Annotated in this window: 57 protein-coding genes, 1 other RNA gene and 2 pseudogenes (1 of these 60 cut by a window edge); 31 read left to right on the forward strand and 29 right to left on the reverse strand. The window is 44.9% G+C overall.

Annotation, left to right across the window (positions count from 1 at the left end; genetic code table 11):
- A protein-coding gene (gene thiQ / locus XPG1_RS14645) for a thiamine ABC transporter ATP-binding protein ThiQ (protein ID WP_045959734.1) crosses the window boundary here: on the forward strand, positions 1–528 show its 3' portion. It extends 168 nt beyond the left edge of the window; only the last 528 of its 696 coding nucleotides appear in the window; the start codon falls outside the window, past its left edge; the stop codon is at positions 526–528.
- A 27-nt stretch (positions 529–555) separates the two neighbouring features.
- Here the strand turns inward: thiQ and XPG1_RS14650 are convergent.
- Positions 556–2,229: pseudogene (locus XPG1_RS14650) on the reverse strand (ArnT family glycosyltransferase); the annotation flags it as partial.
- Between the two features lie 138 nt (positions 2,230–2,367).
- On the opposite strand from XPG1_RS14650, the gene XPG1_RS14655 reads away from it, so the two are divergent.
- The 4 genes and pseudogenes from XPG1_RS14655 to XPG1_RS14670 all read left to right on the forward strand — a co-directional run bounded on the left by XPG1_RS14655 (position 2,368) and on the right by XPG1_RS14670 (position 5,240).
- A complete protein-coding gene (locus tag XPG1_RS14655; RefSeq protein WP_052708318.1) occupies positions 2,368–2,646 on the forward strand; it encodes a GNAT family protein in 279 nt (92 codons plus the stop codon).
- Between the two features lie 58 nt (positions 2,647–2,704).
- On the forward strand, positions 2,705–3,835 hold the full coding sequence (locus tag XPG1_RS14660) for an ISAs1 family transposase (protein ID WP_045957846.1): 1,131 nt from the start codon (positions 2,705–2,707) through the stop codon (positions 3,833–3,835).
- Positions 3,836–3,863: 28 nt separating this feature from the next.
- Positions 3,864–4,058: pseudogene (locus tag XPG1_RS14665) on the forward strand (GNAT family N-acetyltransferase); the annotation flags it as partial.
- A 243-nt stretch (positions 4,059–4,301) separates the two neighbouring features.
- The gene (locus XPG1_RS14670; protein ID WP_045959735.1) at positions 4,302–5,240 is read left to right on the forward strand and encodes a VirK/YbjX family protein; all 939 of its coding nucleotides are present in this window, start codon (positions 4,302–4,304) and stop codon (positions 5,238–5,240) included.
- 32 nt (positions 5,241–5,272) lie between these two features.
- On the opposite strand, the gene XPG1_RS14675 is transcribed toward XPG1_RS14670, so the two are convergent.
- Positions 5,273–5,869, reverse strand: coding sequence for a GNAT family N-acetyltransferase (locus tag XPG1_RS14675; RefSeq protein ID WP_045959736.1), 597 nt, complete (start codon positions 5,867–5,869; stop codon positions 5,273–5,275).
- A 356-nt stretch (positions 5,870–6,225) separates the two neighbouring features.
- Between XPG1_RS14675 and XPG1_RS14680 the strand changes: the two genes are divergently transcribed.
- On the forward strand, positions 6,226–8,247 hold the full coding sequence (locus tag XPG1_RS14680; RefSeq protein ID WP_045959738.1) for an oxidoreductase: 2,022 nt from the start codon (positions 6,226–6,228) through the stop codon (positions 8,245–8,247).
- Positions 8,248–8,308: 61 nt separating this feature from the next.
- On the opposite strand, the gene sstT is transcribed toward XPG1_RS14680, so the two are convergent.
- Entirely contained in the window at positions 8,309–9,553 is a 1,245-nt protein-coding gene (sstT, locus tag XPG1_RS14685) for a serine/threonine transporter SstT (protein ID WP_045959739.1), read from the reverse strand.
- A 686-nt stretch (positions 9,554–10,239) separates the two neighbouring features.
- Between sstT and XPG1_RS14690 the strand changes: the two genes are divergently transcribed.
- Together XPG1_RS14690 and tnpA are read left to right on the forward strand one after the other, a co-directional pair.
- A complete protein-coding gene (locus XPG1_RS14690; RefSeq protein WP_045959740.1) occupies positions 10,240–10,908 on the forward strand; it encodes a DedA family protein in 669 nt (222 codons plus the stop codon).
- 139 nt (positions 10,909–11,047) lie between these two features.
- Positions 11,048–11,179: an IS66 family insertion sequence element accessory protein TnpA gene (gene tnpA / locus XPG1_RS19340; RefSeq protein ID WP_436286812.1), complete on the forward strand. Its 132-nt coding sequence runs from the start codon at positions 11,048–11,050 to the stop codon at positions 11,177–11,179.
- Positions 11,180–11,369: 190 nt separating this feature from the next.
- Here tnpA and XPG1_RS14695 read toward each other — a convergent pair whose 3' ends face one another.
- From XPG1_RS14695 to XPG1_RS18585, 8 genes are all read right to left on the reverse strand, one after another.
- A complete protein-coding gene (locus XPG1_RS14695) occupies positions 11,370–12,368 on the reverse strand; it encodes a Gfo/Idh/MocA family protein (protein WP_045959741.1) in 999 nt (332 codons plus the stop codon).
- 142 nt (positions 12,369–12,510) lie between these two features.
- Positions 12,511–13,677, reverse strand: coding sequence for an MFS transporter (locus tag XPG1_RS14700; protein WP_045959743.1), 1,167 nt, complete (start codon positions 13,675–13,677; stop codon positions 12,511–12,513).
- 110 nt (positions 13,678–13,787) lie between these two features.
- On the reverse strand, positions 13,788–14,678 hold the full coding sequence (iolE, locus tag XPG1_RS14705) for a myo-inosose-2 dehydratase (protein ID WP_045959745.1): 891 nt from the start codon (positions 14,676–14,678) through the stop codon (positions 13,788–13,790).
- A 10-nt stretch (positions 14,679–14,688) separates the two neighbouring features.
- Positions 14,689–15,003, reverse strand: a complete 315-nt coding sequence (locus XPG1_RS14710) for a 2-deoxy-5-keto-D-gluconate 6-phosphate aldolase domain-containing protein (RefSeq protein WP_045959746.1) — start codon at positions 15,001–15,003, stop codon at positions 14,689–14,691.
- A gap of 9 nt (positions 15,004–15,012) precedes the next feature.
- On the reverse strand, positions 15,013–15,174 hold the full coding sequence (locus XPG1_RS18580) for a hypothetical protein (RefSeq protein WP_157879511.1): 162 nt from the start codon (positions 15,172–15,174) through the stop codon (positions 15,013–15,015).
- Positions 15,175–15,304: 130 nt separating this feature from the next.
- A complete protein-coding gene (locus tag XPG1_RS14715) occupies positions 15,305–17,020 on the reverse strand; it encodes a solute:sodium symporter family transporter (RefSeq protein ID WP_045959748.1) in 1,716 nt (571 codons plus the stop codon).
- Positions 17,021–17,043: 23 nt separating this feature from the next.
- On the reverse strand, positions 17,044–18,030 hold the full coding sequence (gene iolG / locus XPG1_RS14720) for an inositol 2-dehydrogenase (protein WP_045959750.1): 987 nt from the start codon (positions 18,028–18,030) through the stop codon (positions 17,044–17,046).
- Positions 18,031–18,673: 643 nt separating this feature from the next.
- The gene (locus XPG1_RS18585) at positions 18,674–18,814 is read right to left on the reverse strand and encodes a hypothetical protein (RefSeq protein WP_157879512.1); all 141 of its coding nucleotides are present in this window, start codon (positions 18,812–18,814) and stop codon (positions 18,674–18,676) included.
- 50 nt (positions 18,815–18,864) lie between these two features.
- Between XPG1_RS18585 and XPG1_RS14725 the strand changes: the two genes are divergently transcribed.
- The 5 genes from XPG1_RS14725 to XPG1_RS14745 all read left to right on the forward strand — a co-directional run bounded on the left by XPG1_RS14725 (position 18,865) and on the right by XPG1_RS14745 (position 20,841).
- On the forward strand, positions 18,865–19,083 hold the full coding sequence (locus tag XPG1_RS14725; RefSeq protein ID WP_045959751.1) for a hypothetical protein: 219 nt from the start codon (positions 18,865–18,867) through the stop codon (positions 19,081–19,083).
- Positions 19,084–19,186: 103 nt separating this feature from the next.
- Complete coding sequence (locus tag XPG1_RS14730) at positions 19,187–19,492, forward strand: ElaB/YgaM/YqjD family protein (protein WP_045959752.1); 306 nt, start codon at positions 19,187–19,189, stop codon at positions 19,490–19,492.
- Position 19,493: 1 nt separating this feature from the next.
- Positions 19,494–19,895, forward strand: a complete 402-nt coding sequence (locus tag XPG1_RS14735; RefSeq protein WP_045959754.1) for a phage holin family protein — start codon at positions 19,494–19,496, stop codon at positions 19,893–19,895.
- On the forward strand, positions 19,888–20,172 hold the full coding sequence (locus tag XPG1_RS14740) for a YqjK-like family protein (protein ID WP_045959756.1): 285 nt from the start codon (positions 19,888–19,890) through the stop codon (positions 20,170–20,172). The genes XPG1_RS14735 and XPG1_RS14740 overlap by 8 nt, the downstream gene beginning before the upstream one ends.
- Before the next feature lie 273 nt (positions 20,173–20,445).
- Complete coding sequence (locus XPG1_RS14745; protein WP_045959757.1) at positions 20,446–20,841, forward strand: DoxX family protein; 396 nt, start codon at positions 20,446–20,448, stop codon at positions 20,839–20,841.
- A 107-nt stretch (positions 20,842–20,948) separates the two neighbouring features.
- Here XPG1_RS14745 and XPG1_RS14750 read toward each other — a convergent pair whose 3' ends face one another.
- From XPG1_RS14750 to rsmI, 3 genes are all read right to left on the reverse strand, one after another.
- Entirely contained in the window at positions 20,949–21,851 is a 903-nt protein-coding gene (locus tag XPG1_RS14750; RefSeq protein WP_045959758.1) for a LysR family transcriptional regulator, read from the reverse strand.
- Positions 21,852–22,240: 389 nt separating this feature from the next.
- An RNA gene (gene rnpB / locus XPG1_RS17180) (RNase P RNA component class A) lies at positions 22,241–22,619 on the reverse strand.
- 53 nt (positions 22,620–22,672) lie between these two features.
- Positions 22,673–23,548: a 16S rRNA (cytidine(1402)-2'-O)-methyltransferase gene (gene rsmI / locus XPG1_RS14755; RefSeq protein ID WP_045959759.1), complete on the reverse strand. Its 876-nt coding sequence runs from the start codon at positions 23,546–23,548 to the stop codon at positions 22,673–22,675.
- A 63-nt stretch (positions 23,549–23,611) separates the two neighbouring features.
- Here rsmI and XPG1_RS14760 point away from each other — a divergent pair, with 63 nt between their 5' ends.
- From XPG1_RS14760 to dolP, 4 genes are all read left to right on the forward strand, one after another.
- Positions 23,612–25,321, forward strand: a complete 1,710-nt coding sequence (locus XPG1_RS14760; RefSeq protein ID WP_045959760.1) for a penicillin-binding protein activator — start codon at positions 23,612–23,614, stop codon at positions 25,319–25,321.
- 68 nt (positions 25,322–25,389) lie between these two features.
- A complete protein-coding gene (locus XPG1_RS14765) occupies positions 25,390–25,773 on the forward strand; it encodes a YraN family protein (protein WP_045959763.1) in 384 nt (127 codons plus the stop codon).
- 53 nt (positions 25,774–25,826) lie between these two features.
- The gene (gene diaA, locus XPG1_RS14770; RefSeq protein WP_045959764.1) at positions 25,827–26,417 is read left to right on the forward strand and encodes a DnaA initiator-associating protein DiaA; all 591 of its coding nucleotides are present in this window, start codon (positions 25,827–25,829) and stop codon (positions 26,415–26,417) included.
- A gap of 11 nt (positions 26,418–26,428) precedes the next feature.
- Entirely contained in the window at positions 26,429–27,004 is a 576-nt protein-coding gene (gene dolP / locus XPG1_RS14775) for a division/outer membrane stress-associated lipid-binding lipoprotein (RefSeq protein ID WP_045959766.1), read from the forward strand.
- 98 nt (positions 27,005–27,102) lie between these two features.
- Here dolP and mtgA read toward each other — a convergent pair whose 3' ends face one another.
- The 3 genes from mtgA to arcB all read right to left on the reverse strand — a co-directional run bounded on the left by mtgA (position 27,103) and on the right by arcB (position 31,053).
- The gene (gene mtgA / locus XPG1_RS14780; protein WP_045959768.1) at positions 27,103–27,819 is read right to left on the reverse strand and encodes a monofunctional biosynthetic peptidoglycan transglycosylase; all 717 of its coding nucleotides are present in this window, start codon (positions 27,817–27,819) and stop codon (positions 27,103–27,105) included.
- 4 nt (positions 27,820–27,823) lie between these two features.
- Complete coding sequence (elbB, locus tag XPG1_RS14785; RefSeq protein ID WP_045959770.1) at positions 27,824–28,477, reverse strand: isoprenoid biosynthesis glyoxalase ElbB; 654 nt, start codon at positions 28,475–28,477, stop codon at positions 27,824–27,826.
- A gap of 236 nt (positions 28,478–28,713) precedes the next feature.
- Complete coding sequence (gene arcB, locus XPG1_RS14790; protein WP_045959772.1) at positions 28,714–31,053, reverse strand: aerobic respiration two-component sensor histidine kinase ArcB; 2,340 nt, start codon at positions 31,051–31,053, stop codon at positions 28,714–28,716.
- Between the two features lie 673 nt (positions 31,054–31,726).
- Between arcB and gltB the strand changes: the two genes are divergently transcribed.
- The 3 genes from gltB (at position 31,727) to XPG1_RS14805 (ending at position 38,429) form a co-directional block, all read left to right on the forward strand.
- A complete protein-coding gene (gltB, locus tag XPG1_RS14795) occupies positions 31,727–36,184 on the forward strand; it encodes a glutamate synthase large subunit (RefSeq protein WP_045959774.1) in 4,458 nt (1,485 codons plus the stop codon).
- A gap of 10 nt (positions 36,185–36,194) precedes the next feature.
- On the forward strand, positions 36,195–37,613 hold the full coding sequence (locus XPG1_RS14800) for an FAD-dependent oxidoreductase (protein ID WP_045959775.1): 1,419 nt from the start codon (positions 36,195–36,197) through the stop codon (positions 37,611–37,613).
- Positions 37,614–37,919: 306 nt separating this feature from the next.
- A complete protein-coding gene (locus XPG1_RS14805) occupies positions 37,920–38,429 on the forward strand; it encodes a hypothetical protein (RefSeq protein ID WP_045959776.1) in 510 nt (169 codons plus the stop codon).
- Between the two features lie 147 nt (positions 38,430–38,576).
- On the opposite strand, the gene sspB is transcribed toward XPG1_RS14805, so the two are convergent.
- The 5 genes from sspB to zapE all read right to left on the reverse strand — a co-directional run bounded on the left by sspB (position 38,577) and on the right by zapE (position 42,362).
- Positions 38,577–39,047: a ClpXP protease specificity-enhancing factor gene (sspB, locus tag XPG1_RS14810; RefSeq protein WP_436286833.1), complete on the reverse strand. Its 471-nt coding sequence runs from the start codon at positions 39,045–39,047 to the stop codon at positions 38,577–38,579.
- Between the two features lie 9 nt (positions 39,048–39,056).
- A complete protein-coding gene (sspA, locus tag XPG1_RS14815; protein WP_045959779.1) occupies positions 39,057–39,698 on the reverse strand; it encodes a stringent starvation protein SspA in 642 nt (213 codons plus the stop codon).
- 429 nt (positions 39,699–40,127) lie between these two features.
- On the reverse strand, positions 40,128–40,520 hold the full coding sequence (gene rpsI / locus XPG1_RS14820; protein WP_045959780.1) for a 30S ribosomal protein S9: 393 nt from the start codon (positions 40,518–40,520) through the stop codon (positions 40,128–40,130).
- A gap of 15 nt (positions 40,521–40,535) precedes the next feature.
- The gene (gene rplM, locus XPG1_RS14825) at positions 40,536–40,964 is read right to left on the reverse strand and encodes a 50S ribosomal protein L13 (RefSeq protein ID WP_045959782.1); all 429 of its coding nucleotides are present in this window, start codon (positions 40,962–40,964) and stop codon (positions 40,536–40,538) included.
- Positions 40,965–41,234: 270 nt separating this feature from the next.
- Positions 41,235–42,362 carry a cell division protein ZapE gene (zapE, locus tag XPG1_RS14830; RefSeq protein ID WP_045959783.1) on the reverse strand — a complete coding sequence of 376 codons (1,128 nt, stop codon included), beginning with the start codon at positions 42,360–42,362 and terminating at the stop codon, positions 41,235–41,237.
- A 403-nt stretch (positions 42,363–42,765) separates the two neighbouring features.
- Between zapE and zapG the strand changes: the two genes are divergently transcribed.
- From zapG to degS, 3 genes are all read left to right on the forward strand, one after another.
- A complete protein-coding gene (zapG, locus tag XPG1_RS14835) occupies positions 42,766–43,167 on the forward strand; it encodes a Z-ring associated protein ZapG (RefSeq protein ID WP_045959785.1) in 402 nt (133 codons plus the stop codon).
- A 292-nt stretch (positions 43,168–43,459) separates the two neighbouring features.
- Entirely contained in the window at positions 43,460–44,839 is a 1,380-nt protein-coding gene (locus XPG1_RS14840) for a Do family serine endopeptidase (RefSeq protein WP_045959787.1), read from the forward strand.
- 222 nt (positions 44,840–45,061) lie between these two features.
- Positions 45,062–46,123 carry an outer membrane-stress sensor serine endopeptidase DegS gene (degS, locus tag XPG1_RS14845; RefSeq protein ID WP_045959788.1) on the forward strand — a complete coding sequence of 354 codons (1,062 nt, stop codon included), beginning with the start codon at positions 45,062–45,064 and terminating at the stop codon, positions 46,121–46,123.
- Positions 46,124–46,268: 145 nt separating this feature from the next.
- Here degS and murA read toward each other — a convergent pair whose 3' ends face one another.
- From murA to mlaF, 7 genes are all read right to left on the reverse strand, one after another.
- Positions 46,269–47,531 (reverse strand): UDP-N-acetylglucosamine 1-carboxyvinyltransferase, encoded by a 1,263-nt coding sequence (gene murA, locus XPG1_RS14850; protein WP_045959789.1) that lies wholly within the window; start codon positions 47,529–47,531, stop codon positions 46,269–46,271.
- Positions 47,532–47,590: 59 nt separating this feature from the next.
- Entirely contained in the window at positions 47,591–47,845 is a 255-nt protein-coding gene (gene ibaG, locus XPG1_RS14855) for a BolA family iron metabolism protein IbaG (protein ID WP_045959790.1), read from the reverse strand.
- Positions 47,846–47,974: 129 nt separating this feature from the next.
- Entirely contained in the window at positions 47,975–48,328 is a 354-nt protein-coding gene (gene mlaB / locus XPG1_RS14860; protein WP_084717324.1) for a lipid asymmetry maintenance protein MlaB, read from the reverse strand.
- Position 48,329: 1 nt separating this feature from the next.
- On the reverse strand, positions 48,330–48,959 hold the full coding sequence (gene mlaC / locus XPG1_RS14865) for a phospholipid-binding protein MlaC (RefSeq protein WP_045959791.1): 630 nt from the start codon (positions 48,957–48,959) through the stop codon (positions 48,330–48,332).
- 33 nt (positions 48,960–48,992) lie between these two features.
- On the reverse strand, positions 48,993–49,505 hold the full coding sequence (mlaD, locus tag XPG1_RS14870; protein WP_045959794.1) for an outer membrane lipid asymmetry maintenance protein MlaD: 513 nt from the start codon (positions 49,503–49,505) through the stop codon (positions 48,993–48,995).
- Between the two features lie 4 nt (positions 49,506–49,509).
- Positions 49,510–50,292 (reverse strand): lipid asymmetry maintenance ABC transporter permease subunit MlaE, encoded by a 783-nt coding sequence (gene mlaE, locus XPG1_RS14875; RefSeq protein ID WP_045960817.1) that lies wholly within the window; start codon positions 50,290–50,292, stop codon positions 49,510–49,512.
- Between the two features lie 10 nt (positions 50,293–50,302).
- The gene (gene mlaF / locus XPG1_RS14880) at positions 50,303–51,106 is read right to left on the reverse strand and encodes a phospholipid ABC transporter ATP-binding protein MlaF (RefSeq protein WP_045959795.1); all 804 of its coding nucleotides are present in this window, start codon (positions 51,104–51,106) and stop codon (positions 50,303–50,305) included.
- Positions 51,107–51,336: 230 nt separating this feature from the next.
- Between mlaF and XPG1_RS14885 the strand changes: the two genes are divergently transcribed.
- From XPG1_RS14885 to hpf, 8 genes are all read left to right on the forward strand, one after another.
- Entirely contained in the window at positions 51,337–52,296 is a 960-nt protein-coding gene (locus tag XPG1_RS14885) for a calcium/sodium antiporter (protein WP_045959797.1), read from the forward strand.
- 54 nt (positions 52,297–52,350) lie between these two features.
- Positions 52,351–53,319 (forward strand): arabinose-5-phosphate isomerase KdsD, encoded by a 969-nt coding sequence (gene kdsD, locus XPG1_RS14890; RefSeq protein WP_045959799.1) that lies wholly within the window; start codon positions 52,351–52,353, stop codon positions 53,317–53,319.
- A gap of 53 nt (positions 53,320–53,372) precedes the next feature.
- Positions 53,373–53,936, forward strand: a complete 564-nt coding sequence (gene kdsC / locus XPG1_RS14895) for a 3-deoxy-manno-octulosonate-8-phosphatase KdsC (protein ID WP_045959800.1) — start codon at positions 53,373–53,375, stop codon at positions 53,934–53,936.
- 22 nt (positions 53,937–53,958) lie between these two features.
- Positions 53,959–54,552 carry an LPS export ABC transporter periplasmic protein LptC gene (lptC, locus tag XPG1_RS14900; protein WP_045959803.1) on the forward strand — a complete coding sequence of 198 codons (594 nt, stop codon included), beginning with the start codon at positions 53,959–53,961 and terminating at the stop codon, positions 54,550–54,552.
- Entirely contained in the window at positions 54,533–55,081 is a 549-nt protein-coding gene (gene lptA, locus XPG1_RS14905) for a lipopolysaccharide ABC transporter substrate-binding protein LptA (RefSeq protein WP_045959804.1), read from the forward strand. Before lptC ends, lptA begins: the two co-directional genes overlap by 20 nt.
- Before the next feature lie 20 nt (positions 55,082–55,101).
- Positions 55,102–55,827: an LPS export ABC transporter ATP-binding protein gene (gene lptB, locus XPG1_RS14910; RefSeq protein ID WP_045959805.1), complete on the forward strand. Its 726-nt coding sequence runs from the start codon at positions 55,102–55,104 to the stop codon at positions 55,825–55,827.
- A gap of 69 nt (positions 55,828–55,896) precedes the next feature.
- Positions 55,897–57,336 (forward strand): RNA polymerase factor sigma-54, encoded by a 1,440-nt coding sequence (gene rpoN, locus XPG1_RS14915; RefSeq protein WP_045959806.1) that lies wholly within the window; start codon positions 55,897–55,899, stop codon positions 57,334–57,336.
- A gap of 23 nt (positions 57,337–57,359) precedes the next feature.
- Positions 57,360–57,647, forward strand: a complete 288-nt coding sequence (gene hpf, locus XPG1_RS14920) for a ribosome hibernation promoting factor (protein ID WP_045959808.1) — start codon at positions 57,360–57,362, stop codon at positions 57,645–57,647.
- Positions 57,648–57,671: the final 24 nt, after the last annotated feature.

The raw sequence follows: 57,671 nt of genomic DNA on the forward strand, positions 1-57,671 counted from the left end.
TGGCTAAATGGTGAAAATCATACCAATACCCCACCTGCAAGACGGCCTGTTTCGATGCTCTTTCAGGAAAATAACCTGTTTTCCCATTTAACCATTGAGCAAAATATTGGTTTGGGATTACATCCCGGATTGCGGTTGGATAGTGAACAAAAGAAAACTCTCCGGCAAATTGCCTCTCAGGTCGCACTGGAGGCGTGTTTATCCCGCCTGCCAGCCCAACTTTCTGGCGGTCAACGCCAACGGGCAGCATTGGCGCGTTGTTTGGTTCGCCATCAGCCTATTTTATTGCTGGACGAACCATTTTCCGCGCTTGATCCTGCTTTACGTAATGAAATGCTGGAATTACTGGCGCAAATATGCCGTGAACGCCAAATCACGTTATTGATGGTGTCCCATAATCTTGAGGATGCCGCCAAAATTGCGCCCCGTTCTTTGCTGATTGTGGACGGCCGCATTCATTACGATGGAGACACGGCGAAGCTGGTGACTGGCGAGGCTGAAGAAGCGGTGATATTGGGGATAGGCTAAGTCAGTATTTGTTGTTTTATCCAATGTCACTTTTTTATAAACCACTAAGTTTTCACGATCTTCGTCCGGTCGGTGACCAGACCAAAATAACACCATACCTTTGGGAGCGGGGGCGATTTCTCTGGATAATACAATCAGCCAATCGCATTTTTCAGGTGTATCAAACGCTTTTTGCTGTTGATGCAAGATATGCGCAAAGTAATAAAGCATCGGCGCTTCAGATTCTCCGAGATTATAGGATGCCATACAATCATTCATCTGATATTCCCCCGATATTTCATGTTTTAAGTCAAGAAATACCGCTTTATACCCCTTAGCGTAGTCAATCCAGCCAACAAATAAGGTAAAGACGATCCCCCACACGGTAGCAATACCTAAAACCCAATGTTGAGCGGCACGTAACGCCGGGGATTTGGAAAGCAGCCAGCGTTTAGACAGCCATAAAACCGTTATCAAAGCAGCCAGCGTCACAAGCAGGCCTGAAAAATGCATCTGATAACTCATGGGCAACCATCGACTAAAGGGGGATAACCAATGCTTATCATCGGGGGAAAGTGACAAAAAATAACAAACCCATAAAAATATCACCAGCACAGACCACAGTATGGAAGAGAATAGAGTTAAATATTGATAGATAATTTTAGGGAGTTTAATAAATACGTTCGTGGCTAAAATCGCCATCGGTGCAATAAAAGGTAATAAATATAATGCGCGGCCAGAGGCCGATATTTGCAATGAAATGACGCCGAGGACAACAAATACAGCGCAAAGGAAATTGTTTTTATCCGACAATACTTTTATGGGATGCATCAATATAAAGATAAAAGCCAATATTCCCGATGGCAAAGCAAACAATAACACGGCTTCGGGGATCATGGTCAAATTTCCCCGCGCACCAAGAGAGTCAACCGAAAAACCTAAAAAGCGGCCGATATTGTTATCCCAAAACCAAACTTTAAATAAATCGGGCTGTTCAATAAAGAGTAAGACCGGCCACGGCAGAATTAAGATCAGGGCAATAATCCCTGATACTAAAGCATTCAGTCCATACTGCCTGGTTCGACAATGTTTAAGAAAAACAGGCGCCAGAACAAGGCAAATCCATAATAATCCTGGAATAAACACCCCTTTTGATAACAGCGTCACAACCGTACCCATAATCAACCATAAACAGGAGTAACCGGTTTTTTCATGTTTGATTAATCCCAACAAACCATATAATCCAATGGTTGTTCCGGCGATTAAAGCAGTATCCGTAAACATATCATGGCTGTGACGAACCAATCCGGGGGCGCTGGCATATAAAGCAAACGCTATCCATATCCGATTATCGGTCAGATTTTTGCTATCAAAGACACGACGAGCCAACACAATAAAAAAGGAAAAATTAATCACAGAAAAAAATAACGTGGCGGTTCTGGCGGCATCGTGCATTGGTAGCCAGTGGGATAGCAAATGGATAAATGACGTCGCCGTCCAATAATACAAAGGGGGCTTTTCCATAAAAGGCTGCCCCGCATTCATGGTGACTAACCAATTCTCGGTTTCATACATGGTTTGAATAATCCCAAAACTGTAATTTTCATCTTGTTTCCAGGGAGTATGTCCATAAATACCGGGGAATAAATACAGAGCAATAAAAGTCACAAATAAGAGTAACGCTTTAATATCGGCTTGAGTCAGTTTATTGGAATTATTCATTCATATTTACCAAATTCAGTTAATATTCGTTTTCTCAAAGAATCAGAGGTTGCAATAACACTCTTCAATATGATAGACAGTATTAGCAAAAGTGATGAAATATGCATGCGATAAGCGCAAAAAAAGCAGAGGAATGAAATGCAAATACAACACGCCGTCAAAGCAGATTTTGTGACATTGATTCAGGTTTGGGAGGCGTCAGTCCTCGCCACTCACGATTTTTTGCCCAAAGCCATGATTGACATTTTGCGCCCGCAAATCCTTAACGATTATCTGCCCAAGCTCACGGTTTATAAGGCGTTCGATGAACACGATAATATCGTCGGATTTATCGCGACTCATCAACATCGAGTAGAAATGTTGTTTATTGCACCACAAGCCAGGGCAAGATCGCGAATGTTTTTTAGCCAACGGTAAATTAAGTTGATTCGAGTAAATAGCTGTGATCTTATACTCTCTTTTGAGAGTCAATACCATGTACCTTGACAGTTTCACTGACCATTTCTCCGATATCAAAGACCCACGCCAGACGGCCAAAGTGGCCTATCCTTTATTTGACATTTTGTTTGCCACCCTTTGCGCGATTATTGCGGGGGCGGAGGGCTGGAGTGATATTCAGGAATATACTGAAGGCCATCATGACTGGTTTCTTAAACAAGGTATGTTCAAAGAAGGCGTTCCTGTTGATGACACCATTGCCCGGGTCCTTTCTCGCATCAAACCAGAACAATTTAATCTCTGTTTTATCAACTGGATGCGTTCTGTTCACCAACTCACCAAAGGGGAATTAGTGGCGATCGACGGTAAAGTATTGCGTGGCTCTTATCATCGTGAAGATCGTTATTCAACTCTCCACATGGTGAGTGCTTACGCCGCTGCAAACCAACTCGTCATTGGTCAGGTCAGAACACAAAGTAAGTCAAATGAGATCACTGCCATCCCTGAACTGATTAAGTTATTGGAACTGAAAGGCGCCCTCATTTCCATTGATGCAATGGGATGTCAAACCCAGATAGCCCGGGACATTATTGAGGCGGGCGCTGATTATTTGCTGAGTGTGAAAGACAATCAGAAAAATCTCCACCGTGTAGTCAGGGAGGCACTGGCGGGACAACTCTCCGGGTCATTGACAAGAGAAAAAGTACACATAGAACAGGGGCATGGACGTATTGAAATTAGGCAAAGTCATGTCATGGATGCGAGTTCATTAGTCGCCCATTTCCCGGAATGGCCTGAATTAAAAACAGTTGGCGTGACAGTCGGATACCGGCAAGAAAAAGGAAAATCCGCCAGCCTGGAATACCGTTACGCCATCAGTTCTGCAGAGTTAACAGAAGAACAGTTTGCTCAGGCCATACGTAGCCACTGGCAGATCGAAAATAATCTTCACTGGATACTGGATGTCTCCTTTCGGGAAGATGACTGCAAAATTTACCGTAAAAATGCAGCGGAAAACATCGCGATATTGAGACGGGTCGCGTTAAATATGTTAAAAAAAGAAACGACTAAATTAAGTATCAGAATGAAACGTAAACGAGCCTGGATGAAAATCGGCTTTTTGGAGCAGGTATTACAAGCAGGGTTTTCCGGTTTGGATGATATTTGAACATTCATGCGGTTGCCCTACACCACAAGCACGGGGAACCGGGGTGGGTAAGAGGTTATTACAATTTGCCATTCATAAATTGCAAATCAACGAATTGGATGTCAACGAGCAAAATACACAGGGTGTTGGTTTCTATCAACATATGGGATTTCGGGTTGTTTCTCGTTCAGAAATTGATGGGCAAGGAAATCCGTTTCCTTTATTACATATGAAATTGGCCTGAAACTCATTTCTGAAACCCATTAATTATGGGTTTCACCTGATGTTTATAAAAAGAACAATCCATAAGGAAAGAAAATAATTAATTCTCAATTATATAAAATAAAAATAAGCAATTATTTTATATAAAGAATAAATAACCTTAAAGTAATGGAATGTTTTGTAAACAACAAAGTGGCGTTAGATAAATAAATGGTATAATGACCTGTTTATCATTATTTTTTATTTGTTCCGAGTCTAAGCACTAATGAATAATCTACAAAAACCCGCGTCTTCAGGAATGAAGCTGTTTGCTGATCTTATTGGAAAACGAGTGACACCCGGTGAACTCTGGCAATCACCTGGCACTCGCACTAAATTTGCACTGCGCAGTATGTTTACCCCCGTTTCAACATTGAAGCTGCTGAATGATCTTGTCAAGATACCTCATTATTTAGCTATTTTAAAAAAACAACCGAGTCTGCCGTGTAAATTACATCGTCCATACTTAAGTATTAATTTTAAACGTAAACAAATTGTGAACGCATTGAGTGAACACTATGAATTATTGTTTAAGAAATTAGAGCCTGCCATTATTAGCAAAATCTTTGATACTCATGCTTATTTACTGGCGACCATTCAAGGTAAAAATGAAACATTTTTTATATATATTGATTCACTGGATAATCTCAATAAAGAAGGTGAATTATCCTTATATATTACCACCGCCGAAAATACCATTCTGGCTAAGTGTGCATTCACTTTATTAAATATCGATGGCAAACAAACATTATTTATTGGTGTATTACAAGGCCCGGCCAAAAGGGATAATTCTCTGGATATTATCCGTCACGCCACAAAAGAGTGTTATGGATTATTTCCTAAGCGACTGTTAATTGAGGCTATTTGTTGTTTTGCCGAACACATGCATTGTGAGCAGATCTTCGCGGTCAGCAACGAAACACATATTTACCGTAATATCCGTTATTGGCATAAAAAGAAAAATAAGATGGTGGCTGATTATAATGCCTTTTGGGAATCCCTGAGTGGAGTCAGAAAAGAAAATAATGACTTCCAATTGCCATCATTCATCGAAAGAAAATCGTTGGATGAGATCCCCAGTAAAAAACGCGCAGAATACCGCCGTCGTTATCAATTACTGGATGATCTGGAAAACAGTATCAAGGTATCCCTTACCACAGCCTGATGTTCTGTCAGAAAGGAATACTCATTGAGAACTCAACGTGGCTTCGTCATCAACCATGTAAGGTGGGTTTTGATGGCGGGCCATTCATGGAGAAGAATACTATAAACACAAGTATCCCGTAACGACCCGTCTTTAGCGCGTATATGATGGCGCAAAACCCCATCCAGCTTCGCCCCCAACCGTTCAATCGCGCTGCGGCTTTGGTGATTTAAAAAATGGGTACGTAATTCCACTGCGACACATCCCAATTCTTCAAATGCATACTGCAATAATAAAAACTTGGTTTCCGTATTAATCGCGGTGCGTTGAACTGAACGTGCATACCATGTAGATCCTATTTCCAACCGGGGAATATCCGCAACGATATTCATATACGTTGTCATCCCCACTGCCATTCCCGTTACATTATCAACGACAGTAAAAGGCAACATGCTGCCATTCGTCTGCAGCGTTAATCGACGATCAATCTCCGTACTAACCTCTGCCGGATCAGGCACACTGGCATACCACAGTTTATGTAATTGCCCGTCTTCAATGGCAAGAACAAGTTCATCATGCCTATCATGCGACAAAGGCACCAACGTCACACTTTTTCCTGACAACGTCACCCAATCTGTTATTTTTCCCATAACGACCTTATCCCTATTTATTGCAGATATATTTGATTATTTTGGTATTTAACCCTGTTCAACACGCATTATTGTGACCAAACCATACATATTAAAGTATGCACAGTGCACACAGCGCATGACTGAAAGGATACAGTAATCTTAAATAAGAAACGTTTCCACCCATAATGAATTTTCATTAATGTACGATTAATGGTGCTATTTCATGATGTTTGTCACAATCAATTAACAAAATGATTCCAATCATGCCGGAACTGTCTAAATTTGATCATCATCTCATCCGACCACTTGGCAACATAGCACCATACAGAAATCATAATATTAATTGAGCGACCAAATATTTGATGGAGAATGCAATGAGCAATTACTCTCACCTGTTTGCACCACTGGATTTGGGCTTCACCACACTAAAAAACCGTGTCTTAATGGGTTCAATGCATACGGGGCTTGAAGAACACCCGGACGGAGCCCAACGTTTAGCGCAATTTTATGCCGAACGGGCAGCGGGCGGTGTCGCCTTGATTGTCACTGGCGGTATCGCACCAAACCAACAGGGCGTTGTCACAGCCGGGGCAAGTGTCCTGGATAGTGAAGATGCCCTGCCGCATCACCAGTGCATTACCGATGCGGTACATCAGGCCGGGGGAAAGATTGCTTTGCAGATCCTGCATACCGGACGTTACAGCTATCAGAAAAACGCCGTCGCGCCTTCAGCCATCCAGGCGCCGATTAATCCCTTTACCCCACGAGAAATGTCGGAGGAGGATATCCAGCAGACCATCCAGGATTTTGCTCGCTGCGCCCAACTGGCGCAACAAGCCGGTTATGATGGCGTGGAAATCATGGGTTCAGAAGGTTACCTGATCAATCAATTTCTGGTGACCCGCACAAACCATCGACAAGACAAATGGGGTGGCAGCTTCGAAAACCGGATGCGTTTTGCGATAGAAATTGTCAATGCTGTCCGCGCGATTGCAGGCGCGCATTTTATTATCATCTACCGCCTCTCGATGCTGGATTTAGTCGAAGAGGGTTCGAACTGGCAAGAAATCGAGCAACTGGCACGGGAAATTGAAAAAGCGGGCGCTTCCATCATCAATACCGGTATCGGCTGGCATGAAGCCCGTATTCCAACCATTGCAACGATGGTGCCCAGAGCAGGTTTCAGTTGGGTCACGCAAAAATTGATGGGGAAAGTCGGCATTCCTTTAATTACAACCAATCGCATCAACGATCCTCAAGTTGCCGAACAAATTCTGCGTGAAGGCTGCGCGGATATGGTTTCTATGGCTCGCCCTTTCCTTGCCGATGCCGAATTCATGTTGAAAGCCGAACAAAACCGGGCTGATGAAATCAATACGTGTATTGGCTGTAATCAGGCCTGTCTGGACCGTATTTTTGTTGGTAAGTTGACATCTTGTCTGGTCAATCCCCGCGCCTGCCATGAAACCGAATTGACTTACACGCCGGTAAAGGCACCCAAAACTATCGCTGTCGTTGGTGCAGGGCCTGCGGGATTATCCTTTGCCGTTACCGCCGCTAGCCGGGGACATCATGTCACGCTATTTGAACGTGAAAATCAAATTGGCGGGCAATTTAATATCGCTAAACAAATTCCCGGTAAAGAAGAGTTCCATGAAACCTTACGCTATTTTGGACGCCAGTTAGCACTGAATGGTGTCACATTGTGTCTCAATCACACGGTAACCGCTGAGCAACTTTCATCGTTTGATGAAGTTGTTATCGCCACCGGGATCATGCCACGCACACCCAATATCGATGGCATTGCACATGAAAAGGTACTGACTTACCTTGATGTATTGAAATATAAGCGCCCCGTCGGAAAACGCGTTGCCATTATCGGCGCCGGGGGCATTGGCTTTGATACGGCTGAGTACCTGAGTCAAAGCGGACAGAGCACCAGCCTGAGTAGTCATGCATTTAGCCATGAATGGGGCATTGACCAGACGATAACACATCGGGGCGGGCTGCGGCCAGCTGGCGCACAAGTCGCGCCTTCACCACGAAAAATTTATCTGCTACAACGGAAGGATAGCAAAGTCGGTGAAAGCCTGGGGAAAACCACGGGGTGGGTACATAGAGCAAGTTTATCTCTGCGGGGCGTTACAATGCTCAACAGCGTGCAATATCTAAAAATCGATGATCAAGGATTGCATATCCGCCGTGGTGATAAACAACAATGCCTTGAAGTGGATAATGTGATTATTTGTGCCGGTCAGGAGCCTTTAAAAACGCTCTACTTACCGTTACAGGCAATGGGAAAAAGTGTGCATGTGATTGGCGGGGCAGATATCGCCGCCGAATTGGATGCTCGCAGAGCTATCGATCAAGGCACTCGATTGGCACTTACGTTGTAAAGCAAGAACGGTGATAATTATCCATTATCACCGTTCTTCTTCTAACTCACGAATAATTTGATTAACGCTGTGTCAATTGAGCTGCGGCTGTACGAGTCTCTTCAGCTTGGCAAACAGCGGCGGTAAATAGCACATCAGTGGATGAGTTCAATGCAGTTTCAACCGAATCTTGTACAACACCGATAATCATCCCCACAGCAACAACCTGCATAGCAATTTCATTGGAAATACCAAACATGCTACATCCCAATGGAATCAACAATAAAGAACCGCCTACTACACCTGAAGTTCCACATGCAGCCACTGCAGACACGACACTCAATAAAACGGCGGTTGGTAGATCAATAGGGATACCCAATGTATTCACAGCAGCTAATGTCAATACGGTAATGGTAACAGCCGCCCCTCCCATATTGATAATGGATCCTAAAGGAATAGAAATAGAATAAGTATCTTCATGTAAATTCATCCGGCGGCACATTGCCATATTGACAGGGATATTAGCGGCTGAACTACGGGTAAAGAACGCAGTCACGCCACTTTCGCGCAAGCAGTCAAAAACCAGGGGATAAGGATTGCGGCGAATTTTCCAATAAACAATCAATGGATTAATGACTAATGCGACAAAAATCATACAACCTAGCAATACCGACAACAATTGTACATAGCTTAATAAAGCATTAAACCCGGTTGTAGCAATCGTTGTCGATATCAATCCAAAAATGCCAATAGGCGCAAAACGGATAATCACACGCAAGACTTGTGATACCCCTTCGGCCAAATCCTGCATCATAGACTTGGTTGATTCCGTTCCATGACGTAAAGCAATACCTAACCCCGTTGCCCATGCCAATATACCGATATAGTTAGCATTGAGTAGCGCATCAATAGGATTGGCAACGATATTAAGTAGTACTCCTCTCAGAACTTCAATAATATCTTCTGGTGGTGATATTTTGATGTTATTCACCACCAACTGCAATGTCGATGGGAACAACATACTACCCGCAACTGCTACACATGCGGATAAAAATGTTCCAATGATGTAGAGGAATAAGATCGGACGAACACGACTTTTTCGACCTGTTTTATGGTTTGCAATTGAAGACATAACGAGCACCCACACTAAAACAGGCGCAGCTGCTTTCAAAGCCCCAATAAACAGTGTTCCCAATATACCAACTGACTTAGCCGCAGAAGGCGCCAGCCATGCCAGTAATATCCCTAGTATTAAGCCAAACAGGATTTGTTTGACCAGGCTTCCCTGTACAATATAATGCACAAAACCTCGCTGTTGTTTTTCCATAGTCTATCCATTTTGTCTTTGTGATTCGTTGAACCTGATGTTTTCTGTGTTTGCTTTCCCAATATCAGGGAAATGATGAAAACGACAACGCATGATTTACTGCAATATACAGACAACCCTAAAATTTATAACATTTTATTCACATTTATGTGATCGAAACTGCAATTTTCCGCTCAAAATAGCGACGTATTGCAGCCTGCCAAACAGTGAGAAAATAAAAAATCCCCGTTTAAATTGAAGTAATTATAGAATTCCCAATGACAATATTTTGCATCGGTTATTTATCTCATACCTGTCATCACAAAGGATGCGTTTTTGTTAACTGACTGAATGCTCTCGCGTAGATTTAGCGGCTATGACAACAACATTTAAACCTTTCATACGATAAATTGCCGATGAATATTATTTTGAGAAAACTTGTTAAATGATTCATTCATCGATGTCTCGAAATGAACTGACTTTTACATTCGGTCTATGTTTAATTGATCAGCAAAATTGTCTATCTCGCTACTGTTGATTTTGCTAAAGTGTCCCTGTCAATCTTTATGCCCCCTTAAAGGGATATCAAGCGCATTTTATGACATCGAGTTTTGATGCTTTGTATTTCAAAGTGTCCAATAGAAATTCACCATAAATGCACCATAAAAGTAAGATGCAATTCTTAACCCGCGTTTTAGGAACATTTGATGGAAATTGTAACAGACCTGATTTATGCACTTTGGCACCAAGATTACGAAACACTGGCGAACCCCTCCTTAGTATGGGCAATTTATATTTTGCTATTTATCATCCTTTTTCTGGAAAACGGCCTATTACCCGCTGCGTTTTTACCCGGTGATAGTCTCTTGATATTAGTCGGTGTCTTGATTGCTAAAGAGGCCATGAGCTTTCCTATCACCCTCGCCATTCTCACCGCCGGGGCAAGCCTTGGCTGCTGGGTCGGATATCTTCAGGGAAGATGGCTTGGTAATACGAAAATCGTTCAGGGCTGTCTGTCACATCTTCCTGCACATTACCATCAGCGCGCGCATAATTTGTTCCACCGCCATGGTTTGTCGGCCTTGTTGATTGGCCGTTTCCTGGCGTTTATCAGAACATTACTGCCAACCTTAGCGGGTCTTGCCGGGCTAAGAAATGGGCGCTTCCAAATATTCAATTGGCTGAGCGGCTTCCTGTGGGTCACTATCCTGACAACATTGGGCTATGCGCTCGGTAAAAGCCCGCTGTTCCGCCAATACGAAGAATATCTGATGAATTTTCTGATGCTTTTACCCCTCGGTTTGTTGTTTATCGGATTAATTGGTAGCCTGACCGTCATTTGGCGTAAAAAACGCGCCAATAATGCCTCCCGATAACCCGTTGCATTTTCCTGTGGTATGTTTTGCTGATACCACAGGACATGACCTTTTCGTAAGCACACGGTGAACTCACCTTGCTGAGTTTTTTTCGTTCCAGCAGGATGGGAACCCGGTTTTATTCGATACGAGGTTTCCGATGCCAACATTACGCTACACATCACGAGAACAGCAGCAACGACAACACGTCACCGACTGGCAAGCCAGCGGCCTGACCCAAACACAGTACGCGCGGCAGCATCAACTCAGCCCCAAACCCCTCTCCCGCTGATGACACAAGACCCGAATGAACTGCACCAACTGGCACAGGGATTTCATGCCAACTTAGTCAAAGAATGCGAAAAAAATCACGCCCTGATGCAGCATATCCAGGAACTGGAAGCCACTCCCGAAACCGTTGGCGGAAACCCTCCGTCAGACCTTTCAACCGCAAGATTCAGTATTGTCCAGCGCACCGTCCATCACATCACTATAGTTGGACGTGGTTCCATCTTTGCAAGACGATAACAAATATCTATTAATTTCATTGTTTCTAAAGATTCATCTAATGGAATAGGAGAAATGCTATGTTGTAGGTAATCTAGAAATGATTGTAATTGATGAGTGTAACTATAAGTTTTTCCTAATTTTTCTATTACTGTCGTTTGATTAGTCTCAATCAATATACGATCATCCATATGTGGGTGTAAGAAATTGAAAGCAAAAATTCTACCTTTTTCACCTATGAATTCAATCGTGAATTCTATTCTATCACCTCCCATATCACAATGAACCGTTCCTATTAATCCATTTGGGTAATTTACTATAACATCTGCTTTCTCATCTACTCCTGAATTTTTCAGTCTTTCATGAGTCCGGCACTTGTATATCTGAGGCCCGCCTCCCCCAAATGATATCAGACGATTAAAAATATGCATGGCATAACACCCTAAATCCATTAGAGCTCCTCCGGCCAACTCAAGCGACCATCGTGGATCATGAACAGGAGCTTCTGGCATAATCATTACAATGTTTATTTTTTTTAATTTACCAATAACACCTATATTGAGTAATTCATTTATTCTTATCCAAACTGGATGGAAGCTGTAATGAAATCCCTCCATAAGAAAACTATTTGTGCTACGTACTATTTCACAAATTGTACTCGCTTCACTTTCATTGCTAGAAAAAGGTTTTTCTGTTAAGACATGCTTACCCGATTTAATCGCTTTTATATTCCATGGCCCATGTAATCCATTTGGCAGTGGATTATATATAATATCAATTTTTGGATCATCAATGAGTTGCTGATAAGTGTTATGGTAACGTGTGAAATTGTGCTGTTTAGCAAATTTTCTCGCCTTTTCTGGATCTCGCGCTGCAACTGAATAAAGCTCAACATTCATTGATTTAGCAGGTAAAACAATTCCTAGCTCTACTATTCTAGCTGTACTTAATACACCAATTTTAAATTTTGACATGTTTATTTATCCTTATTTTTCATGCAAAAATTATACATGCCTGAGGATTTTTGCAATTTTGTTTTCTTTAGCAAAAATTTTGCTCATACCTCAGGCACTTTAGTTCCCTTCTTAAATAAGCTTCAGATTAAATAATAATATTTCAACTTGTTACTTTTGATCTTCGATAATCGAGCAACCCTAATAGTAAAGCTAACACCAAAGCAGCAGAAGAGAGTAATCCTCCGACTAAATTTGGTGATTCGTAGCCGTAATTCGCTGTGATTACGACACCGCCCAACCAAGCTCCTATCGCATTACCTAAATTAAATAATCCAATATTTACAGCAGATGCAAGATTAGGCGCACCAGCTTCTCTAGATTTATCCATCACTAAACGTTGAATGGGAGAGACGGTTGCGAAGCCAAAAGCAGCCATTAGAAAAATACTTAAGTAAGCAATGAATGGATTTTCGGCGTAAATCCAAAAAACAAATAATACGAAACCTTGTAACCCAAGAGTCCAATACAATAAAGGCATTAGCGCTTTATCCGCTAGTTTTCCACCGATGATATTGCCAAAAAAAAGACCTAAACCGAATATCAATAGCACCCATTTTATTGAATTCTCTGATAACCCGGTAATGTATGTCATCATCGGAGAAATATAAGTAATAGAAGTAAAGAAAGCAGCAGGCCCTAAAATAGTGATACCCATACAAATCAATACATTATAATTTTTAAAGGCCAGTAATTCTGTTTTTATATTTGTGTTGGTTTGTGATTGAGACCGAGGAATTAACTTTAAAATGCCTAATAATGCAACAAGTCCAATACCCGAAATCATAACGAACGTTATTCGCCAAGAAATCATTTGCCCTAACCAGGTTCCTAAAGGTATTCCTATTAAAGTAGAAAGCGTCATTCCGCTAAACATAAATGCAATTGCACTGGTTTTTTTATTTTGAGGAACAAGTTCAGCTGCAATGATAGAGCCTATTCCAATAAATGAACCATGAGTTAGAGATGTTATTACACGACCAGTAATCGCTAACCAAAATGTTGGTGCACACGCCGTTAATATATTTCCAACAATAAAGAATACCATTAATATGGAAAGCATTTTTTTTCTTTCTACACTTTTCCCTGCAATGATTAAAACCGGTGCGCCAATAAATACGCCCAAGGCATAACTTGTGGCCATATACCCCGCGGCAGGTATTGAAACCCTAAATTCAGTTGCTATTTCAGAAAGTAATCCTGAAATTACAAACTCTGTTGTACCAATTCCAAAAGTAGCTATAGCTAGTGCCCAAATCGCAGCTGGCATGAGAAAACCTCCATAAAACCGGTTGATAATCAATCCAATTTTGAGAAATGCTAAATTAACGCAATAAGTGAAACTATCACCTACCTCAAAGTCATTTTTTGGTGTCTACGTTAAATAAGTCCAGCCTCGCTGGCGAAACGATGTAGATTGTTGTATCCCAAAGTGGCGTAAGTCAGTGGATGAGCAACAGCGGGATTTTGTTCCGCTTCAACAACCAACCAGCCGTGATAATCGTTATCTCTCAATACATTGAAAATATCAGGATAATTGACGCAACCATCGCCCGGCACAGTAAAAACCCCATTCAGCACCGCATCAAGAAAACTGATTTTACGGTTTTTGACATCTCTCAGTACATCCTGACGGATATCTTTGCAATGGACGTGATTAATTCGTTTGCTCCAACGTGTTGCTACAGCCAGCGGATCATCTCCCGCAAAGGTTAAATGCCCTGTATCCAGTAGCAGGCCGACTTCTTCACCGGTGTTTTCCATCAGATGATTAATATCTTCAGCACTTTCAATCACAGTTCCCATATGATGGTGGTAGGCAATCTGAACCCCTTGAGACTGAGTATAACTGGCAAATTCTGTTAATTTTTTTCCATATTCCTGCCAGCGCTCTACCGGAAAAAGCGGTCGCGAATGCACAGGCTTACTCTGGTCACCATGTATACAATCTGTCACTTCAGCAAAGACCATCACCGTTGCTCCCAGTTCACGTAACAGCGTTAAATGTGGCTGCACTGCTGCAATTTCGTCTTCCACACTGCGTGTCAGCAAGTTTCCGGAATACCAGCCAGATACCAGTTTCAGATAATGGGAAGCCAAAATAGGCCCCAGGATATGCGATTGGCGAGGAAATTTATTACCCAGTTCAAAACCTGCGAACCCTGCCCGACGTCCTTCTGACAAACAGGTTTCCAAGGATGTTTCTGCGCCCAAAGAAGGCAGATCATCATTGGTCCATGTCAGAGGATTGATGCCAAGTTGAACTGTCATGATGCTTCTCCTATAATATAAGAATGTATTCTTCGTCTTGTTTTTCACGCTGACGCCAATCATTAATCAGGTTGTGGAAATTCGTTTTGATTTGCAGGATCAGTGCCCGATCATCAATTTCGTTAGCCAGCCATTTCAGTGATGCTTTACCAAATAGTGTGCGGCCAACCGCAAAACCTTTCACAATGGATTCCCCCTTTGCTGCAGCAAAACCGACCTTCAATACCTCTTTTGGAGCATCCAGCCCAAAAATCACAACGCCACGGCATCCCGGGTCGCATTGGATAATTAACTCTTCAGTATGATCCCATGTCTTAGCTTGCATAGGCGGCAGTCAACCATGACGCGCTGTGCCATAAGCCACGTTTACGGAAGAACCTCCCAGATATTTAGAAAAACTGGTCACCTCTTCCAGAGGAGATCCTATCTGCTGACTATATAAATCAACCGTAATACATCCCATACAGATAACATCAAACTTTTTATGTTGCTCCATCGCTCCGACTCTTACCTAATATGCATTTTGCAACTTATGTTGCTAACCCATGTATGTTGCTAACTGCAAGATCTAATTAATTTCAGTTACGTTAACCAACATCAATCAAGCCAATCCGAATTTCTTTCTATTATTTGAATTCCATTACGCTGGTTTTCTCGGCACTTTCACGATGAATGGGGCGCTTAGACAACACTTTACTCATTTGATAAACGACATATCCCAGAATTCCAGCAGCAAGCAAATAGTAGGGTGTCATCACATAGTCCGGCACATTTTGAGCCAGAAAGACATACATTGAGATAGCTGCCAGTGTAATTAACCACCCCATTGGTTTCACCATTGACCATGGGGTAATATCCACTTGTTTTGTATACACTTCTTTATAACTTTCCGCTGGGAAGAAATAACCAATTGTCAGCATAAAAATGACATTAAGCACAAATAAGATACCGACCAGATGGAAGAAATGGGTATTAATATGCAGGATAAAGTTACAGACTATATATGCCGACATACCAAATAACAGCCCCAGTTTTGCGGCAATCGGGGGAACACGTTTTGTTATTAATCCGACAAGTACGACGCTGAGAATGGGGGCATTGAAAATTCCCTGTAATTGCTGGATCAGGTAAAACAAACCATCGGGAGCATTAGCAACAAGCGGAGCAATCAGCATAGTTACCAATGCCAGAGCAATACCCAGATATTTACCGACAGCCACACTTCGCGCTTCACTGGCATCCGGATTAATTCGCTGTTTGTAAATATTGACAGTAAATAAAGTGACAGAGGAGTTCAACCCACCACTGAATGTAGAGAATACAGCCCCGACAACAACCGCAGCAAAAAAACCAACTAGTATTTTAGGCAGAACTAATTGGACTAAAGCAGGGTAGGCATTATCCGGATTATCTACTTGCCCATTGAAAATATGAAATGCAATAACACCGGGTAAAATGATAATGAAGGGAATAAGCAGTTTTAATATAGCGCATAGCATGACCCCCTTTTGCCCTTCCACTAGGTTCTTGGCGCCCAGTGATTTTTGTACGATGGATTGGTTAGTACACCAGAAGAACATATTGGAAATAATCAATCCTGTAAATAGGGTTGAAAATGGGACGAGTGAATCTTCACTGCCAATGGAATTGAATTTATCAGGATGAGCCTGATAAATGTCAGTCAGGCCTTTCCAGGCACTGCCATCCCCTACATACAGTAAGGCAAAAACCGTAACTATAACTCCACCAATAATTAACCCGATACCATTAATGGTGTCAGCAACAGCAATCGCTTTAATTCCACCAAAAATAGCGTAAATTGCGCCAAGCCCACCGACACCCCAAACCATAATCCATAATGCTGTTGTTTTATCGACATTAAATACCTGAGAAACCTGAAACAGACTTTCCAGTGCAATAGCACCAGTATATAAAACAATAGGCAATAACGAAATAACATACATTGCCAAAAATAAAATCGAAGTAATCAGCAGGGTATCTTTATCAAATCGCCGCTCTAAATATTCTGGAATAGTTGATATCCCCAATTTTAAATATTTTGGCAGAAAATAAATCGCAAACAGTACAATCGTTAAGACGGCTATCATTTCCCATGCTATAACAATAAAACCTGTTCTGAATGCCAGTCCGTTTAAACCAACCAGATGCTCTGTAGACAGATTCATTAATAACATGGAGCTACCGATATAAATACCGGTCAGAGAGCGGCCACCAAGAAAATAGCCCTCTATCGAATCAATTAGGTGTTTATTTCTTGTTTTATAATAAGCGACCCCAGCGACCAATAAGGTAAAACCAATGAATGAAAAAAAAACTGACATATTTCTCCTTACAGATCGACTGATTACAGTTTTATTTCTTTACCTATTTTTAAAGACTCAAGAGATTTATCGGCAAGGAATAATGCCTGTTCACCATCAAAACCAGTGGTCTCAGGAGTGGCTCTGCCTGCCATGACATCAACAAAATGGTTCCATTCCGCGATATAGGCTTCACGATAACGTTGCAGAAAGAAATGTTCAGGTTTAGCGGAAAGGCATCCGCTTTCTCCCCATAACTCCACATTGTTTTCCTTAATATTACCGGCAGTCAGTAAGCCTTTTTCACCATGCAGTTCAAGACGCTGATCATAGCCATACCCTGAACGGCGGCTGTTAGCGATGGTAGCCATTGCGCCCGAAGGGAATTTCATGACAATAAACGCGGTATCAATATCACCGGCTAAACCAATGGCAGGATCGACCAAATTGCTTCCTTGTGCATAAATAGTACACGGTTCTTCACCGATAATAAAACGAGCCATATCAAAATCATGAATAGTCATATCCCGAAATATGCCGCCAGAAACCTGAATATATTCAGCAGATGGCGGAGAAGGATCACGTGAGGTGATAATCAAAGATTCTGCATTACCAATTTTTCCGGCCTGAAACAGGTTTTTTAACCGACGGAACTGAGGGTCATAGCGGCGGTTGAAGCCGACAAACAGAGGAACCTGAGACGTTTTTACTACAGCAAGGCACTGACGTATCCGTTCAAGATTAAGGTGAACCGGTTTTTCACAAAAAATCATTTTATTGTGCCGTGCAGCCAGTTCGATCAAATCAGCATGCGTATCTGTTGCGGAAGCAATAAGTACACCATGAACATCCGGGTCAAACATGGCTTCTTCAGTTGTTTGTATTCTAGACTGGTATTTTTGTGCCAAAATTTGTGCATTTTCCTGATAAGGATCAATGACAGAATAAAGGCAAGTTTCTTTATGACTGGCAATACTCACCGCATGAATCTGCCCAATCCTACCAGCACCAAATAATGCAATATTAAGCATGAGTGTTCCTTGTCGTTCAGAAATGAAACTTCATATTAAAATATCAGAGCAATCACAAGAACACTCAAGTAAAGTACAAAGTTAATAATATTTAATTTGTTTAATATAGATATGTTTTTATTTTATTTCAATTAATCTATATATTTTTCGTAATAATAACGTGGGTGAAAAGTTCTTATGGTTACTTTAATTAAGATATATCTAATCTTTAGTCATTCGAAAAATGATACTAAGTTAAATTATTATTTCAATTTAAAATGATTTTTTTTAAGAGCCTTATCACATAAATTTAATTTCATGGTGATAAAACCCGACAATCCAAATTATCAAAATATTGGTTATTATAAAAAACACAATATATGAAACCAGGTCAAAATACAGAGGCATTTCCTCATAAAATAATAGAGTGGGTGATGGTGCCGAGATAATCATCGTCATTGTTTATGATGTAAAGAGAAAAATAAAAATAGCCCGTTTATTTTCCTTAAGTACCCCAAGGGCGCGAGCATACTTTGAATACATGGTTCTGTCGCATTAACAGTAAGCACACGATGAACTCACCTTGCTGAGTTGTTTTTATTCCAGCAGTGGGAACCCGGTTTTATTTGATACGAGGTTTCCGATGTCAACATTACGCTACACATCACGAGAACAGTAGCAACGAAAACACGTCACCGACTGGCAAGCCAGCGGCCTGACCCAAACACAATACGCGCGGCAGCATCAGCTCAGCCCCCTCTCCCGCTGATAACACAAGATCCGAATGAACTGCACCAACTGGCACAGGGATTTCATGCCAACTTAGTCAAAGAATGCGAAAAAAATCACGCTCTGATGCCGCGTATCCAGGAACTGGAAGCCACCCTGAAACCGTTGGCGGAAATCCTCCGTCAAGCCTTGTTACCGCAGCCGGTGTTACAGGCGGACGAAAATACCGATGCCGAACATGGGCAGCACTGCTATGCCTTGCAAGATGAGTTCACCGTGTGCTTACACCTTTTCGGCCACCACTCAACTCGCCTGCTCATCCACCTCACCGGCTTTATCGGTTAATTCTTCATCTATAATGACAATTTTTCATCAACCTCTCCTTTAAACTCTTTATAAAAGCGACTATGGTAAGAATTCATCTACTGTCTATTTCAGGAGATAAGTGATGCCACAGAAACGAAACGCTGAGGATTTACGAGCCGAATTACAGTCCCTTGCGGATACACTGGAAGAAGTTCTAAATGATTCTGGTGAGAAATCGAAGGCTGAACTGGAAAAATTACGGGGCAAAGCGGAAAAAATGCTGAAAGAAGCCCGTCATACGCTGAATGATGTCAACGATAAACTAGTCGATCACACGAAAGAAATTGCCTGCCGTACAGATAGTTATGTCCGTGATAATCCGTGGACAGGGATCGGTATCGGTGCCGTAGTTGGCGTTGTCTTAGGTATTCTGCTTTCAAGGCGCTGAAATGAGTCAATCCCCTCACGTCAAAGGTCCCGGAAAAGGGCTCTTTGAGACGGTACGGCGAGTCGCCGCAATTGTTGTTCGTATCGTCGAAACGCGAATCCAACTGATTGCAGTGGAATTGGAAGAGGGAGCCGCAGCACTGATTCAGCTCCTGCTACTGGTGGGATTGACATTATTATTTGCAGGCTTCGGCCTGATGAGCCTATTGATCGTGATATTCTGGGCCATCGAGCCAGCCTATCGCATCCCCGCAATGGCGATCACGGCCGGAACACTGTTGTTCCTTGCCATATTCAGTACAATATGGACGATAAGAACCGCCCGGAAGCTCTCCTTTCTTAACACAACCCAAGCGCAATTAGATATTGACCGTCAAATGCTGGAGGATGACCCCCATGAATAAATCGGGACTTCATCAGCGCAAGCAGCGGTTATTAAATAAGATCCAGCAACAACGGCAGTTACTCGCTACCTATGGCCAAAACTGGCTTGAAGTCACACAACCTTATGATAAAGGCTGGCAAACCCTCGTTAATGTCAAACCTTATCTCGCAATGGGTTCCGCTATGCTCTTCCTGTATGGCCTGCGCCACCCCAGGACATTTTATCGTGGGTTACGTCATATGAGCCGCATCCTGGGGATCGTAAAAGTAATACGGAACACGCTGTATAAAAATTAGGCCCAACCCCCATGTCATCATGTTCATGATGACATGGGGGTGAGTTGTCATCCTGTCGCCTGTTCAAATCCTTTTCTGTATTTCAGCCTGTTTTTTCAAAAAAATTGCATGAAATAGTTAATATTCCTTACTATCAACAAATAACACCTCTCTTTAGAATACCCACCATCAGATAATGATTAACAAATCGAGCCATTTCGCCCATGTTTCGGGTGCAAAAAATCGATACAGACAGCTTATTTATCGCTACCTGCGGTACTCTTGGAGATATTCATGAAAAAATTTGAAGATAGTGGCCTGTTGGTTGCCCGTATTTTAATATCCGTTCTTTTCATTATTGCCGGGTATGGGAAACTAGGTGAAGCTTACGCAGGAACGCAAGCGTTTATGGAGGCCATGAGGGTACCAGGCATTTTACTGCCGCTGACTATTTTGCTTGAACTTGGCGGTGGGATTGCGGTGATATTCGGCCTGTTAACCCGTACCACGGCTGTCTTTACTTTTATTTTTTGTATCTTGACCGCTGTTCTGTTCCACCATGATTTTTCAGATGACATGAACATGACGATGTTCCTGAAAAATTTCGCTATCGGGGCAGGTTATCTGTTGCTGGCGATGATGGGGCCGGGAAGATTCAGTCTTGACTATGTATTGAAGAAAAATTGGTAATTTCTCCCAACGATGTCAGACCCATCAACCGGAGCATTTATTGGCTGCTGTTTTCAATCAGCAGCCATATCAAATGACAAAAGCAGAACCCTCCGTCTGGCGGGCAATTAACGCTTCTGTTTCGCAAATAACTTCGGAATTTCACGTAAGCACCAGGACTTCGCTTCTCCCATACTATCGCGTCGCCAGGCCATGATCACGTTGGTCTCATGACTGTATTCCGAACCAATCACACGCAAACGACCTTCGGCAATATCGTGTTCCACCATCGGATAGGGGATCGTTGCCACACCCAGTCCCGCCAAAAGTGCCTGACGCTTATCTTCCAGTGAACTGACTGTCAGGCGGGATTGTTTATCCAGTAATTTAACCGTCAACACCGGACGTTCCCGTGCCGTATCTGCGACAGCAATCCCACGATATTTTACCCGTGTGGTATCAGACAAGGGTTCTGGTTCATAGTGGATCGGATGATCCGCGCTGGCAACGTAAACATTGTTGATAGAATACAGTGCCCGTGAATTCACTTCAGCCGAAGCCCGAAAGTGAAGATCAGGGGCAATCACAATATCCGCATGGCCGGTTTCCAAACGTTCCCAGGCACCTGCCAGCACTTCCGTCACTAACGAAAGTTGTGTATTTGATTTCATTGCCAATTTATCCACGAGAGGAAAAAGCGATGAAACGGGACACAATGCCTCACACACAATAGTCAGATGCGTTTCCCAGCCGCGGGCAAGCGCTTCCGCATCTGCCGTCAATTTATCGGCGGCATCAAGCAATAATCGCCCTCGTTCTAACAGCATCCGGCCAACATTAGTAAATTTTGTGCGATGACCCGAACGATCAAACAGTACAACATCCAGCTCTTCTTCCAGCTTCTGCATGGTATAACTCAGTGCTGAAGGTACCCGACCCAACTCATCTGCCGCCGCAGCGAAACTGCCCCGTCGATCTATCGCATCCATGACTCGCAGGGATTCTAAGGTAAGCGCGCGTTCTTTGCCCATAGGTTTCTCAATCAGGAATTTTGAATATTGCCACCAGATTAACTAGCTAATATTTTAACGTCCAGATAATTCAGATCGAGGATCATTAGCCCAAATCTTACCCGCATGTTGATGTCCTGAATATTATCCAGCAAGGCGCACTGCCCCTACGCGGCAAACAGGCCTATCTGCAATCCATGCGTGGAAACGCAACTATCCATGGCGGCACAAACAGAGACGTGAAAATTAAATGCGGGGATGGTGTCTTTATTCAGGAAGAGCCGGAGGTGATATGACAGGCAGAGACCCCTTTTCAGGGACTCTTTATTGATTTGGATGACTAATTCATGTTGCTCATCCGCCCCCAAACGAAATCAGCCCCATAAAGCTTGCGCTCTATGGGGCTAAATCTGTGAAGTTAACCGATAAGCCGGGTTCTGTCTTGGACAGCCATTCATCTAGGCCAGCACTTGCGCACTGGCTCAAGCAACCTACCCGGGTTCGATACGGGCCGTACCCTGTGAACCCCTATTTGGTCTTGCTCCGGGTGGAGTTTACCGTGCCACGGACTGTTACCAGCCGCGCGGTGCGCTCTTACCGCACCCTTTCACCCTTACCTGATCTCACTTTTTTGCAAAAATGAGCCATCGGCGGTTTGCTCTCTGTTGCACTAGTCGTAGGCTTTCGCCTCCCAGACGTTATCTGGCACCCTGCCCTGTGGAGCCCGGACTTTCCTCCCCTTTACCTCTCCCGAAAGAGCCGTAAAGCAGCGACTGCCTGGTCAACTCCGGCGCGGATTATAAGAGGTTTACTCGTCAATGTATAGGGGTTTTCACGCCCCTTTATTCAATTCCCGTCTGATTTTGATCAAGTGAATAGCGATACAACGCATTTTTCTTGACACCGTGGATCTCTGCTGCCAACGCCGCCGCTTTTTTCAAAGGAAGTTCTTTTTGCAGTAATGCCAGTGTCCGTATTGCTTCCGGCGGCAGGCTATCGTCCGCAGGTTTACGATACCCTTCCACAATCAAAACCATCTCACCCCGACGGCGAGTTTCATCTTCTCTGATCCAGGATAAAAGCTCACCCGCCGGCATTCCCTGAATCGATTCCCACGTTTTGGTCAATTCCCGGGCTAATACCACATAACGATCCGTTCCCCACACTTCCACAATATCCTCTAAACTGTCTAACAGACGATGTGTCGATTCGTAGAAAATGAGCGTTCGTGGCTCGTGTGCTAATTCACGCAAGGTATCCTGACGTCCTTTACTTTTGGCGGGTAAGAAACCTTCATAACAAAACCGATCTGAAGGCAAACCTGCCGCTGACAGCGCGGTAATCGCTGCACAAGGGCCAGGTAACGGAACCACATTGATACCCGTCTCACGACAACGGCGCACCAGGTGATAACCCGGATCGTTGATTAAAGGTGTACCCGCATCAGAGACCAATGCGATGCTGGCTCCCTGTTCAAGTTTGGCAATTAATTGATCTGCTTTCTGCTGTTCATTATGATCATGAAGTGCGAACATGCGCGCATTAATGGCAAAATGTTGAAGCAACAAGCCAGTGTGTCGCGTATCTTCGGCTGCAATCAGATCGACATGTTTAAGAACTTCAAGAGCACGCTGAGTCATATCACCCAAATTTCCAATGGGGGTTGGCACGACATACAGCGTGGATGTCGTAACCACTGCTCGATTGGTTTGATTCATTGTTTCATCCGAATGACCGATTTAAAATTGAGCATCTTTGAAAAAAACATCTCTGGATACAGTATGCTTCCCTCAATTTTTGTGCGTTTTAAAAATGGATTAGCTTATACAGCCCTGCTGTCGGCTATGATTATTGCAGGGTGTACCATGCCCGAACAGCAAGGGCAACCAACTTCTGGGCCTAAAGACAATATCAGTGCAGAGATTAACCGCTATCAGGCCATTATTGACGCAGCACACGATCAATCCGTCAATCCCCCACCATTGTTGGATAGTATCCGCGCCTATATCGCGTTGGAGCCTTACGCAACAGATGACGCGGCTCGTCAGAAAAACCTTGATGAAACCTGGCAATTACTGACACACCTTTCTCCGCAGCAAATGAACGAATTGGTGATTAATGCCAATGAATATACCTTGCAGGGTTGGCTTGATTTACTCAGTACCTATCAAACGAATAAACAGGATCTGGAGAAACTGCGTTCTGCTGTTCATGATTGGCAAATCCGTTATTCAGACAACCCGGCGGCACACCGTTTACCCTCTTCCTTGCAACAAATCCTGTTGCAAGAAACCAAAGACCACCCTGCCATCATCGGGTTATTTCTGCCGTTGGACGGTCAGGCCAAGGTTTTTGGTAACGCGATTCGTCAAGGTTTCCTTGATGCACAAAAAGGATTACCCGAACCCGTGTCACCTGAAAATGCCAACGCAGCAAATTCAGAGAACCTTGACGCTGTAACGACGATACCGGCACCTGAAGCCACGGACACTGCATCGACGGTGGATCAGACTGTAAAAGTTTATGACACCAGCAGCCAGCCACTCACCACACTGCTGGCACAAGCTCAACAAGAAGGGGTGACCCTGGTTGTCGGGCCTTTGCTGAAACCTAACGTCGAACAATTAGCTCAGATTGAGACGCCGTTGAATATTCTGGCACTCAATGAACCCGACGTGCCACAACCGCGGCCAAATATCTGTTACTTTTCACTCTCTCCTGAAGATGAAGCGAAAAATGCGGCAAAACATCTTTGGCAACAACAAAAACAAACACCTTTGGTGTTAATACCGCCCACAGAATTAGGGCACCGAATTGCAAAAGCCTTTGCCGAAGAGTGGCAGATATTGGGCGGGCAGACAGTACGCCAACAATCTTTTGGTACGCTGAGTGAAATGCGGCAGTCCATGAATCGTGGTATTGGCATTCGTTTGTCTGGTACACCAATGATTTCTCCCCGTTCAACCACAACGTCTGTGAATGCGCTTGATCCGGTCGATGCAGTTTACATTGTCGCAAACGCCGATGAACTGAGTCTCATCAAACCGATGATCGATATGGCCATCAGCTCCCGTCAAAAACCGGCGCTCTACGCGAATTCTCGCAGTAATACATCAGGCTCAGGCCCGGATTTCCGGCTGGAAATGGATGGGATGCAATTTAGTGATATTCCATTACTGACGGGGACTAATCCCCCTTTAATTCAGCAAGCGGCGAAAAAATTCACCAATGACTATTCCCTGATGCGTCTTTACGCAATGGGCATTGACGCCTGGTCACTGGCTAATCAATTTCCCCACCTGCGGCAGGCGGGATTCAATCTGAAAGGGGCATCAGGCGAACTTTCCGTCACAGATAACTGCACCATCTTGCGTCAGCTACCCTGGATGCGCTTCAATCAGGGTCGCATCGTGCTCGAAGATCGCACTGACGAGGTGAATACGCCAGACGATGTGCATAGCCCAGAAGATACAAGTTCGCAGACACAATAACGGCAAGGTACAAAAGCAGATAAAAACCCATCACTGCACATGATGGACAAGATTGAGGTCATTTCAGGATGAAAAAAACGACAAGTCATCGCTATGCGCTAGGACGCCATTATGAACAACAAGCTAAACTGTTTTTGCAAAAACAGGGGCTTGTCTTTGTTGCAGAAAATGTAAAAATTCGGGGCGGTGAAATCGATCTGATTATGCGTGATAGCGATACATGGATATTCGTTGAAGTTCGTTTCCGCCAGACTGCACAATATGGTGATGCCGTTGCTACAATTACTCAAAGCAAGTGCAGAAAACTTTTGCATACAGCAGCAGTCTGGCTGTACCGACGCAATGAATGCCTGGAAACAGCATCATGCCGCTTTGATATTTGTGCGATAACAGGACAAAAATTTGAATGGCTGCAAAACGCCTTCACCCTGAATCAGAACCTACTGCAATAGGTTCTTAATCTTCTCGTTAATTACATATATTCCAATATAAATAGGTCAAAAACGTGCTGGATAGAATTAAAGTCTGCTTCACAGAAAGTATTCAAACTCAGATCGCAGCAGCAGAAGCATTACCCGACGCAATCTCACGCGCCGCAATGATGATGGTTCAATCACTGCTAAACGGCAATAAAATTCTTTGCTGCGGTAATGGGGGTTCTGCCGCAACGGCACAGCGTTTTGCCGCCAGCATGATCAATCGTTTTGAAACTGATCGTCCAAGTCTACCCGCTCTGTCACTGAATACCGATAATGTCGTCATCACCGCCATTGCCAATAATAAACAGCCTGACGAAATCTACGCCAAACAGGTCAGAGCATTGGGGCATACCGGGGACGTGCTGCTTGCCATTTCCACACACGGAAACAGCCGGGATATTATCAAGGCTGTAGAAGCTGCGGTGACACGCGATATGACGATTGTCGCACTGACAGGTTACGATGGCGGGGAATTAGCGGGGTTACTTGGCCCTCAAGATGTTGAAATACGTATTCCTTCACATCACAGTATCAGGATCCAAGAAGTTCATATGTTGACAATCAACTGTCTGTGCGACTTAATCGACAATACATTATTCCCTCATCAGGATGAATAAGGAGTCCACTCATGCGGTTATTTTCTCTGTTATTGGTATGTTGCAGTGTCATGCTATTACAAGGATGTATTGGTGCGGCTGTCGTGGGGTCTGCGGCCATTGCCACAAAAGCGGGGGCAGATCCGCGGACAATCGGCCAACAAGTTGACGATACCACACTGGAAGCGCGTGTCAGCAACGCCATCAGTAAAGATCCACAAATTAAGGCTCAAGCTCGTGTGATCACCACGGTGTATCAAGGCAAGGTTCTTTTAACCGGCCAAAGCCCAAATATGGCGCTGGCTGAACGGGCAAAGCAGATTGCTGCGAAGATTGAAGGGACGGACGTGATTTATAATGAGATCCGTCAAGGCAACCCGGTTTCATTGGGCACAGCTTCCTCCGATGCCTGGTTAACCGCCAAGGTACGCTCCATAATTTTAGCCAGTGATTCAGTGAGATCGTCCAGCATCAAAGTGGTGACAGAAAATGGTGAAATCTTTTTATTGGGTGTCGTCACACGACAGGAAGGCGCTGATGCGGCGAAAATCGCCAGTGAAACCAGCGGCGTAAAACGTGTCACAACTGCATTTACCTATCTCAACTGAGAACAGACCAGCGCAATACTCGACTGACAACGATTAACAACCCTGAAAGCGGCCCAAACCAAGGCCGCTTTTTATTTTGCCTGGTGACCTGACGTTTCCTATCTCAAATCCTGTTGTTTTAAGTAATTTGCGCCTCCCATTAACTGCATTTGGCGCAAAATCCATTGTTGACGCTGTAAGACATATTTGGAGGGCGCATTCACACGGTAAAGACGGGGATTCGGCAGAACCGCCGCGAGCAATGCGGCTTCAGAAGAGGTCAATCGACTGGCCGATTTGCCAAAGTAGTGCTGAGCCGCTTCCTCAACACCAAAAATACCATGACCAAACTCAGCAATGTTGAGGTAGACCGTCAAAATACGCTTCTTTGACCACAGTAATTCCAGTCCCGCCGTCAGCCCCGCTTCCAATCCTTTTCTTAGCCAACTACGCCCTTCCCATAAAAATAAATTTTTGGCGGTTTGCTGAGAAATGGTCGATGCTCCCCGAATTCGCTGCTGATATTTTTTGTTATGTACCATCGCAGATTCGATAGCCTCAAAATCAAATCCCCAATGTTTTGGAAATTTTTGATCTTCCGCGGCAATGACCGCTAATGCCATATAAGGGGAGATTTGATTCTGATCAACCCATGACGAACGAGAAACATAAGAAAAATTAACCGAAATCAAAGCGCCAATTTGTCTCTCTACCATCAACATGGAAAATGGCACCGGCAAAAATGAAAAAGCGATGATCGCAACAAGCCACAGAATTGTGATCGATGCGACTATTTTTTTCAGGTAGCGCCACAATTTTGAAAAAGGATTTAGCATCCGATTACTCAATCATTTCCCATATTTTCCTGACCAACTTATCAATGCCTTTTTCTGCCTGAGACAAAGATTCCGCGAGCATATAAGCGGGTGTCGTTACAATTTTATTTTTAAAATCAACGACAATATCATCAACTGGACACTCAACGTGTATTCCCCCCATCCGCACGATCTGAGCCGCCGTTTCGGGATCATTTCCGATGGTGACTTTTATTGATTTACCTAATATTTTAGGGACCATCACCGGGGCTATACACATAAACCCCATTGGCTTACCTTTTTTATGCATCTCTTGCAATAACATTAATAACTCTTTATTAACTTCACAATCTGCCCCTTTGAATGCAAAATTACATAAGTTTTTGGCCACGCCAAAACCGCCAGGAATAATTAACGCATCCAGTTTATCTGTATCAAGGTTAGCTAAAGGCTGTATATTTCCACGTGTTATACGGGCAGATTCTTCCATTATGTGACGAACTTCTTGCTTTTCTTCGCCATTAAGATGATTTATAACATGATGTTGTCTATCATCAGGAGCAAAAAAAGACACTTCAGCGCCAAGACGGCTTAAAGAGAGCATAGTTAGGACTGATTCGTGAATTTCACTTCCATCGTATACTCCGCAACCACTGAATATGATGGCAACAGATTTCATATTTCTCTCCTTTTGTAGTAGATTAATGCTTAACCCCTTAGAGGGTTAAACACCAATCTTCATCACAGATTTTAATGAATCTTGTAACAAAAAATCTTATCTTTGCTATGTTGGTACTTGTGTTCCGTGTGAAATAATTCTTTAATGACTCGCATCGAAAACAAATCTTAGATAAGCGGGCAAACAAGTTTCCCTGGTGTTGGCGCAGTATTAGCGCACCCCAACTTCGGTTGGGGTTATTTTTTTGTCGCACCTGACAACCAATTTCTTAAAATTTCTATATCCTGTTTCCATACCGACTTTAACTCATCCACCCATTCCTGAACATTGTCCCACCACGCAGGCAAATCCGGTGATTGGATCTGCTGAGCCAACTGCTGCAAATGACGTAATCCTATTGAACCTGCCGCCCCTTTAATCTTGTGCGCTTCTTCCGTAATCCCTTTTTGATCTCTGGCCGTCATGTTCGAGTCCAGCAAAGAAAGGTAATTTGGCATCAAGGTTTCAAAAATGGCCAGGTTGTCGATAATCATTTTTGGCCCAATTAATTCGATATATTGGTTCAACAACTCGGTATCTAGCCGTTCTTCATCCTGGTTCACCATCTCCACTGCCGCTAGGGTGTTGTCAGACGCCGATGACTTACCCCAATATTTTTCTATGACGGCAGTTAATTCTTTAACCGAGAGGGGTTTGTTGAGCACATCATTCATACCGGCATCAAGGTATTCTTTTTTATCCTTCAATACATTCGCGGTCAACGCAATCAGCGGTGGCAGAGCTTGGGAAGCGTAACGCTGGTGCAATTGGCGGGAGATATCAAGCCCGGTCATATCCGGCAACTGGATATCCAGTAATACTAAATCATATTCATCAGGATCAAACATCGCCAATGCCTCATGACCAGTCATGGCAACATCCACCGTATTTCCCAGTTTCTCCAGTACAGAGCGAGCCACAATGACATTTAGTTCAATATCCTCGACCAGCAAGATATGCAGTACCGGCAATGGTACGCTGTCTTGTTCAGCCTCGCCTTTCGGGTGTTCCCCAATGGCCGGAGCAACAACAGACAACGTAAAACAGGAACCTTTGCCTAATGTACTTTTCACCGTAATGTCTCCCCCCATACTTTGCGCAAGACGCTTCGACACCGCCAGACCAATCCCTGTTCCGGTTGCAGGGCGCCCCCCCGCGCAATCTTTCACCTGGTAATACATCGCGAAGATTTTTTCCAACTCATCGGTGGGAATACCAATGCCGGAATCCGTCACTTCAAATAATAACCGTTCTCCTTCTTCACACCAGATACGGACTCTAATTTCACCTTGCAGGGTGAATTTCACGGCATTACTGATCAGATTCCACAAAATTTGTCGCAGGCGGGTGCCGTCGCTCAGCACGCTGGCGGGTAATGACGGATCAGGCTCCAGTACAAATTTAATGCCTTTGGGTTGCGCTAATAAGACTGAGATGTTCTCTAAATCGGTCATAAAACCCGTAAAATCAATCTGTTGGTTATTTAGCTGAATTTTACGGCGCTCGATTTTGTCTAATTCGATGATATCGTTAAAAATATTCCCCAGAGTGACAGCACTGACGTGGATCGTTTCCAGATATTTACGCTGTTCTGGGGTTAAATCAGTGTCCATCAGGATTCGGCTCAAGCCGACAATGCCATTTAGCGGTGTACGAAGCTCATGGCTAATCGTAGAGATAAACGTGGTCTTATCCCTGCTGGCACTCTCTAATGCGTCCTGATAGCGCTTACGCTCCGTTATATCGCGTCCAAATCCCATTAACCCATGTCGCTTACCCACGCGATCGTAAAAAGGGACTTTCCTCAGCTCAAAACAAGCCTTGCGCCCATCAGGATAAACCAACCACTGCTCATAGGTCAGAGAGACATTGTGACGGAATACTTTTTCATCGGTTTCCATCACCTTACTGGCAATTTCTTGATCGTAAACCTCCATCGGTGTCAAACCAATGAGCTGTTTCTCACTTTTACCGGTCAGTAACTCCATCGCCCTGTTACAGCCGGAAAACTCATTCTCCTCATTGCGGTAATAAACCAAATCCGGGGAGGCATCCAGAAATGAACGCAACAATATTGATTGCTGTTCAAGTTTAATCTGGGTTTTTTCACGACGTTCCATTTCTGATTTCAGCTTATCCAGCAAAACCAAATGGGTTTTTTCCGCCTTTTCCCTCTCGCTGATCTCTTGATTTAATTGCGCAATATTTTCTTTCAGTTGTCGATTTAAGACCGCATCGCGCTGACGCATTTCTTCAAATTTAGCCACCAGACTGGATAAACGTTGACGAGATTCCTCAAGTTGTTCGACAACAATGGACAGAAAATAAACCGCCCAGGGGGTGATCAATAAACCAAAAAAGATAGAGCGAATTAAGTCAATTCTCTCAATGGTTCCATGCAGTAAGATAGTCACCGCCATCTGCATCGTTATCGCTAGAATAACCAGCGCAGATGCCAATAGCAGAGAAAAACGCACCAGTCCCAGTTTCATCATCAAATCTACATAATATTGGGCAAGCCCCCGAATCAACTTCATAACCACTCCCAGTCAATCTTTCCCAGTAACGTCACCAGACTGCATCATAACGTAAAAAAACGCTAACTTCGTGAGTGGTATCATCCGGCGTTCTCAAAAAGCATAAAACCCAACCACGATTTGAATAATTATTCAAACAAACCGGAACTTTATTTTTTAGACCGAAAAACAGACAATGGCTTCTTCTTGTAAATGGGAAAATATACAATATAAATCTAATTTATGATTAATTTTTAAAATAAAATATTAAGATAAAAGCGTTTTTAAGCATATCCAAAAGCGATAACGTCATAATTTTAGTGATATAAATCACATCAATTAAGCGTATGATCTTGGTCACGAAATAAAAAATACAATTTATTTTATTTTAAAATCAAAATCATAACCAAAAGACCTCTATAAAAAATATGATTTAATACTATTTGACCTACTCGATTTTTATCGCTAAGTTGGAAATTCACTGAAACTCACCTGCCGGATACTCATTCGGCTCATATTTATGCAGTGATATGACATAACATCATTTTGATTCACCGCTTGTTAAGACGAATAAAACAAGTGGCGTTTAACTCAGGGCGCGAATTAGACGCCTGTAGAAATATATCTACACCATCTCACGAGTTGATGTGGGAGTCAGACAGAACGTGTCGGACAGAAATTGGGGAGCATTACAATGTTGTATGATAGATTGCAGGAAAAAGATAACTGTGGCTTTGGATTAATCGCCCATATTGAAGGGGAACCGAGCCACAAAGTGGTGCGGACAGCCATACATGCCCTGGCGCGTATGCAACACCGAGGCGCTATTCTGGCAGATGGAAAAACCGGGGATGGCTGTGGCTTGTTGATGCAAAAACCCAACCGCTTCTTTCAGATGATCGCCAATGAACACTCATGGCGGCTGGCTAAAAACTACGCCGTCGGCATGTTATTTCTCAGTCAGGACGCCCAAATAGCCCAGTCATGTCGTGACATTATCGAGCAGGAATTACAACACGAAACACTGTCCATTGTGGGCTGGCGGGAAGTGCCTATTCATCGCGATATCTTAGGTGATATTGCTCTGTCAAGCCTCCCCCGTATTGAGCAAGTTTTTATCAACGCACCCGCCGGATGGCGGCCGCAGGATCTGGAACGCCGCCTGTTCGTTTCCCGGCGTCGTATAGAGAAACGCATTACCGACAACGACTTTTATATTTGCAGCCTGTCCAACCTGATCATGGTTTACAAAGGGCTGTGCATGGCCGCCGACTTACCGCGTTTCTATTCCGATTTGGCCGATTTACGGATGGAGTCTTCCATCTGTTTGTTCCACCAGCGCTTTTCAACGAACACCGTTCCCCGCTGGCCACTGGCACAACCGTTCCGCTATCTGGCTCATAATGGGGAAATCAATACGATTACGGGAAACCGTGAATGGGCTAAAGCACGGAGCTATAAGTTTCATACCCCACTGATCCCTGATTTACAAACGGCTGCCCCTTTTGTTAATGAAACCGGCTCTGATTCCAGTTCACTGGATAATATGCTGGAATTGTTTCTCAATGGTGGTATGGACTTAATACGCGCAATGCGTCTGCTCGTACCACCCGCCTGGCAGAATAACCCCGATATGGATGAGGATCTGCGCGCGTTCTTTGATTTCAATTCTATGCACATGGAACCCTGGGATGGCCCTGCGGGTATTGTGATCTCCGATGGACGTTATGCCGCCTGTAACCTGGATCGCAATGGTCTGCGCCCTGCCCGTTATGTGATTACCAAAGATAAGCTGATGACTTGTGCCTCTGAAGTCGGTATTTGGGATTACCAACCCGATGAAGTCATCGAAAAAGGTCGTGTCGGGCCAGGTGAATTAATGGTCATCGATACTTATGAAGGCCGTATTCTTCACTCTGCGGAAACAGATAATGATTTGAAAAGCCGTCATCCTTATCAAGAATGGCTGGCAAAAAACGTCAAACGTCTGACACCATTTGAAGCGTTACCGGAAGGGCAAGTCGGGCAAAGAGATTTGGATGATCGCCTGTTGGCCACTTACCACAAACAGTTTGCCTACAGTCATGAAGAATTGGATCAAATTATCCGTACTCTCGGCGAAAATGCGCAAGAAGCGACAGGCTCGATGGGGGATGATACGCCATTTGCGGTACTTTCCAGCCGCCCACGCGTGATCTATGACTATTTTCGTCAACAATTCGCCCAAGTGACTAACCCTCCCATCGATCCATTGCGGGAAGCTCACGTGATGTCTCTGGCAACCCGTATCGGGCGAGAAATGAATGTCTTTTGTGAAGCAGAAGGACAGGCGCACCGCTTGTGCTTTGAATCGCCGGTTCTGCTCTACTCTGATTTTGTACAACTCACCACCCGCCAGGAATCCTATTATCGCGCCGACACGTTGGATTTAACGTTCAATCCACAGGAAATCACGCTAAAAGCGGCCGTTTCAACGTTATGCGAAAAAGCGGAAGAACGGGCTCGCCAGGGTGCCGTGATGCTGGTGTTATCCGACCGCAATATTTCACCGGACAGAGTACCAATCCCTGCCCCTATGGCTGTTGGTGCGATCCAACACTGTTTGGTCGAGAAAAATCTGCGCTGTGATACCAATTTGATCGTAGAAACCGCCAGTGCTCGCGACCCCCATCATTTTGCGGTATTAATCGGTTTTGGCGCGACGGCGGTTTACCCTTATCTGGCCTATGAATCACTGGGTAAGATGGTGGATGATGGTACGATCAACACACCCTATGCCCGCGTTATGCTTAATTATCGTAACGGTATTAATAAAGGGCTGTATAAGATTATGTCCAAAATGGGCATCTCGACAATTTCCTCTTATCGTTGCGCCAAATTGTTCGAAGCGGTCGGCCTGCATCCTGACGTGACAAGTATCTGCTTCAATGGGGTTGTCAGCCGCATCGGGGGCGCTGATTTCAGCGATTTTGAACAGGATTTACGCAATTTGTCCAAACGGGCATGGTTACACCGCTATGCCATCGAGCAAGGAGGGGGGCTGAAATATGTCCATAATGGGGAGTATCACGCTTATAACCCCGATGTTGTCAGCACATTGCAGGCCGCCGTTCACAGTGGCGATTACCGTGATTACCTGAAATACGCGGAGTTGGTTGATCATCGTCCGGTCACCACTTTGCGGGATCTGCTTGCCATTTCGCCTAACGGTACGCCCATCAGCATTGACGAAGTTGAACCCGCAGAAGCCCTATTCAAACGTTTTGATACCGCCGCTATGTCCATTGGTGCGCTCAGCCCTGAAGCCCATGAAGCGCTGGCAGAAGCGATGAATACGCTCGGTGGTTTCTCCAACTCCGGCGAAGGCGGGGAAGATCCTGCGCGCTATTACACCAATAAAGTTTCCCGCATCAAGCAAGTCGCCTCCGGCCGATTTGGCGTGACGCCGGCGTACTTAGCCAGTGCCGATGTCATCCAAATAAAAGTTGCTCAAGGCGCGAAACCCGGGGAAGGAGGGCAATTACCAGGAGATAAAGTCACGCCTTATATCGCCAAATTGCGCTACTCCGTTCCAGGCGTGACGCTGATTTCGCCTCCCCCCCATCACGATATTTATTCCATCGAAGATCTGGCTCAATTGATTTTCGATCTTAAACAAGTGAATTCAAAGGCACTGATTTCCGTCAAACTGGTTTCAGAACCCGGTGTGGGCACTATTGCCACTGGCGTCGCCAAAGCGTATGCCGACCTGATAACCATCGCCGGTTATGATGGCGGAACGGGTGCCAGTCCTTTATCTTCCGTCAAATATGCGGGTTGCCCGTGGGAATTGGGGTTGGTCGAAACCCAACAAGCGCTGGTCGCCAATGGATTGCGCCATAAAATCCGTCTTCAGGTTGATGGAGGGTTGAAAACAGGTGTGGATATCATTAAAGCAGCGATTTTAGGCGCAGAAAGTTTCGGTTTTGGCACCGGTCCAATGGTTGCCCTTGGCTGTAAATATTTGCGGATCTGCCATTTAAATAACTGTGCCACCGGTGTTGCTACGCAAGATGAAAAATTACGCCAGTCTCATTATCACGGCCTACCTGAAAGGGTCATGAATTATTTCCGCTTTATTGCCCGGCAAACCCGTGAACTGATGGCACAACTAGGCGTGAAGCAGCTGACGGATTTAATTGGTCGAACAGATTTGCTGGAGATCCTGGAAGGTGTTTCAGCCAAACAGAGCAAACTCAATCTTGAACCATTACTGGAAACCGCAGTGCCTCATATCGGCAAGTCCCTGCATTGTACTGAAGAAAATACGCCTTTTGATGAGGGTAAGCTGAATAAGTTGATCGTCGCTCAAGCGATGCCTTATGTGGAAAAGGCTCAAAGCAAAACATTCTATTTTGATATCCAAAATACCGATCGCTCTGTTGGTGCCGCACTCTCTGGTGAAATAGCGGCTCGCTATGGCGATCAAGGCCGGGCGGCCGATCCGATCAAACTGCATTTTAGCGGCACAGCCGGACAAAGTTTTGGGGTCTGGAATGCCGGAGGGGTTGAACTGACCTTAATCGGTGACGCTAATGACTATGTGGGGAAAGGAATGGCGGGTGGCTGTATTGCGATCCTTCCACCCGCTGGCTCCGCATTTAAAAGCCACGAAGCGACTATCATCGGCAATACCTGCCTTTATGGGGCAACAGGCGGAAAACTCTTTGCCGCCGGACGAGCAGGTGAGCGCTTCGCTGTACGTAATTCAGGTGCCATTACCGTTATTGAGGGGATCGGTGACAATGGCTGTGAGTATATGACCGGCGGGATCGTCTGTGTGTTAGGCAGCACCGGCGTCAATTTCGGGGCCGGCATGACTGGCGGTTTCGCTTACGTGCTGGACGAATTTGATGATTTTCGCAAGCGTGTCAATGCAGAGCTGGTGGAGGTGCTCTCAATGGAGAGCCTGGCTATTCATAAAGAGCATCTGCGGGGATTAATCACTGAACATGTCCGCCTGACAAATTCTCAACATGGCGAAAGCCTATTGGAAAATTGGTCTCAATGGGTCAATAAATTTGCTTTAGTTAAACCTAAATCCAGTGATGTCAGTGCGTTATTGGGACACCGTAGCCGTTCTTCCGCAGAATTGCGGGTTCAGGCGCAGTAAGGAGTCAATCATGAGTCAGAATGTTTATCAATTTATCGATTTACAGCGTGTTGATCCACCTAAAAAATCGCTGAAAATCAGAAAAATAGAATTTATTGAGATTTATGAACCCTTCTCTGAGATGCAGGCACAGGCACAAGCCGATCGCTGTCTCTCATGCGGTAACCCTTACTGTGAATGGAAGTGTCCTGTACATAACTATATCCCGAATTGGCTGAAACTCGCGAATGAAGGACGCATTATCGAAGCCGCAGAATTATCACACCAAACCAACAGCTTACCTGAAGTCTGTGGGCGCGTTTGCCCACAAGATCGTCTGTGTGAGGGGGCTTGTACACTGAATGATGATTTTGGTGCGGTCACCATCGGTAACATTGAACGCTATATTAATGACACGGCCATTTCTCTAGGCTGGAAACCCGATATGTCGCACGTTATCCCGACAGGCAAACGTGTTGCCGTGGTAGGTGCCGGCCCTGCGGGATTAGCCTGTGCCGATGTTCTGACCCGTAACGGTGTACAGGTGGTGGTTTATGATCGCCATCCTGAGATTGGTGGCTTGCTCACATTTGGTATTCCTGCGTTTAAGCTAGAAAAAGAAGTGATGATCCGTCGCCGTGAAATATTCGCTGAAATGGGGATTGAATTCCGTCTCAACACGGAGATAGGGCAAGACATCACGTTAGCTGAACTTACGAAAGAATTTGACGCCGTATTTCTTGGGGTTGGTACATATCAATCCATTCATGGTGGGTTGGAAAACGAAAATGCTGACGGGGTATATGACGCCCTGCCCTTCTTAATCGCCAATACCCGCCAATTGATGGGCTACCCTTCTCTTCCTGAACACCCTTATGTGGAGATGAAAGGTAAACGTGTTCTGGTGCTGGGCGGCGGTGATACCGCAATGGATTGTGTGCGTACTTCGATTCGTCAAGGGGCAAGCCGCGTTATCTGTGCCTATCGGCGCAATGAAGAAAACATGCCTGGCTCCCGTCGTGAAGTCAAAAATGCCAAAGAAGAAGGTGTCGAGTTTCGTTTTAATCTCCAGCCTATACGCATCGAGATCAACAACGCCGGGCAGGTTTGTGGCGTCAAGGTTGTGAAAACACAACTCGGTGCCGTGGATGAAAAAGGTCGTCGTCAGGCCGAAATTATCCCGGATTCCGAATTTCTGATAGAAGCGGATGCCGTGATTATGGCGTTTGGTTTCAAACCGCACACAATGAACTGGCTGGATGGACATCAAGTCAACCTTGATCAAAAAGGCCGAATTGTCGCGCCTGAATCCGCTCATCGCCCTTTCCAGACCAGTAACCCGACTATCTTCGCAGGCGGGGATGCTGTACGTGGTTCTGATTTGGTCGTCACCGCCATTGATGAAGGCAGAAAAGCCGCTTTCGGTATTCTCGACTATCTTGAAGTGTAATATTCCATTTTTCTTTTCTAAAAACTTCTCCGGTTAACCATCGGAGAAGATCTCAAAAATGCCAATACCGTCATTTTTTTATTTTTTACTACCACACTCCTTGTACTTTTTCGATTTATGCAACTACGCTTATATCCTAAACGCAAATATACAGATTTAATCTCTAACCCATTAGAGTAGCGCAGCAATCGTACCACACCGTAAGACAACGGTAAGCTTCGCTTTTTTGGAAAGGGCGTTTCTGAGGGTTACTGATCAAATAGAAAGAAAATAAAAGATTTCTAAAGAAATAATAGGGAGAAATACATGCGATTACTCACACGGATACTCTTCTTCTTTTACTTAATTTTGATAAGCCAACCATCAATTGCGAAATTTTCCACCCCTATTGAAATTAATCAGCAATTACAAGAAAGAGGTGTCAATTCTGTGGTGGCAGAGATAAACGAAAAATACGAGCAGGATGACATTATCCATCATATTTCGACCGGTGACCCACAATGGTTGCAAATTGCTTTTGATCTTCTCCCTAATATACATACCGAATTTTCCAAAAAAATAGTTGAGGCTTTATCTGTTGCTTTAACTGAGAATCCTGTGGCGGTATTAGCACTGGTAAAAGCACACCGAATACTTTCAATCACGGATATCTGTCATCTTCCACCAACGTTACAGGGCCGGAGTCAAAAGGAAGCCCTATTCAGAAAAATGATGAATAGCTTAAACGCAGCAGAAAAATCTTCTTCTGAAAAAAATCGAGAGAATATCGAAATCTGTCGATGGGAACTTGAAAAAGTCAGTGATCTCTATTTATAAAACTGACTGGTGCGCTTAACTTTTCCAGTTATTGATCAGATTATAAAAAAATAAAGGAGCCTAATGTCTCCTTTATTTTTCGTTTCCAACGATCTTTTTCAAGCGACGACCCGACGGGTTATCACTGAGCATCTATTGGGTATGATCTTATTTTACGACGCGCAAAGTTGGACGGTTCTTGGGGGGCTGAGGGGGTTCATCATCGGGTGAATCATCACTGTGAGACGTTTTGCTATCGTGGATAAACACCAGATTATCAGCGATGGGTGCTTCCGTGTTGTCTTCTGACTCAGTCTCCGTATCATAAGCGAGTTCTGGCTCAAACATCATTCCCGCGCCGTTTTCACGGGCATAAACCGCAATAACAGCCGCCATCGGAACAATAACTTGACGTGCAATACCGCCAAAGCGGGCATTGAACCTTACCTCTGTGTTAGTCAATTCTAAATTGCCAACGGCTCTCGGTGAGAGATTCAAAATAATCTGCCCATTTTGGGCATATTCCATCGGGACGTTAACACCATACACGTTAACATCCACTACCACATGCGGAGTCATGTCATTATCCAACAGCCATTCATAATGCGCCCGCAATAGATAGGGACGACGCGGAGACATTTCCATACATTAACCCCGTGATTGCAAACGCATTTCACGTTCAGCTTCTGTCAGTGAAGCCAGGAATGCGTCACGTTTAAATACACGCTGCATATAGGACTGAATATCTTTTGCACCAGGACCTGATAACTCAATACCCAATACCGGCAAACGCCATAGCAGTGGAGACAAGTAACAATCCACCAGACTGAATTCTTCAGACATGAAGTAAGGTTTTTCTTTGAAAAAAGGCGCACCAGCCAGCAATGCTTCCGTCAACTGTTTCCGAGCGGCATTCGCTTCCTGAACACTTCCTCCCTGAATTTTGTACATCAGGGAATACCAGTCTTTTTCAATTCTATGCATCGCCATGCGGCAGTGGCCACGCGTGACAGGATACACAGGCATGAGTGGTGGATGAGGAAAACGTTCATCCAGATATTCCATAATGACGCGAGAATCATACAGGGTCAGGTCACGATCAACGAGGGTAGGTACAGACTGGTCAGGATTCAGATCAATCAAATCCTGAGGCAGATTACCTGCTTCAACATGTTCAACTTCTACAGTGACCCCTTTTTCCGCCAGTACAATCCGCACTTGATGGCTAAAAATGTCGGTCGGGCCGGAAAACAGAGTCATTACCGAACGTTTGTTGGCAGCGACAGCCATGAAAACCTCCAAGTTTATCTAAAAAAAGGAACGAACAGCCCTTCAATAAATAGCGGCTATTCTCGCTCATATTTCTCATCCTGTTTTGCTTATTACCTGAGACTCCGTCTCCCTCTTTCCGGTTACTGCTTTCGCCGCGGTAACAAGAAACTTTTTGGAGATATAGACTTAGCCTCTGCCAAATCAGGCAAATTCATGGATAAGGCAAAAAATTGTTATTATTCTATCAGATTTTGCACATTTTGTGATGAAGTACATTAAGAATTAATGATGAAATATTGGAATTGAGGAATTTATCATCAAAAACACGCTGTTTTTTGTCAAAATCGCGCGTTATCAAGGCATGAAAAATCTGCGGGGATAAAAAAATCCGCCATAAAAATGGCGGATTTTTTAACTTTAATCGACGGCCACCAGAGTGGCAGTAAATTAACGTTTGGAGAACTGTGGACGACGACGTGCTTTGCGCAGACCCACTTTTTTACGTTCAACTTCACGTGCATCGCGAGTCACGAAGCCAGCTTTACGAAGTTCAGAACGCAGAGTCTCGTCATAAGCCATCAGTGCACGGGTGATACCGTGACGGATTGCGCCTGCCTGACCAGAAATACCACCACCTTTAACAGTGATGTACAGATCCAGTTTGTTCAGCATATCAACCAGTTCAAGTGGTTGACGAACAACCATGCGCGCAGTTTCACGACCGAAGTAAACTTCGAGGCTGCGTTGGTTGATTACGATGTTACCGCTACCTGGCTTAATGAAGACACGAGCGGAGGAGCTTTTGCGGCGACCAGTGCCGTAGTATTGATTTTCAGCCATTGCCTATAATCCCGATTAGATGTCCAGAACTTGTGGTTGCTGTGCCGCGTGGTTGTGCTCATTGCCCGCGTAAACTTTCAGCTTACGGTACATTGCACGACCCAGTGGCCCTTTTGGCAGCATGCCTTTAACCGCGATTTCAATGACACGCTCAGGACGGCGGGCAATCATCTCTTCAAAGGTCGCTTGCTTGATACCACCGATGTGGCCAGTGTGGTGATAATAAATTTTGTCAGCACGTTTGTTGCCAGTAACAGCAACTTTTTCTGCGTTAACAATAATGATGTAATCACCAGTATCAACGTGCGGAGTGTATTCCGCTTTGTGCTTGCCGCGCAGGCGACGAGCTACTTCAGTTGCAAGACGGCCTAAAGTTTTGCCATCTGCGTCAACAACATACCAGTCGCGTTTTACGGTTTCTGGTTTAGCTGTAAAAGTTTTCATTAAAGCTTACCCAATTATAAGTTACACGTTGGTGAACACTCGATGTTCAGAAACTGTTTTTGAGGTTCACACGACTCATGTCCAGCAAACCTACCCCTTCGAATAGCCTATGCCGGCACTAATGCAAGTTTTTTGGGAAATAAAAATCCTGCTGTAACGTGGGGTCGCAAGATTATAGAGAACTCGCTATAAAAAATCGACCCCAAATTCAATAATTATCTTATTGGTTGATATTACTTTCATGCACAAGCATACGCCGTCGTCAATAAATTAAGGCAAATGCGGCAGTTTCAGGTATTCCTCGCTTTGCATTTCCTGTAATCGGGACAAACAACGTTGATACTCAAACCGCAACAACTCCCCCTGATAAATTTGTTCCATCGAGGCATCAGCATTGATGATCAATTTCACCTGGCGCTCATAAAATTCATCCACCAGGGCAATAAAACGCCGCGCCGCACTTTCATTCCGTTCGGTCATGATCGGCACATCATGCAATAAAACAGAGTGGTAAAGCTTCGACAGCGCGATATAGTCCCGTTGACTGCGAGGATCTTCACACAAGGTTTTGAAGTGGATAGCTAATACGCCATCAACGCTACTGATTGCAGGCATATTACGATGATTGACGGCTAATACCGGATTTGGCTCTCCCTCTCGCCCAGCCAAACGCTGGAATATGTGGCGCATCGCCAGCCGATTTTCTTCCGTCAGTGGCGTTAGATAAAGGTGAGCCTGGGTCAGGGTCCGTAAACGATAATCGATACCGGCATCAACGTTCAGCACATCACAATATTTTTTGATCTGCTCAATGGCAGGCAGGAAGCGCGCACGCTGTAATCCATTTCGATAAAGTTCATCCGGTGGAATATTGGATGTTGCCACCAGCGCAATTCCCCGTGCAAACAGCGCTTCCAGCAATGTACCGAGGATCATGGCATCGGTAATATCAGACACAAAAAATTCATCAAAACAAAGCATGTCTGTCTGTGCCTTAAAGCCGTCGGCAATCACCTCCAAAGGATTCTCATGTCCTTGTAAAGTGGTTAATTCCTCATGTATCCGTAACATAAAACGGTGAAAATGGAGACGCAGTTTTCGTTCAGTGGGCAAACTCTGAAAAAACATATCCATCAACCATGTTTTTCCACGCCCAACGCCTCCCCACATATAAAGCCCTTGAACAGGACGACACGGTTCAGGTAATTGCCGACCAAGCAGCTTACCTAACATCCCTTTCAACCGATTAGGTTGCGAGGTGTGGCAAGGGCGGGCATTGATGAGATCGTGATAGATGATATCGAGACGTTCAACCGTCGTGCGCTGTACTTCGTCAGCTTGATACTGACCCTCAGACAGTGCTGATTGATAGAGAGATGAAGGTGTAATCGGTAACATGAAAATGACAATCCTTAAAATTTTTCTCAGTGCAGTCTCGTACGTTACTGAGTATCAGACTGTTTGCCTACACTTAGGCAGTTTATTCATCCTGTTGGACAACATACTTTGGTAAATGCGTATAAAATAAAGCGATTAGGCCGTCGATAAGCTAATTAAATAATAATCCATATTCCACTCTGACTAAATTAACGGTTATAGTGGTTGTCATGTTGCCAAGAACCTAGCTTAGTCGGCGCATATACTTGCAAATAAAACCGCCTAATGGGATAACGCACTGAGAGATTGAGAACAACATCTCAAAACGGTATTTTCAGCACCGTATTTCAGAACCATATTTCAAAACCGTATTTCAAAACAATGCGAGGCATTGTAAGACAATGATGTTACTAAAGGAGTTGCCATGACTTGGGAATATGCACTGATTGGATTAATCGTTGGTTTTATCATCGGCGCGCTGGCGGCCCGCTTTGGCAGCTCAAAGCTACGCCAGCAAAATGCACTACAGACTGAATTGGAGAAAAATCGGGCTGAACTGGAAGAATACCGCAAAGAGCTGGTCAGCCATTTCGCCCGTAGTGCTGAATTGCTTGACAATATGGCACGCGATTATCGTCAGTTGTATCAACATATGGCTAAAAGTTCCAATGAACTCATGCCTGACATGCCAGTGCAGGATAACCCTTTCCATTATCGTCTGGGTGAATCCGAAACTGAGGCGAAGAAAATGACGGCGAATACCCCCCCACGAGATTATTCTGAAGGGGCGTCCGGTCTATTCCGTCCCATTCAAGATAAGAAATAATCATAAGCTTGGCCGTGGTAACCCGACGACCACGGCTTCTGCGATGTCTTTCCATCCAGTAGAAAAAGCGTTATTTTTTATTTTCTATTCACGTAAATACCTGTAAAGAAATTTATTGAACCTACTTTATTGGTGAACTTTACTGAATAATCGATAGTCATAACAGCATTGAAACAATGATGCTTAAAACCTATCCATCATAAACTCAATTCCCGGGTCGCTAAGCGCCTGGACAGGATAGGGCTATTAAGTGCAATTTCCTTTTCTAGCTTAGGATGAAGAGAACGTATTCATGAAAAGAAAAAATACATTGCTCAGCGCACTCGCTATTAGTATTGGACTGTCTTTAGCTTCAGTGTCAATGGTCAGTCATGCGGCCTTACCGCCGGCAACGACCTCTCAAGGATCACTCAGTCTCGCGCCCATGCTGGAAAAAGTGCTTCCTTCGGTTGTCACTATCCGGGTCTCAGGTACCGAAGTCCAAAAACAACAGCTCCAGTTACCTGAAGATTTCCAATTCTTTTTTGGGCCGGCTTTTCCTCCACCAGAACAGCGAAGCCGCCCATTCAATGGACTCGGCTCTGGCGTTATTATTGATGCCAAGAAAGGCTATGTGCTGACCAATAATCATGTTATTGAAAATGCGAATAAAATACGTATTCAATTAAACGATGGCCGTGAATACTCAGCAAAACTCATCGGGCGTGATCCACTGTCTGATATTGCACTTTTACAATTACAAAATGCCAAGAATCTGACTGCCATCCAGTTCGCTGATTCCGACCAACTTAAGGTTGGCGATTATGCCGTTGCAATCGGTAACCCCTTTGGTTTGGGGCAAACCGTCACATCAGGGATCATTTCCGCACTCGGTCGAAGTGGCCTGAGTTTGGATGGTTTGGAAAACTTTATTCAGACCGATGCCTCCATTAACCAAGGGAACTCCGGTGGCGCACTGATTAATTTGAAAGGGGAATTGATCGGCATTAATACTGCGATCATCGCCCCGAATGGCGGTAACGTCGGTATCGGTTTCTCCATCCCCAGTAACATGGCCAAAACTATTGCGGCACAGCTTATTGACCATGGCGAAGTGAAACGAGGCATACTCGGTATCAAAGGTGCTGAAATGACAGCCGACATTGCTGATGCCCTCAAAGTTGAAGCACAGCAAGGGGCATTTGTCAGCGAAGTTATCCCTAAATCGGCCGCCGCAAAAGCAGGGATCAAACCCGGCGATGTGTTAGTTTCCTTCGATGGCAGGAAAATTAATAGCTTTGCGGAGTTACGTGCCAAGATAGGTACAACTGCGCCAGGCAAAGAGGTCAAAATTGGTCTGCTGCGCAAAGGACAGCCACTGGAAGTCAGTGTCACATTGGATAACAGTGAAGAGAACGCGACCAAAGCAGAAAAACTGAGTATCGCCCTGCAAGGCGCAACCCTGAGCAACGGCACGATAAAAAATACCCAGGGCATTAAAGTGGACACCATTGCGCCAAACTCACCGGCGGCCAGATCCGGCTTACAGAAAAACGACTTGATTATTGGTGCTAACAATGTGCGTATACGGAATATCAGTGAATTCCGCAAGATCACGGAAGAGAAGCCGCCCATGATCGCATTGAACGTTTTACGTGGTGACGATAATCTTTACCTTCTGCTGCCGAATTAATTCAGCACATACCATCGGTTGCCGGTGGAACGCAGAATGCCGTGCTTACCTCTTGAGCGCGGAGTCTCAGGGGCACAAATAACGGTGTGACTGCCGTCAGTGAGCGCAGCCAATCGCAGCGACGGTGACAAAGATGACCCTAACCAAGCAGACACAGTATGATGCTGTGTCTGCTCGTTTCTATGCTATTCTTCTTTCAATCATTTATTACTGAATAATGCCATGCTGATCAAGTTATTGCGCTCTATACTCATAGGCTTATTGATTGCAGCTATTTTGCTGATCACGATACCTGCCCTACGCCCCGACAGCGTGCAGAATTTCCTAAGCGACAATAAGAGCAACGATAGAATATCAAGTTTCAGCCATGCCGTCCGCCGCGCCGCGCCTGCGGTCGTCAATATTTACAGCATCAATACAGGCAGTTTTTCTCATGACAGCCGGGAAATCCGCCCTTTGGGTTCAGGGGTGATTATGAGCGAACAAGGCTATATTCTCACAAATAAACATGTCATCAATAAAGCCGGCCCCATTATTATTGCATTGCAAGACGGAAGCTTTTATGAAGCACTCCTGGTCGGTTCCGATGGCCCAACGGATCTGGCTGTCTTAAAGATTAATGCCAAAAACCTTCCTGTGATCCCCATCAATCTCAAACGAATCGCCCATGTCGGCGATATCGTATTGGCTATCGGCAATCCGTACAACTTGGGTCAGACTATTACACAAGGCATTATCAGTGCAACGGAACGTATCAGCCTCAGCCAGACGCGTCGCCAAAACTTCTTGCAAACAGATGCATCCATCAATCAAGGGAACTCTGGTGGTGCTCTGGTTAATACCCAAGGAGAACTAGTCGGTATCAACACATTGACGTTCGATAAATCAGATTTTGGGATTACACCGGAAGGATTAGGATTCGCCATTCCCACAAAGCTGGCGACAACCATCATGCACAAATTGATCCGGGATGGTCGAGTCATCCGAGGATATATCGGAATCACGTCGAAAGAGTTACTGAATATTCGCTCATCAGGCAATCAAATCAATCAAATTGAAGGGGTACGTGTTTTCCAGATCGAACCAAACAGCCCTGCGGAAAAAGCGGGGATCAAAGTGGGCGATATTATTACCAGCGTCAATCACCAGCCGGCTATTTCACCCGCCGAAATGATGGCTCAAATTGCGGATATCAATCCGGGCAGTGTTGTGCCTGTCACTATCCTACGCGATGACACATATCTCACACTCAATGTCACCATTGAAGAGCTTGACGATCACTGAAACTATGTTACTTTCATAAAAACACGTAACGTTCATCAAAACATGTTACGTTCATAAAAAAACGGCCTCTATGCCTTCCTCGCCCACATGATCCCCCCATAAATATGGGCGAGGAATATTGGGCGAGGAAAGAAATTAGTGCCGTTTACTCAACCGTCTTAATACGCTCAATCTTAGCGCCAAGCCCACGCAGCTTGTCTTCAATGTGTTCATAACCACGGTCAATGTGATAAATACGGTCAACAATGGTCGTTCCTTCAGCAATACACCCCGCCAAGACTAAACTGGCAGAAGCCCGTAGATCCGTCGCCATCACCTGCGCACCAGACAATTTTTCAACACCGTGACACAGTACGGTATTACTCTCAATTTCAGCTCTGGCGCCCATACGAATCAACTCAGGGATATGCATGAAACGATTTTCAAAGATAGTTTCAGTGATCATACCTACGCCATCTGCAACCAGATTCAACAGGCTGAATTGTGCCTGCATATCCGTTGGAAACCCCGGATGTGGTGCAGTGCGGAATGTCACCGCCTTTGGCCGCTGACCGTGCATATCAAGGCTAATCCAGTCCTCACCTACGTTAATATCCGCCCCTGCCTCACGCAGTTTAGCCAAAACAGAATCCAGGGTATCCGGTTTCGCTTGCCGACACATCACTTTACCGCGGGAAATGGCGGCTGCGACCAGAAAAGTACCCGTTTCGATACGATCAGGCAAGACACGATGAACACCGCCCCCCAAACGTTCAACACCTTCAATCACAATGCGATTACTGCCTGCACCGCTGATTTTAGCCCCAAGTGTATTAAGGAAATTAGCCGTGTCTTCGATTTCAGGCTCACGGGCAGCATTTTCAATAATCGTGGTGCCTTCTGCCAATGTTGCCGCCGTCATGATGGTCACTGTTGCCCCAACGCTGACTTTATCCATCACAATACTGGCCCCTTTCAGGCGACCCTCCACGGTGGCTTTGACATACCCTTCATCTAAGACGATTTTTGCACCAAGCTGTTCCAGGCCAGAAATATGAAGATCAACAGGCCGCGCTCCGATAGCACAACCGCCTGGCAGAGAAACTTGTCCCTGACCAAAACGCGCGACTAATGGCCCCAGCGCCCAGATGGAAGCACGCATTGTCTTGACCAGTTCATAAGGCGCGCAATATTCATTAACCCCGCTGGCATCAATAAAAACTGAACCATGACGCTCTATTTTGGTTCCCAAACGATTGAGCAGTTTGATCGTGGTATCAATATCTTTCAATTCAGGAACATTCTGTAATTCAACGGGTTCTTCTGCCAATAGCGCGGCGAACATAATGGGTAATGCGGCATTTTTTGCCCCGGAAATGGTCACTTCTCCCGACAAGCAGGTAGGCCCTTTCACACGAAATTTATCCATCTCTATCATGATCCTCTTATTTAATTCAAAGTGTGCTGGTTGCGGCCGGGTAAACAATCTCAAAATCCCTGAAGCTTGCGGTCACGCTGCCACTGTGCAGGTGTATAGGCTTTAATTGACAATGCATGAATGCGGTTATCCGCAATGTATTCCATCAGCGGCGCGTAAATAGCCTGCTGTTGCTTGACACGGCTCATGCCATCAAACAGTGTTCCAACAGCAATAACCTGAAAATGACTGCCATCACCACTAACGATAACTTCATCAAGTGCCAAATGCGCCATCAGCACTTTTTTAATTTCATTCGTATCCATAATTGCTCACACTCACCGTTAGAAAATAATAGTAGACGCCTATCCTAATAGAATCCATTCGACTCTGAAACCAAGAAAAACGCCCCTGTAAGTGAATGGTTTACAAGGGCGTTGATTATTAAAAAAGAATTACGCGTTAAGCTGACGATCGCCCAAAAGCGCTTGCAGGCCATATAACGTTATCAACGTATTTAAGCGCTCACTCACACCTGAGAATGTCAGTGTCTTGCCACGTTGTTGATATGCCTCTTTTAAGCGAACAAGCAGGGCTAATCCCGCAGAGTCCACACGGCTAAGCGAGGAAACATCGATGATATCGATGCCCGCCAAGGCATTCTCTTTTTGTTGCCACAAGGAAAGCAGACTGTCACGATCTAATGAGCCTTTCAGCAACAAGGTATTTCCGGCCTTTTCCCAATCAACCATGTCCTGATTGATTTTTTCTTTGCTCATCATGCCGCTCGCAAGCGTCCTGTTATTCATATTACTTTTTCTGTTCTAATGTAATCGGGGTTTTTGCGCTAATGACTAATTGCTCAGTCAGACCATCAATGCCTTTATGACGCAAGATATCCGCCCATTCATTCTGCTTAGTTGTGATCATACTGACGCCTTCAGCGATCATGTCATAAGCCTGCCAATAACCGGTCTTACTATTTTTTCGCCACTGGAAATCCAAACGCACCGGTGGCTGCCCATTAGGATCGGTAATCGTGACTCGGATCGCCACGATCGTTTTTCCTTCCAGAGGCTGTTCAGGGGCGATCTGATAATTTTGGCCATGATACATCGCCAACGCCTGACCATATACCTGTTCCAGATAAGATTCAAATGCCTTGAAATAGGCATCACGCTGATCAGGTGTCGCTTCTTTGTAGTAAGGCCCTAACACCAGCGCCCCGGCATATTTGACCTGCACATAAGGCATCAATTCTTCATGCACGATTTGGCGCAAAACGCCCGGATTTGCCTGAATCTGCGGTTGATCATTCTTCAAACGGGTAAATGTTTTTTCCGCTGCATCTTTCATCAATGCATAAGGATTGGTTTGATCAGCAGCATTCGCCAATGGCGCCACGACCAACAATGCAGCCATAAGTAATCGCTTAAACATAAGTGTTATTTCTCCTAAATAGTGGATTGCTGGTTAGTGTGCTTGTTCAGGTGCAGAAGCCGATTTTTCTTTGTCTCCGCCCCCCGTCTTATACAAGAACTGACCAATCAAATCTTCCAGTACCATCGCAGGCTTAGTATCTTCAATACGATCACCATCTTTCAGTAGGGTGGTGCCTAAATCAGGATCATCAAACCCAATATTGAGGGCAATATATTGCTCGCCCAACAGCCCTGAAGTTCGGATCGAAAGCGAACTGGTATTCGGAATATTGTCATATTTCGTGAAAATATCTAATTCAACTTGCGGCGTATACGTTTTATGATCCAGCCAGATGTTTTCCACTCGACCAATCACAACGCCACCAACTTTTACGGGGGAGCGTACTTTCAAGCCACCAATATTATCAAAGGCGGCATATAACCGATAAGTTGGCTGGTTGCCGAAAGATCGGATATCCGCGACTTTCAGACATAAAAAAATGATTGCAGCCAGCGCAATCAAGATAAAAGCCCCAACCCAAATTTCACTCTTCTTACTTTGCATCAACTTAGTTCCCAAACATCAGTGCTGTCAGTACAAAATCCAACCCCAATACCGCCAACGACGCATGAACTACCGTGCGCGTTGTCGCCCTGCTGATCCCTTCCGATGTTGGGATAGCATCATAACCATTAAACAGCGCAATCCACGTTACCGTAATAGCGAAAGCGACACTCTTGAGAAAACAGTTGAGCAAATCTTTATGCCATTCCACCGCAGATTGCATAGACGACCAGAAAAAGCCGCCATCAATTCCTTTCCAATCGACACCAACGATTGCCCCTCCCCAAATACCGACAGCAACAAAGATCAAGGAGAGCAGAGGCATACTGATAAAACCGGCCCAAAAACGCGGAGCAATCACCCGACGCAACGGATCAATCGCCATCATTTCCAGACTGGAAATCTGTTCAGTCGCTTTCATTAAACCAATTTCTGCGGTCAACGCTGAACCCGCTCGCCCCGCAAACAACAGTGCCGTCACCACCGGACCTAATTCACGCAGTAGTGATAACGCCACCATCATACCAAGGCTGCCTTCCGCACTGAATGTGGTCAAGACCAGATAGCCCTGTAAAGCCAACACCATGCCAATAAACAACCCTGAAACGACAATAATCAGAAGTGACTGGACGCCTACGCTATAAAGCTGCTGACGCAAAAGTGCCCATTGCTTAGCGGGTTCTGGTTTACCAATAATGGCACTGAACAACATGAACCCCGCACGACCAAATGAAGCGGAAACCTCAATCGTACGTCGGCCAACTGCTGCCAATGCCCGTGTTAACATCAACATGCCATTATCCTAATAACTCAGTTTTGTAATCCCCGGCGGGGAAACGGAAAGGTACTGGCCCGTCGGCAATACCATCAAGAAATTGCCGTACCCGTTGATCCTGGTTCATTCTCAACTGATCCGGCGTACCTTCTGCAATCACTTTCTGTTCAGCCACAATATAAGCATAATCAGCAATGCTCAAAACTTCAGGTACATCGTGAGAAACGACAACACACGTTACACCAAGCGCCTGATTAAGCTCATCGATCAGCTTCACCAAAACGCCCATTGTGATCGGATCCTGACCGACAAAAGGTTCATCAAACATGATCAGATCAGGATCGAGTGCAATCGCTCTCGCTAATGCCGCTCGCCTTGCCATACCGCCAGAGAGTTCCGATGGCATCAAATTCGCCGCCCCCCGTAAGCCCACGGCTTCCAGTTTCATCATCACGGTTGTGTGAATCAACGCTTCAGGTAGTTGAGTATGCTCACGCAAAGGAAACGCCACGTTATCAAAGACATTCAGATCTGAAAATAAAGCACCCGACTGAAATAACATGCTCATTTTCTTACGAGCCGCATAAAGACGTGGACGCGATAACGCCGGAATATTATCGCCATCAAACCAGATTTCACCGCGTTCAGGGCGAATTTGTCCCCCAATCAAACGGAGTAAGGTTGTCTTTCCTATACCGGAAGGCCCCATAATGGCAGTAATTTTTCCCTTCGGAACGGTCAGATTAATATCAACAAAAATCGGGCGCTGGCCTCGGGTGAAATGCATACCGCAGATCTCGATAAGATTTGCTGTTTGTTGACTCATTATTGATAGCCCCTAACCGTGAATAAAACTGTTTTCAGTTACTGTATTTAATACATTAATCATGCATACTACAAAAAATTGCCTAATTTGCGTTAGCAGAGTTGTGACAAATTTTACTTTTTATCTCTTGATCGTCAGAATGTAGAAGTCTAGCTGAATAAACGTTCCATGTTTAAAAATCAACCATCATTAGCATTATGCTCGGAATAAATCTTATTTAAAGGACATCCATGTTTCTGACTATTATCCTGCTCATTACCGGGTTGATTTTACTGGTATATAGTTCTGATAGATTAGTTTATGGTGCTGCCGTTTTTGCCCGTGCCATGAAAGTGCCCCCTTTTATCGTCGGCCTGGTCATTATGGGTATCGGCACCTCGTTGCCGGAGCTAATGGTGTCGGTCACCGCCATTTTAGACGGGATGCCAAACATGGCTGTGGGCAATGCAATCGGCTCCAATATTACTAACTTGCTGCTGATTACAGGTATGGCAGCCATCATTAGACCCATCAGGGTAAAATCAGAAATTTTACGACAAGAAGTTCCCCTGATGTTGGCAATCACTGCATTTGCAGGGTATCTGCTATCTAATGGATACATAAGTCGTCTGGATGGTATCCTTTTAGTACTTTCAGCCATCTTTTTCCTCTCACTGATGATAAAGAAAACAATTCTATCTCAACATCAGGGTATTGATAGCTATACTCAAGAACGAGATGCAGAATTGCCTGTCGAAGGTAACAAAGGTATTGCACTTCTTTGGGTTGTTTTGGGTTTAATTATTCTTCCCATTTCCACTCGCATGGTCATTGACAATGCAACCGCGATTGCCCGTATTTATGAGGTCAGTGAACTGGTTATTGGCCTGACCATTCTTGCGGTGGGAACCAGCCTGCCAGAACTTGCCACCACAATAGCCGCGGCCATAAAAGGTGAGAATGACATGGCCATAGGGAATATTGTTGGCTCTAACGTATTCAATATCACACTGGTGCTCGGCATCCCCGCCTTACTCTCTCCCAGTGCCATTAGCGAGGATGTCTTTTATCGGGATTTTTGGGTCATAATGGCAGCAAGTATCCTCTTCACCGTATTTTGCCTGGGAAGAAAGTCCAGATTAAACCGATTAAACGGTATCTTGTTACTGAGCTGTTTTATCGCTTATTTTATCATACTTTATTATTGCTAATTTTCACGGTATTGCATCATTGCCGATTGAGTGGGAAAAGAGTGGGAAGTAAACATGCCTAAAATCGATTTTCAACAAGCAGGTAAGAGAGTATTACATATTGAACTCGAAGGGCTGGCTGGCCTGGCGCAATATATTAATGATGATTTCAGTCAAGCCTGTGAGTTAATGTTTGAGTGTGAAGGGAAAGTAATTGTGATGGGAATGGGGAAATCCGGCCATATCGGGCGTAAAATCGCGGCGACATTTGCCAGTACCGGTACACCTTCTTTCTTTGTTCATCCTGGCGAAGCCAGCCACGGCGATCTTGGTATGGTGACATCAAAAGATATCGTGCTGGCCATTTCTAATTCCGGTGAATCAAATGAGATTCTGGCATTAATTCCCGTTCTCAAGCGACAAAAAGTCCCGCTCATCTGCATGACAAACAATCGTGACAGTAGCATGGGGAAAGCCTCAGATATCCACTTGTGCATTAAAACCCCGCAAGAAGCCTGCCCACTGGGATTGGCGCCCACAACCAGCACCACGGCAACCCTTGTCATGGGTGATGCATTAGCGCTTGCCCTTTTGCAAGCGCGTGGCTTTACTGCCGAAGACTTCGCACTTTCTCACCCTGGCGGGACACTCGGACGTAAACTGCTGCTGCTGGCCAGTGATTTAATGGCCACGGGGGATAACATTCCTCATGTTCCCCAGACGGCGACGCTGCGGGAAGCGTTGATCGAAATCACCCGCAAAAAACTGGGGATGACCGTTATCTGCGATGATGACAGGCAGATCAAGGGAATTTTTACCGATGGCGACTTGCGTCGTGTATTCGATATGGGCATTGATTTAAACCATGCAAAAATCGCCGACGTCATGACGGCGGGGGGCATCCGTATTAAACCGAATGCCCTAGCGGTTGATGCTTTAAACTTAATGCAATCACGCCATATCACCTCACTATTAGTCACGGAAGGTGACAAACTACTTGGTGTATTACATATGCACGATCTTTTACAGGCCGGGGTCGTGTAAAGCAAGTACACTGGTATCAATAAGCATGATATAAATCTTAAGAGAATGTTTTGATGAGTCAAAAAGCATACCTGGACACCTGTTACGGCCCAGTCAGCAACGCCGTGATTGAAAAAGCCCGCCAAATCCGTCTTCTGATTTGTGATGTCGATGGAGTCATGTCCGATGGCATCATCTACATGGGCAATGAAGGCGAAGAACTAAAAGCATTTAACGTGCGTGATGGTTATGGTATCCGTTGCTTAATTACGTCGGGTATTGAAGTTGCTATCATTACTGGCCGCAACGCTAAACTGCTGGAAAATCGAGCAAAAACACTCGGTATTACCCATCTTTACCAAGGTCAGAACGATAAGGTTTTGGCGTATAAAGAACTGTTGGATAAACTAGCATTACAGCCAGAGCAAATCGCCTATATTGGTGATGATCTTATTGACTGGCCTGTCATGGCACAAGTTGGGTTATCTGTTGCCGTTGCTGATGCCCATCCATTACTGTTGCCGAAAGCAGATTATGTCACTCAGACAGTCGGCGGTCGTGGGGCAGTCAGGGAACTTTGTGATTTGGTGCTCTTCGCTCAAAATAAGCTAGAAGACGCCAAAGGGTTATCCATCTAAATTAAAACTGAAAAAAGAAATAATGAGCAAAATTCGATCCTGGTTGATCGCAATACTGGCCCTGATCGCGCTTGCGCTGATCGGCTGGAATTTATCAAATGTCAATGATGGGGCTTCGCTCCCCATTGTGGATGACGGTTATCCTAATTATCAAACACAAGAAGCCATTACGTTTGTCTATGACCCTGAAGGTAAGCTGGCTTACAAGCTGGTCGCTGATGACGTTAAAAACTATACGAAAACGAAGCAAACTTGGTTTACCAACCCGGTATTGACAACATTTGATCCCAATGGTGCCCCCGGCGCCCCGATACCCACATGGACAGTGCGATCGAATCAGGCCAAACTGACTAACGATAACATGCTCTATCTGTATGGGGATGTCCAAGTGGATAGCCTGACCGATGCGTCACAATTGCAGCGGATCACAACAGACAATGCGACTGTCAATCTCACGACACAGGATGTCGCATCCGATAACCGGGTGGCCCTCACTGGCGTCGGACTGAAATCTGTTGGCATGAAAATGCGTGGCAATCTGCGAAACAAAACTGCTGAATTGATTGAAAAGGTGACTACTCAATATGAGATCCCACATGAACAACCTAATCCGTAATACCGTGATTGCCGGTACCCTGTTTGCCGTCAGCCTGCCCGTACTGGCTCTAAAAGAGGATACAAAAAAGCCCATTACCATCGACTCCGCCAAACAGTCGCTGGATTTAACGGGGAACATTGCCACATTTACAGATAATGTTATCGTCAAGCAAGGCTCAATCGACATTCATGCCGATAAAGTCGTTGTGACCCGCCCGGGCGGAAACGCCGATAAAACCGTTATCGAAGCTTACGGTAACCCGGCCACTTTTTATCAATTACAAGATGATGGCAAACCGCTCAAAGGCCATGCGTCAAAGATGCGCTATGAAACCGATAAAGAGCTGGTCGAGCTGACGGGCAATGCCTATCTTGAACAGCTAGACAGCAACATCAAAGGCGATAAAATCACGTATCTGGTGCCAACACAACAGATGGAAGCCTTTAGTAATAAAGGTAAACATGTCACCACCGTCCTGTTACCTGCCCAGCTACAGGAAAAAGATTCCGGGGTTAACCACGCTGATGCTCATAAAAAGAGTCAATAAGGACTAATGGCAAGACTAATATGGCAATATTAAACGCAGAAAACCTGGCGAAAGCATATAAAGGCCGTAAGGTCGTTGAAGACGTCAGCCTCAATGTGAAGTCGGGAGAAATTGTTGGCTTACTCGGCCCCAACGGGGCAGGTAAAACCACGACGTTCTACATGGTGGTTGGCATTGTTGCTCGTGATGCGGGTTCGATCGCCATTGATGAAGAAGATATCAGCCTGCTGCCCCTGCATGAACGTGCCCGTCGCGGAATCGGTTACTTGCCTCAGGAAGCTTCCATTTTCCGTCGCTTGAGTGTCTTTGACAATTTGATGTCTGTACTGGAGATCCGCAAAGATCTGACCCAAGAGCAAAGAAAAGAACGGGCAGAAGCGCTGATGGAAGAATTTCACATTTCTCACCTGCGCGATAGCCTTGGCCAATCGCTTTCCGGTGGTGAGCGCCGTCGTGTGGAAATTGCCCGGGCGCTGGCTGCCAATCCTAAATTCATCCTGTTAGATGAACCTTTTGCTGGCGTTGATCCGATTTCCGTACTGGATATTAAAAAGATCATTCAGCACCTGCGGGACTGCGGCTTAGGGGTACTCATTACTGACCATAATGTGCGTGAAACATTGGATGTCTGTGAACGAGCCTATATCGTCAGTCAAGGTCACCTGATTGCCCACGGTACGCCAACGGATATCCTGAATAACGAGCAGGTCAAACGTGTCTATTTGGGTGAAGGTTTCCGCTTATAACCGCCATCCTTCTGTCAGGCGCAATCCAGGGAATCACTCAGGCGAGATTAAGGAGAAAGTGGTCACGCTATGAAGCAAAGTTTGCAACTCAAACTCAGTCAGCAATTGACAATGACACCACAACTCCAGCAAGCCATTCGTTTGTTGCAGCTATCGACGTTTGAACTTCAGCAAGAAATTCAGCAGGCTTTGGAAACCAATCCGTTGCTTGAACAGAGTGATCCGCATCAGGAAGTGGAGAATCAGGTACTTTCTGATGTGGAAACAGAAGTTATGGATACCCGTGAAGCACTTGAACAGAAGGATATGCCTGAAGAGTTGCCGCTGGATGCCAGTTGGGATGAAATTTACGCCGCTGGCACACCGTCAGGCACCAGTAACGATTACACCGCCGATGATTTTCCTGTCTATCAGGGAGAAACTACCCAGACATTGCAAGATTACCTCATGTGGCAGGCCACATTAACACCATTTACAGAAACGGATGCGGCGATTGCCACTTCAATTATTGATGCCATTGATGACAACGGTTACCTGAGCACGTCCATTGAAGAGATTCTTGCCAGCATGGGGGATGATGCGCTGACTTTGGCCGAAGTCGAAACCGTCCTTAAGCGCATACAGCATTTTGATCCGATTGGTGTTGCTGCCCGTGACTTACGCGAATGTTTGCTGATCCAGCTTTCAGTACTACCGTCAGACACACCTTACCTGAATGAAGCCAGGCGGGTTACCGATCATTACCTTGATCTGCTGGGTAACCGAGACTTCCGTAATTTATTACGTCAGAGCAAATTAAAAGAGCGTGTTCTGAAAGGGGCCATTGATATCATTCAATCACTAGAGCCAAAACCGGGTCTGGCCATCAATACAGGGGAATCTGAATATGTTATTCCAGATGTCTTGGTGCGGAAAGAAAATGAAAACTGGCAAGTTAGCCTAAATACCGATAGCATTCCCCGTCTGCACATCAACCAACACTATGCAGCCTTGGGGAAACAGGCCAATAATGAAAGTGACAGCCTGTTCATACGCAATAACTTGCAAGAGGCCAAGTGGCTCATCAAAAGCCTCGAAAGCCGTAATGAAACGTTATTGAAAGTCGCCGTCAGCATTGTTGAACAGCAACAAGATTTTTTTGAGTATGGTGAAGAACACATGAAACCACTGGTACTGGCAGATATCGCCTACCAGGTTGATATGCATGAATCCACCATCTCCCGTGTGACGACACAGAAGTACCTGTATAGTCCACGCGGTATTTTTGAGCTTAAATATTTTTTTTCCAGTCACGTCAATACAGAGAGTGGCGGTGAAGCCTCTTCGACGGCAATACGTGCGCTGGTGAAAAAACTGGTCGCGGCAGAAAACCCGGCCAAACCACTAAGTGACAGTAAATTGACCAGCCTGCTCACTGAACAAGGTATTCAGGTTGCGCGCCGGACTGTCGCAAAATATAGAGAGTCGTTATCCATCCCGCCTTCAAATCAACGTAAAAAACTGGTTTGAACAACACAGAGAAGGAAAACACCATGCAACTCAATATCACAGGCCATAACATTGAAATCACAGATGCACTTCGCAACATTGTGAACAGCAAATGCAGCAAATTGGATCAATATTTCAATAAGATTCATCTCATCCAGGTCATACTCCGGGTGGAAAAGGTGGAGCGGATCGCCGAAGCCACGGTGCATATTAACGGAGGCGAGTTGCATGCAACCGCAGAACATGAAGACATGTATGCGGCCATTGATGTGCTGGTCGATAAACTGGCGCGTCAATTGACCAAACACAAAAGTAAATTGAGACAACATTAATCGCTTTCAGGCAACGGGGCCATC

Origin of the sequence: Xenorhabdus poinarii G6 (genome assembly GCF_000968175.1) — a bacterium.
GTDB classification, from domain to species: domain Bacteria; phylum Pseudomonadota; class Gammaproteobacteria; order Enterobacterales; family Enterobacteriaceae; genus Xenorhabdus; species Xenorhabdus poinarii.

Bases quoted from the DNA above. Each gene is read 5' to 3' on its own strand.
- murA (WP_045959789.1), bottom strand. From the start codon at position 47,531: ATGGATAAATTTCGTGTGAAAGGGCCTACCTGCTTGTCGGGAGAAGTG.
- XPG1_RS14655 (WP_052708318.1), top strand. From the start codon at position 2,368: ATGCAAATACAACACGCCGTCAAAGCAGATTTTGTGACATTGATTCAG.
- XPG1_RS14710 (WP_045959746.1), bottom strand. From the start codon at position 15,003: ATGCAAGCTAAGACATGGGATCATACTGAAGAGTTAATTATCCAATGC.
- rplM (WP_045959782.1), bottom strand. From the start codon at position 40,964: ATGAAAACTTTTACAGCTAAACCAGAAACCGTAAAACGCGACTGGTAT.
- sstT (WP_045959739.1), bottom strand. From the start codon at position 9,553: ATGGAAAAACAACAGCGAGGTTTTGTGCATTATATTGTACAGGGAAGC.
- degS (WP_045959788.1), top strand. From the start codon at position 45,062: ATGCTGATCAAGTTATTGCGCTCTATACTCATAGGCTTATTGATTGCA.
- XPG1_RS14730 (WP_045959752.1), top strand. From the start codon at position 19,187: ATGCCACAGAAACGAAACGCTGAGGATTTACGAGCCGAATTACAGTCC.
- sspB (WP_436286833.1), bottom strand. From the start codon at position 39,047: ATGTCTCCGCGTCGTCCCTATCTATTGCGGGCGCATTATGAATGGCTG.
- elbB (WP_045959770.1), bottom strand. From the start codon at position 28,477: ATGAAATCTGTTGCCATCATATTCAGTGGTTGCGGAGTATACGATGGA.
- kdsC (WP_045959800.1), top strand. From the start codon at position 53,373: ATGAGTCAAAAAGCATACCTGGACACCTGTTACGGCCCAGTCAGCAAC.
- XPG1_RS14735 (WP_045959754.1), top strand. From the start codon at position 19,494: ATGAGTCAATCCCCTCACGTCAAAGGTCCCGGAAAAGGGCTCTTTGAG.
- XPG1_RS14690 (WP_045959740.1), top strand. From the start codon at position 10,240: ATGGAAATTGTAACAGACCTGATTTATGCACTTTGGCACCAAGATTAC.
- XPG1_RS14840 (WP_045959787.1), top strand. From the start codon at position 43,460: ATGAAAAGAAAAAATACATTGCTCAGCGCACTCGCTATTAGTATTGGA.
- mlaD (WP_045959794.1), bottom strand. From the start codon at position 49,505: ATGCAAAGTAAGAAGAGTGAAATTTGGGTTGGGGCTTTTATCTTGATT.
- gltB (WP_045959774.1), top strand. From the start codon at position 31,727: ATGTTGTATGATAGATTGCAGGAAAAAGATAACTGTGGCTTTGGATTA.
- XPG1_RS14715 (WP_045959748.1), bottom strand. From the start codon at position 17,020: ATGTCAGTTTTTTTTTCATTCATTGGTTTTACCTTATTGGTCGCTGGG.
- XPG1_RS14725 (WP_045959751.1), top strand. From the start codon at position 18,865: ATGCCGCGTATCCAGGAACTGGAAGCCACCCTGAAACCGTTGGCGGAA.
- iolE (WP_045959745.1), bottom strand. From the start codon at position 14,678: ATGACAGTTCAACTTGGCATCAATCCTCTGACATGGACCAATGATGAT.
- sspA (WP_045959779.1), bottom strand. From the start codon at position 39,698: ATGGCTGTCGCTGCCAACAAACGTTCGGTAATGACTCTGTTTTCCGGC.
- dolP (WP_045959766.1), top strand. From the start codon at position 26,429: ATGCGGTTATTTTCTCTGTTATTGGTATGTTGCAGTGTCATGCTATTA.
- XPG1_RS14700 (WP_045959743.1), bottom strand. From the start codon at position 13,677: ATGCCAGCTGCGATTTGGGCACTAGCTATAGCTACTTTTGGAATTGGT.
- XPG1_RS14885 (WP_045959797.1), top strand. From the start codon at position 51,337: ATGTTTCTGACTATTATCCTGCTCATTACCGGGTTGATTTTACTGGTA.
- zapG (WP_045959785.1), top strand. From the start codon at position 42,766: ATGACTTGGGAATATGCACTGATTGGATTAATCGTTGGTTTTATCATC.
- XPG1_RS14670 (WP_045959735.1), top strand. From the start codon at position 4,302: ATGAATAATCTACAAAAACCCGCGTCTTCAGGAATGAAGCTGTTTGCT.
- mtgA (WP_045959768.1), bottom strand. From the start codon at position 27,819: ATGCTAAATCCTTTTTCAAAATTGTGGCGCTACCTGAAAAAAATAGTC.
- XPG1_RS14695 (WP_045959741.1), bottom strand. From the start codon at position 12,368: ATGTCAAAATTTAAAATTGGTGTATTAAGTACAGCTAGAATAGTAGAG.
- kdsD (WP_045959799.1), top strand. From the start codon at position 52,351: ATGCCTAAAATCGATTTTCAACAAGCAGGTAAGAGAGTATTACATATT.
- lptA (WP_045959804.1), top strand. From the start codon at position 54,533: ATGAACAACCTAATCCGTAATACCGTGATTGCCGGTACCCTGTTTGCC.
- lptB (WP_045959805.1), top strand. From the start codon at position 55,102: ATGGCAATATTAAACGCAGAAAACCTGGCGAAAGCATATAAAGGCCGT.
- iolG (WP_045959750.1), bottom strand. From the start codon at position 18,030: ATGCTTAATATTGCATTATTTGGTGCTGGTAGGATTGGGCAGATTCAT.
- XPG1_RS18580 (WP_157879511.1), bottom strand. From the start codon at position 15,174: ATGGAGCAACATAAAAAGTTTGATGTTATCTGTATGGGATGTATTACG.
- XPG1_RS14680 (WP_045959738.1), top strand. From the start codon at position 6,226: ATGAGCAATTACTCTCACCTGTTTGCACCACTGGATTTGGGCTTCACC.
- XPG1_RS14660 (WP_045957846.1), top strand. From the start codon at position 2,705: ATGTACCTTGACAGTTTCACTGACCATTTCTCCGATATCAAAGACCCA.
- mlaC (WP_045959791.1), bottom strand. From the start codon at position 48,959: ATGTTTAAGCGATTACTTATGGCTGCATTGTTGGTCGTGGCGCCATTG.
- zapE (WP_045959783.1), bottom strand. From the start codon at position 42,362: ATGTTACCGATTACACCTTCATCTCTCTATCAATCAGCACTGTCTGAG.
- XPG1_RS14750 (WP_045959758.1), bottom strand. From the start codon at position 21,851: ATGGGCAAAGAACGCGCGCTTACCTTAGAATCCCTGCGAGTCATGGAT.
- hpf (WP_045959808.1), top strand. From the start codon at position 57,360: ATGCAACTCAATATCACAGGCCATAACATTGAAATCACAGATGCACTT.
- XPG1_RS14800 (WP_045959775.1), top strand. From the start codon at position 36,195: ATGAGTCAGAATGTTTATCAATTTATCGATTTACAGCGTGTTGATCCA.
- tnpA (WP_436286812.1), top strand. From the start codon at position 11,048: ATGCCAACATTACGCTACACATCACGAGAACAGCAGCAACGACAACAC.
- lptC (WP_045959803.1), top strand. From the start codon at position 53,959: ATGAGCAAAATTCGATCCTGGTTGATCGCAATACTGGCCCTGATCGCG.
- rpoN (WP_045959806.1), top strand. From the start codon at position 55,897: ATGAAGCAAAGTTTGCAACTCAAACTCAGTCAGCAATTGACAATGACA.
- XPG1_RS14760 (WP_045959760.1), top strand. From the start codon at position 23,612: ATGCTTCCCTCAATTTTTGTGCGTTTTAAAAATGGATTAGCTTATACA.
- XPG1_RS14675 (WP_045959736.1), bottom strand. From the start codon at position 5,869: ATGGGAAAAATAACAGATTGGGTGACGTTGTCAGGAAAAAGTGTGACG.
- XPG1_RS14740 (WP_045959756.1), top strand. From the start codon at position 19,888: ATGAATAAATCGGGACTTCATCAGCGCAAGCAGCGGTTATTAAATAAG.
- XPG1_RS14745 (WP_045959757.1), top strand. From the start codon at position 20,446: ATGAAAAAATTTGAAGATAGTGGCCTGTTGGTTGCCCGTATTTTAATA.
- arcB (WP_045959772.1), bottom strand. From the start codon at position 31,053: ATGAAGTTGATTCGGGGGCTTGCCCAATATTATGTAGATTTGATGATG.
- mlaB (WP_084717324.1), bottom strand. From the start codon at position 48,328: ATGAATAACAGGACGCTTGCGAGCGGCATGATGAGCAAAGAAAAAATC.
- mlaE (WP_045960817.1), bottom strand. From the start codon at position 50,292: ATGTTAACACGGGCATTGGCAGCAGTTGGCCGACGTACGATTGAGGTT.
- XPG1_RS14805 (WP_045959776.1), top strand. From the start codon at position 37,920: ATGCGATTACTCACACGGATACTCTTCTTCTTTTACTTAATTTTGATA.
- rpsI (WP_045959780.1), bottom strand. From the start codon at position 40,520: ATGGCTGAAAATCAATACTACGGCACTGGTCGCCGCAAAAGCTCCTCC.
- mlaF (WP_045959795.1), bottom strand. From the start codon at position 51,106: ATGAGTCAACAAACAGCAAATCTTATCGAGATCTGCGGTATGCATTTC.
- ibaG (WP_045959790.1), bottom strand. From the start codon at position 47,845: ATGGATACGAATGAAATTAAAAAAGTGCTGATGGCGCATTTGGCACTT.
- XPG1_RS14765 (WP_045959763.1), top strand. From the start codon at position 25,390: ATGAAAAAAACGACAAGTCATCGCTATGCGCTAGGACGCCATTATGAA.
- rsmI (WP_045959759.1), bottom strand. From the start codon at position 23,548: ATGAATCAAACCAATCGAGCAGTGGTTACGACATCCACGCTGTATGTC.